Below are 57,671 nucleotides of genomic sequence, written 5' to 3'. Positions count from 1 at the left end.
GGACGGTGGAGTTCTGGCAGGGCGACAAGTCCCGCCGCCACACGCGCCTCGTCTACGAGTCGGCACCACCCGGGTGGACGAAGCACCTCCTGTGGCCGTGAGACTCACTTCTGCCCGGCCGCCCGCACGGCGATCTGGTTGACGATCCACAGCCCGATCCCGATGGCCAGCAGCACGCCCGCCCGGATGTAGACGTCGGCGGGCCGGTCCGACAGCGGGCTGGCCAGGATCCCGGCGGTGACGGCGCCCAGCACGGGTATCCACGTCGGCGCGCGGAAGTGCCGGTGGTCCACCGGGTCGCGGCGCAGCACGAGCACGGCCACGTTGACGACGGCGAAGACGCAAAGCAGCAGGAACGACGTGGTGTCGCCCAGCCCCTCGATCTCGCCCGTCGACACCAGCCCGATGGCCAGCACGGTGACGAAGACGATCCCGACCACGGGCGTCCGCCGCCCCGGCAGCACGCGCGCCATCCCGCGCGGCAGCACCCGCTCGTTGGCGAGGCCGTAGCAGAGGCGGGAGGCCATCATGATGTTGATGAGTGCCGAGTTGGACACGGCGAAGAGCGCGATGAGCGCGAAGAGCTTGGCGGGGAAGTCCACACCGCTCTCGTCCACGACCAGCAGCAGCGGCCCGCTGGAGCCGGCCAGCCGCTCGTGGTCGACCATCAGCGAGGAGACGAGCGCCACGAGGACGTAGATCGTGCCGGTGATCGCCACCCCGAGGAAGATCGCCCGCGGGAAGTTCCGTACCGGATCCTTGGTCTCCTCCGCCATGTTCACGGAGTCCTCGAACCCCACGAAGGCGAAGAACCCCAGCGCGGTCGCCCCGAGCACGCCGGTGAGCACGGCGTACCCGGTACCGCCGGTCTCGAACTCCGTCAGCCGCGACGGCTCGCCCTCGCCGGTGAGCACGGCGGCGACGCCGATGCCGAGGATGACGAGCAGCCCGGTCACCTCGACGACGGTGAGCACGACGTTCGTCTTCACCGACTCGGAGACGCCGCGCAGGTTGAGCGAGGCGAGCAGGAGGACGAAGAGGATGGCGATGAGCGTGGGCGAGATGTCGACGAACTCCTGGAGGTAGTCGCCGCTGAACGCCCGCGCGGCGGCGCTCGCGGACGACAGCCCCGAGCACATCACCATGAAGGCGACGATGAACGTGAGGAACGGCACCCGGAACGCCTTCTGCGTGTACAGCGCCGCCCCCGCGGCCCGCGGGTACTTGCCGACCAGCTCGACGTACGAGGCGGCGGTGAGCATCGCCACCACGAACCCGATCACGAACGGCACCCACAACGCCCCGCCGATCCGCCCGGCGACGGCACCGGTGTTGGCGTAGATGCCGGTGCCGAGGATGTCGCCGACGACGAAGAGCAGCAGCAACTTGGGCCCGATGGCCCGCTTCAGCGGCGTACCGCCGTCGGTGGGTGTCGGGCCGGCGGCTTCGGTGGATGATTTCGACATGCCCCTGCCAATGCCCACCAGCCCCTTACACCAACCCCTTACAAGCACCCCTTACCTCAACCACCCCCGGCCGTGCGGTTACCCGACCGCCCGGCCGCTACACGATGAGGTGGCCGGTGAACCCGTCGCGAACGAGGGACCGGTACGCCGCGTACACGTCCCCCGGGACCCTGGATTCGGGGGCCGGAGCATTGCGCGGCTTCAGCGGAGGGTGATGGTGTTGCCCGTCACGAGGGCGGCGTCGTCAGAGGTGAGGAACACGATGGCCCTGGCGACTTCGTCCGGCGTGGCGACGTGGAAGTGCGTGCCGCTCGACGCGACGAACTCGCGGACCTCGTCGGTGATCCACCCGGTGTCGGTCACCGGCGGGTGGACGACGTTCGCGGTGATGCCGAGATCGGCCAGCTCCGCCGCGGCGGACAAGGTGTAGTCGGTCTGGGCGGCCTTCGCGGCCCCGTAGGAGACCTCCCCGGGGAACCCGAGGTCCCCGCCGGAGGTGAGGCCCACGATGCGGCCCCAGGTGGCCCCGCGGGCGCGGTGGCGGCGGGCCAGCTCGGCGATCAGCAGCGCCGGGGCCATCGCGTCGACGGCGAACTGCCGGGACCACGTTTCGGCGGTGACCGCGCGCAGCGGCCTGCCGAACCGGTCGGCCGGCCGGGGTGCGAAGGTGTCCTGGATCCAGCCTGACGCGTTGTTGATCAGGATGTCGACCGCGCCCAGATGGTGCTCTGCCGCGTCGAAGAGGGCCGCAGGGGCAGCCGGATCGCTCAGATCCGCCTCCAGGGACGCGGCCCGCCCTCCCGCCTCGCGGATCTCCTCGACCACCGCCTCCCCGCCGGCGGACCGGGCGCGCCGGTAGTCGTCCGTCGCCTCCTCGCCGGACTCGCGCAGGTACGTGCAGAGCACGGCAACGCCGCGAGCCGCGAGGGCCTTTGCCACCGCGGCCCCGATTCCGTGGTTGGCACCGGTGACGAGGGCAACGTGGTCCATCCGGGCTGTCTCGGGCATGACGAAATCCTCACAGAGCGAGAGCATGCCGCGACATCGGTTTTCCCGGGGTACCGTCCTTCGCCGGCGGCAGCCTCACGGCAGGGCCGGCCAGAGCGCGGCCGCGGGCAGGTCGGCCTCCGCGGCGTCAGGTCAGGGTGGTGAGGGACGTGCTGTGGGGGCCGCCGGATTCCTTGACGATTTCCTGGAGCGTCTGGGCTGTTCTCACCGTCGCGAAGCGGACCCCGGTGCTGTCCGTCGTGAAGCCGTGGATCGCCGGGCGGGGGAGGCTGTTGTACGAGAAGGGGTTGGAGAAGTAGTACGCGCCCGTGTCGAGGAGTGCCACGTGGTCGCCCGCGGCCAGCGGGGGGAGTTCGCGGGCGCGGGCCACCAGGTCGCCGGCGAAGCAGCACGGGCCCGCCACGTCCTGGGCGACCGGGGGGCCCGTCTTGGGGCGGCCCTCCGCGTCGTACGCCGTCACGCGCAGCGGCCAGGAGTCCGGGGCGAAGACCGTGCGTACGGCCACCTGGACGCCCGCGTGGGTGACCGCGATGGGGCGGCCGCCCGCGGACTTGGCGTACTCGACGCGGGCCAGCACCAGGCCGTTCTTCGCCAGCAGCGAGCGGCCGAACTCCGTGATCAGCGCGTAGCGGCCGTCGAAGAGGCCCGGGATCCCGGCGCGCAGCAGCCGGGCGTAGTCCGCGAACGACGGCGTGATCTCGTCGGAGCCGAAGTTGACCGGCAGGCCGCCGCCGATGTCCAGCGTCGTGACCTGCCGCCGGCCCGCGGCCGCGTTGATCTCCTCCGCCAGCTCGTACGCCGCGCGCACCCCCGCCGCCATCAGCGGCAGCGGCACGCCCTGCGAGCCCGTGTGGGTGTGCAGCGCGGTGAGCCAGGGGCGGTCCACGTACGCGCGGATCAGCCAGTCGCGGGCGCCGTCGTCCTGGAGCGTCACGCCGAACTTCGACGTGGCCGTCGCCGTGCTCATCGCGCCGATGCTGCCGCCGCCGACCTGCGGGTTGATCCGCACCCCGATCGTCGACCGCGTGGGCGCCGAGCGGACCAGGGCGTCGATGCGGGCCAGTTCCTCGGGGTTGTCGGCGTTGACCGCGATGCCCAGGGCCAGGGCGCCGCGCAGTTCGGCGGCGGTCTTGGCGGGGGAGTCGAGCACGGTGCGGTCCGGGGGTACGTCCGCGGCGCGGGCCAGCTCCAGTTCCCCGGGGCTGGCCACCTCCGCGCCCAGGCCCTCGTCGGCGAGCAGCCGCAGCACCGGCACCAGGGAGGCGGCCTTCACCGCGAAGGAGTGCAGCACCGGCGTCCCCGGCGCGGTCACCTCGTCGAACGCGGCCCGCAGCGCGGCCGCGGACTCGCGGATGCCCGCGACGTCCAGCAGCCCCGCCACCGGCTCGGCGCCGGACACCAGACCCTGGGCCAGCGCCGCGCGCACCGCCAGGTCGCGGCGGGCGGCGAGCGGGAGATTCTGCGGCACGGGAACGGGCTCGTCGTCAGGCATGCCGGCAGTCAATCATCCGTCCGCAAATGCTGTCGTACGGCGTCCAACTGTCGGACGCGAGGCGGCCTTGACTAGGGTAATTCAGTCGCGTCAGGATGTGTTTCTGTTCATTCAGAAACGGACGGTGCGCGCCAGGAGGCAGGCATGGCAGGACCCCGACCCGTGCGGGCCCCGCGCGGCAACCAGCCCGGTGCCCGCGGGTGGCAGCAGGAAGCCGCCCTGCGGATGCTGCAGAACAACCTCGATCCCGAGGTGGCCGAGCACCCCGACAAGCTCGTCGTCTACGGCGGCACCGGCAAGGCCGCCCGCGACTGGGACTCGTTCGACGCCATGGTGCGGACGCTGACGACCCTCGGCCCCGACGAGACGATGCTCGTCCAGTCCGGCCGCCCCGTCGGCGTCATGCAGACGCACGAGTGGGCGCCCCGCGTCCTCATCGCCAACAGCAACCTCGTCGGCGACTGGGCCACCTGGGAGGAGTTCCGCCGGCTGGAGGCCCTGGGGCTGACCATGTACGGCCAGATGACCGCCGGTTCGTGGATCTACATCGGCACGCAGGGCATCCTCCAGGGCACGTACGAGACCTTCGCCGCCGTCGCCGCGAAGCTCAGTCGTGAGAACAAGCACAGCGGTGGCACGCTCGCCGGGACCCTCACCCTCACCGCGGGACTCGGCGGCATGGGCGGCGCCCAGCCGCTCGCCGTCACCATGAACGACGGCGTCGCGCTCTGCGTCGAGTGCGACCCCTCCCGCATCGAGCGCCGCCTGGAGCACGGCTACCTCGACGTGAAGGCCGACAGCCTGGAGCACGCCCTGCGGCTGGCCACCGAGGCCCGCGACGCCCGCCGCCCGCTCTCCGTCGGCGTCCTCGGCAACGCCGCCGAACTGGTGCCCCGGCTGCTCGCGGAGGGCGCGCCCATCGACATCGTCACCGACCAGACCTCCGCCCACGACCCGCTCGCGTACCTGCCCCTCGGCGTCGACTTCGCCGACATGGCCGCGTACGCCGCCGAGAAGCCCGCCGACTTCACCGCCCGCGCCCGCGAGTCGATGGCCCGGCACGTCGAGGCCATGGTCGGCTTCCAGGACGCCGGCGCCGAGGTCTTCGACTACGGCAACTCCATCCGCGGCGAGGCCAGGCTCGCCGGTTACGCGCGCGCCTTCGACTTCCCCGGCTTCGTGCCCGCCTACATCCGCCCCCTCTTCAGCGAGGGCAAGGGCCCCTTCCGCTGGGCCGCGCTCTCCGGCGACCCGAAGGACATCGCCGCCACCGACCGCGCCATCCTCGACCTCTTCCCCGGGAACGAGTCGCTGGCCCGCTGGATCCGGCTGGCCGGCGAGCGCGTGCGGTTCCAGGGCCTGCCCGCCCGCATCTGCTGGCTCGGCTACGGCGAGCGCGACCGGGCCGGCGAGCGGTTCAACGACATGGTCGCGAGCGGCGAGCTGGCCGCGCCGCTGGTCATCGGCCGCGACCACCTCGACTGCGGCTCGGTGGCGTCCCCGTACCGCGAGACCGAGGCCATGCGCGACGGCTCCGACGCCATCGCGGACTGGCCGCTGCTCAACGCCATGGTCAACGTCGCCTCCGGCGCCTCCTGGGTCTCCCTCCACCACGGCGGCGGCGTCGGCATGGGCCGCTCGCTCCACGCCGGCCAGGTCACCGTCGCCGACGGCACGGCGCTCGCGGGCGAGAAGATCCGCCGGGTGCTCACCAACGACCCGGGCATGGGCGTCATCCGGCACGTCGACGCGGGCTACGAGCGCGCCGAGGAGATCGCCGCCGAGCGGGGCGTGCGCGTGCCGATGCGGGAGAACGCCGAAAGCGGACCCGCGTGAGCCCGTCCTCGTTCCAGGAGATGTGGCGCGAGCTGCGCCCCCTCGGGCGGTACGCGCCCTCCGGCGGCTACCGCCGGTTCGCGTGGACGGCGGCGGACGCCGACTGCCGGGCCTGGTTCCGGGCACAGGCGAGCGCGCGCGGGCTGGCGTACGAGACCGACCGCAACGGCAACCAGTGGGCCTGGCTCGGCGACCCCGCCGCGGGCGGCGCCATCGTCACCGGCTCGCACCTCGACTCCGTACCCGACGGCGGCGCCTTCGACGGCCCCCTCGGCGTCGTCTCCGCCTTCGCCGCCCTCGACGAGCTGCACGCCCGCGGCGTCCGCCCGGACCGCCCCCTCGGCGTCGTCAACTTCGGCGACGAGGAAGGCGCCCGCTTCGGCCTGGCCTGCGTCGGCTCCCGGCTGGCCGCCGGGCAGCTCACCGCCGGCGCCGCGCACGAGCTGACCGACGGCGACGGCGTCACCCTGCCGCGGGCGATGGAGCGCGCGGGCCACGACCCCGACGGCATCGGCCCCGACCCCGAGCGGCTGGCGCGCATCGGCGCCTTCGTCGAGCTCCACGTCGAGCAGGGCGTGGCGCTCGCCGGTACGGACCACGCGGTGGGCGTGGCGTCGGCGATCTGGCCGCACGGCCGCTGGCGGTTCGACTTCCGCGGCGAGGCCAACCACGCGGGCACGACCCGCATGGAGGACCGCCACGACCCGATGCTGACCTACGCCCACACCGTGCTCTCCGCCCGCAAGAAGGCCGCGCAGGCCGGCGCCCGCGCCACCTTCGGCAAGGTCGCCGTTGAGCCCAACGGCGTCAACGCCATCCCCTCGCTCGTCCGCGGCTGGCTCGACTCCCGCGCCGCCGACGAGGAGACCCTGCACACCCTCGTCGCCGCCGTCGAGCAGGCCGCGCGCGAGCGGGCAGGACGCGACGGCACGGCGGTGGAGGTCACCCGCGAGTCGCTGACGCCCGTCGTCGACTTCGACCACGCCCTGCGCGACCGCCTCGCCGCGCGCCTCGGCGGCGCGCCCCTGCTTCCGACCGGGGCGGGACACGACGCCGGGATCCTCTCCGGGGCGGTGCCGGCGGCCATGCTGTACGTACGGAATCCGACCGGCGTCTCGCACGCGCCGGCCGAGTCGGCGGACGAGGACGACTGCGCGGCGGGCGTACGGGCGCTCGCCGACGTGCTGGCGGACCTGGCCGGCGACGGCAGCTCCGTACCTCGGTCGGAAGGGGCCGCGTGACGACGTACTGGGCGGAACAGGCATGGGTCGGCGGGGTCGTCGAACCCGGTGTCGTCCTGGAGGCGGCGGCGTCCGGCGGGCTGCTCGCCGCGGTGAGGACCGCGGTCCCCGCGCCGCCGCCGGGCGCCACCGTCCTGCGCGGCCTCACCCTCCCCGGCCTGGCGAACGCCCACAGCCACGCCTTCCACCGCGCGCTGCGCGGCACCGTGCAGGTCGGCTCCGGCACGTTCTGGACCTGGCGCGAGGTGATGTACGGCGTCGCCGACCGGCTCACCCCCGGCACGTACTACGACCTCGCCCGCGCCGTCTACGCCGAGATGGCGCTCGCCGGGATCACCTGCGTCGGCGAGTTCCACTACGTCCACCACGCGCCCGGCGGCGCCCGCTACGACGAGCCCAACGCCATGGGCCACGCGCTGATCGCCGCCGCCGCGGCGGCCGGGATCCGGCTCACCCTGCTCGACACCGCCTACCTGGCCGCGGGCTTCGGGCAGCCGCCCGGGCGGCACCAGCTCCGCTTCAGCGACGGCGACGCCGACGCCTGGGCGGAACGCGCCGCGGCCCTCGAACCCGGCGACGCCACCGTGCGCGTCGGCGCCGCCGTCCACTCCGTGCGCGCCGTGCCCGCGGGACAGCTCGCCACCGTGGCGGGCTGGGCCGCGGAACGCCGCGTCCCGCTCCACGTCCACCTCTCCGAGCAGCCCGCCGAGAACGAGGCGTGCGTCGCCGCCCACGGCGTCACCCCCGCCCGCCTCCTCGCCGACTACGGCGTCCTCGGCCTCCGCACCACCGCCGTGCACGCCACCCACCTCACCGCCGACGACCTCGCCCTCCTCGGCCGCAGCAGCACCGGCGTGTGCATGTGCCCCACCACGGAACGGGACCTCGCGGACGGCATCGGCCCCGCCGCGGCCGTGGAGCGGGCCGGCAGCCCGCTCTCGCTGGGCAGCGACAGCCACGCCGTGATCGACCTCTTCGAGGAGGCGCGGGCGCTGGAGCTGAACGAGCGGCTGCGCACCCGCCGCCGCGGCCACTGGACCGCCCACCAACTGCTGCGCACCGCCACCGAGGGCGGCTACGAGGCCCTCGGCTGGGACGCGCCGGCCCGGCTGGAGCCGGGCGGGCTCGCGGACTTCACCACCGTGGCGCTGGACAGCGTGCGCACGGCGGGCGCGGTGCCGCGGCTGGGCGCGGAGACGGCGGTGTTCGCGGCGACGGCGGCGGACGTGCGGCACACGGTGGTGGGGGGCCGGCACGTCGTACGGGACGGGGTGCACGCGCTCGTGGAGGACGTACCGGGGGCGCTGACGGCGGCGATCGCGGCGCTGCGCGTCTGACGCCCGGCCCCCGGTCCCGCGCACCACCGGCCCACGGAACCGTATGCCCGTCCCGCACCCACCCCGACCCACGAGGGCAGGACCATGACCGCCACCGCCATCGTCAACATCGGCAGCCTCGTCACCAATGACCCGGCCCTCGGGGACGGGCCGCTCGGCCTGCTGGAGGACGCGGCCGTCGTCTTCGACGGCGACCGCGTCGCCTGGGTCGGCGCGGCCGACGCGGCGCCGGCCGCGGACACCGCGTACGACGCGGCGGGGCGGGCGCTGCTCCCGGGCTTCGTCGACTCGCACTCGCACCTCGTCTTCGCCGGCGACCGCACCCGCGAGTTCGCCGCCCGGATGTCGGGCCGTCCGTACACCGCGGGCGGCATCCGCACCACGGTCGCCGCCACCCGCGCCGCGACCGACGAGGAACTGGCGGCGAACCTCGCCCGGTTCGTCCGCGAGATGCTCCGGCAGGGCACGACGACGCTGGAGACGAAGTCCGGCTACGGGCTGACCGCGGCGGACGAGGCGCGGGGGCTGCGGGTCGCGGCGGAGCAGGTGGAGGAGGTCACGTACCTCGGTGCGCATGTCGTCGCGCCGGAGTACGCGGACGATCCGGGCGCGTACGTCGACCTGGTCACCGGCGAGATGCTGGACGCCTGCGCGCCGTACGCGCGGTGGATCGACGTCTTCTGCGAGAAGGGGGCGTTCGACGGCGACCAGGCGCGGGCGATCCTCGCGGCCGGCAAGGTACGCGGCCTGACTCCGCGGGTGCACGCGAATCAGTTGTCGTACGGGCCCGGGGTGCAGCTCGCCGTCGAGCTGGAGGCGGCGTCCGCGGACCACCTGACGCACCTGACGGACGCGGACGTGGCGGCGCTGGCGTCGGGGGTGACGGTGGCGACGTTCCTGCCCGGCTGCGAGTTCTCGACCCGGGCGGTCTACCCGGACGTGCGGCGGGTGCTGGACGCGGGCGTGACGGTGGCGTTGTCGACGGACTGCAACCCGGGCTCGTCGTTCACCAGCTCCATGCCGTTCTGCGTGGCCGTCGCGGTACGGGAGATGGGCATGACGCCGGACGAGGCGGTGTGGTCCGCGACGGCGGGCGGCGCGGCGGCGCTGCGGCGCACGGACGTGGGCCGCCTCGCACCGGGCGCACGGGCGGACGCGGCGCTGCTGGACGCGCCGAGCCACGTGCACCTGGCGTACCGGCCGGGGGTGCCGCTGGTGGCGGAGGTGTGGCGCCGGGGGGAGCGGGTACCGGCGGGCGGCAACTGAGGAGCGACGGCGGGCGCGAGGGCGCCGGGCGGCAACTGAGGAGCGGCGGCGGGTCCCGACGGGCCGGTCAGCAACTGAGGTTCGCGTCCGGTGCCGCCGCGGGGCGCGCCGTCAGATGCTCCACCGCCGCGCGCTCCGCGCACTCGTTGCCGAAGCCCACCAGCCCGTGCCGCCCGCCCGGCACGGTGAGCAGCGGCGCCCGGAACCGCATCGCCACCCGCTCCGCGCCCGCCGCCGGTGTGCGGATGTCGTCCTCGCTGTTGATCAGCAGCAGATCCGCCCCGTCGGCCGCGCCGTAGTCCCCGGCACGGGCCCCGTCGCCGGCCCTTTGGCCGGTCCCGGGCCGGACCGCGCCCAGCGGCTCGCCGCGCCCCGGCCAGTGCACGCAGGGCGCGTAGTCGCGCGCCACCGTCCGCGTACGCCACCGCGCCTCGCGGGCGTCGTCCAGCTCCCGCAGCAGCGCCCGCAGGTTCCCCGGCCACCGGAAGTCCGTGCAGTGGACGCCGAGGAAGAGCGCGAGCGGCGGCGGTCCCGGGTCCAGTTCGTCGAACGCCGCCCGCACGTCGGACGGCACCGCCTTCGGCGCGGCCCTGGGCCCCGGCTCCGGCACCTGCTCGTCGTCCAGTTCCTGGCGGGTGTGCAGGGTCCTCAGTACGTAGGACGTGCCCGGCCGGTCCGGGTCGACGACCCCGTCGAAGACCGCCGCGCGCACCCGCTCCGGGTGGCGGGTGACGTAGACCTGGCCGGCCACCGTGGCGTACGAGTGCAGCAGCAGGCTGATGCGCTCCTCGCCCAGCGCCCGCCGGACCCGCTCCAGGTCCGTCGCGCCCGCGCGGGAGCCGAGGCGGGCCAGCAGCGGGCCGTAGGAGAGGCGGCAGCCCTCGACGTAGTCGCGGGCGGCGGCGTCGACGGCGGTGACGTCCCGGACGAGGCGGAGGCTGCGCGTGCTGCCGAGGCGGTCGAGGGCGCCGCGGGGCTCGCCGCAGTCGACGCGGTGGCTGCGGCCGGTGCCGCGGCGGTCGTAGCCGACGATGTCGAACCGGTCGCGCAGCGCGCGCGGGTAGTCGACGCCGGCGGACACGGCCTCCTGGAGGCCCGACAGGCCGGGACCGCCGGGCGCGAGGACGAGCGCGCCGATGCGGCGGCCCTGGTCACGGGCGGGCAGCCGGGAGAGCGCGAGGCGGAGGGTCTCGTGGCTGCCGCCGCCGACGGGCACGGTGACACCGCGGCACTCGCGCCGCTCCATGCCCGTCAGCGGGCAGGGGGTCCACTCGTCACCGCCGGGGTCGGGGTCGTACGAGGAGGTGCCGGCGCCGGACGGCTCCCGGCCGTCCCCGCCCGGCAGCGCGCACGCGCCCGTCCAGGCCAGCGCCAGCGCCGTGAGCAGGGCGAGCACCGGGGCCCGGCGGCCGGGCCGCCGCCGGGGGGAGGCCATGGGCCGATCATGGCACCGCCTCCCCGGAAAGCCGGGGAGGCGGCTCCCGGCCGGGTCCGCGGCCCCGTTCCCGGTCCGCGGCCCGGTCTCCGGCTCACTCCTCGACCATCAGCCCCTTGCGGAGCCGCACCAGCGTCCGCGACAGCAGCCGGGAGACGTGCATCTGCGAGATGCCCAGCTCCTCGCCGATCTCCGACTGGGTCATGTTGGCCACGAAGCGCAGCGAGAGGATCTTCCGGTCGCGCGGCGTCAGCTCCGCTATCAGCGGCTTGAGGGACTCGACGTACTCGATGCCCTCCAGGCCGTGGTCCTCGTAGCCGATGCGGTCGGCGAGGGTGCTCTCGGAGTCGTCCTCCTCGGGCTGCGCGTCCAGCGAGCTGGCGGTGTAGGCGTTCGAGGCGGCCATGCCCTCGACGACCTCGTCCCTGCCGATGTCCAGCCGCTCGGCCAGCTCGTCGACCGTGGGGGCGCGGTCGAGCTGCTGTGCCAGCTCGTCGCCCGCCTTCGCCAGGTCGAGGCGGAGCTCCTGCAGCCGCCGCGGGACGCGTACGGACCAGGAGGTGTCGCGGAAGAAGCGCTTGATCTCGCCGATGATCGTCGGCATCGCGAAGGTGGGGAACTCCACCCCGCGGGCGGGCTCGAAGCGGTCGATCGCCTTGATGAGCCCGATTGTGCCGACCTGGATGATGTCCTCCATCGGCTCGCTGCGCGAGCGGAACCGGGAGGCGGCGAACTTCACCAGCGCCAGGTTGAGTTCGATCAGGGTGTTGCGCACGTACGAGTACTCGTGGGTGCCCTCTTCGAGGGTGCCGAGCCGGTCGAAGAGGGTCTTCGACATGGCCCGCGCGTCCGCGGGGGCGACCTCGTCGAAGGCGATGCCCTCCAGCTCGTCGATGCTCCCCGTGAAGGCCGCCGTGCCGGCGGCGTCCGCGGCGTCCGCGATGCTCGCGGTGTCCTCGGTGGCCTGGTCGGCGGCGTCCTCGCCGCCGGGGCCGCCACGGGAGACGACGGTGTCCGCGCCGTGGTGCTCAGTGTGGTCGTTGCCGCGCTCGGCGTGGGGTCGTGCCGGCGGCGTGCTCGCCGCGGCGTCGAGCCGGGTTGACATTTGTCCTCCATCGTTCTCGGCAATGCGGCTGCCGATGCCAGTTCTTGTCCGCTTGTGGTCTGCGGCGCCTCCCAAGGCCACGTGTGGTGAGTGCTTCTAGCCCTACCCGCTTCTCTCCTCCGGTGCAAGAATCAGGTGTCCATATTTGCCCTATTATGTTGGCTGTTCGGGTGCCGAACGTGTGACCAAAGGCGTAGGGTCGGACCTGCATCGCACGACAGCCCGAGGGTCAGGAGACAAGCGCGCATGGACGCCGGAACCGCCGGAAGCCCGAGCCGCGGCCGACTGCACGTCGACGTGCGGGTCCATGGCGGGAGCGCCGTCCTCACACCTGCGGGTGAACTCGATTACCACACGGCCGAGGTGCTGCGGGAGCCGCTGGAGCGATGTATCGCCGGCGGCCGCAGCCGGCTCGTACTCGACTGCTCGCGCCTGGAGTTCTGCGACTCGACGGGGCTGAACGTGCTCCTCGGCGCCCGCCTGAAAGCGGAGGCCGACGGCGGAGCCGTGCACCTCGCGGGGCTGCAGCCGGTGGTGGCCAGAGTCTTCGAGATCACGGGTGCGGAGGCGGTCTTCCGGCTGCACGACACCCTGGAGTCCGCCCTCGTGGAGTGACCTCCCGGTCACCGGATGCCGGGTGGGGCCGGTGCGTCAGGTGATGCGCGTCACAGTGACCCGGGGAAACTCAGGGGTGTTTCCGCGATCTCGTAGGGCAGAAGCCCAGGCGAAACTTCTGGAACGGGCAGGAAGGGCACGAATGCGCGGACGGGTGCGCGAACGGGCGTGCGGTTGCGCGAAGGGGGTGTCGTGAGGCGATGAGCTTCAGGTCGTTGCCGCCGGGCGCGCTGCCGCCCGAGGGCGAGGCCGGCAGCGGCGCCGCCGCGCCCGCGCGCCCCGACGGCGGCGCCGCCGCGGCCGATCCAGCCGGCGAGCCCGCCCCCGCGGGACAGGTCCGCCGGCTGCGGCTCGTCGGCGCCAGCGGCATGGTGCCCCGCGCCCGCGACTTCGCCCGCCGGGCCCTGGAGGACTGGGGCTGGCTGCCCGCGGTCAACGCGGAGCAGCGCGCGGCCGCGGAGGACGTCCTGCTCGTCGTCTCGGAACTGGTCACCAACGCCTGCCTGCACGGCGGCGGGCCGGACGAACTGCGGCTGCGCACGGCGGGGAAGGTGCTGCGGCTGGAGGTCAGCGACTCCGGCACCGGCACGCCCGAGCCCCGTACCCCGCACCGCGCCAGCAGGCCGGGCGGGCACGGGATGTTCATCGTGCAGCGGCTCTGCCTCGACTGGGGCGTGCAGCGGGAGCCGGGAGTGGTGGGCAAGACGGTGTGGGCGGAGCTCTCCGCGCCGCTCTAGGCCGTCGTACGGGCCCCGCCCGCCGCACGTCGTACGAGCCGATCGTCGTACGCCCCCGCCCGGCGCCTACGCCTACCCGATCCGCCCCCGCAGCCACCCCTCGATCTCCCCGACCACCCCCGGCTCCGTCAGCAGCCGCATCCCGTGCGCGCTGCCCGGCACCACCCGCACCCGTACGTCGTCCGCCGGCATCCCCTGTGCCCGCTCCGCCGCCGCCACCTCCTCCGAGTGGTACGCGGGCACGAAGTCGTGCGCCGAGTGCAGCAGCAGCATCGGGGCGTCGTCCCGACCGGACGCCATGCTCCGCGGGTCCAGCGACCACCACGCCCGCCGGCACGACGGGTCCTCCGACAGGGACGGCGTGCCGTCCGGTGCGCACCCCGCCAGCCGCTCCGCGCTCGCCCGCAGCCGCCGCTCCGCCGCCGTCGCCCCCGGCGCCCCGCCGTCCGACCAGGCCCGGTACGGCGACGCCACCGGCGAGAGCGCCACCACCCCGGCGCTGTGCGCGGCCCCCGCCCCGTACACGGCCGCCGCGACGGCGAGCTGCCCGCCCGCCGACGAGCCCAGCACCGCCACCCGCGCCGGATCCACGGCGTACCCCGCGGCGTGGTGCCGCACCCACCGCAGCGCCGCCGTCACGTCGTCCCGCTGCGCCGGCCACCGCACCTCGGGGGTGAGGCGGTAGCCGGCGTCGAAGACCGCGTAGCCGCGCCGGGCGAAGGCCCGCGCCCACTCCTCCCAGTCGGTGTCGTACGACCAGTACCCCCCGTGCACCACGACGAGCCCGCCGCGGAGCGCCCGCCGCGGCTGCCAGTGGACGGTGACGCGCTGCCGCGGATGCTCCCCGTACGCCTCGACGCTGCGCCTGAGCGCCCCGTCTGCGCCGGGCCGCTGCTCCGCCGTCCGCTCCGCAAGCCGCTCCGGGGGCACGGTCCCGGCCGGCGGCGGCACCAGCGCCGTGAGCGCCGCGGCGGTCCCCAGCACCGCGGTCACGAGCCGCCGCCACCGGACCCGTACCGCAGCCATCGCACCCGCCTCCCCGCGGACCGGCCGGCCCGGTGCCCTCATGGTCGCCGGAAACCCCGCGCGCCGCGATCCGGGGACCGCGATCAGGCGGACGGCGCGAACCGGCGCACGGGCACCGCCGGGGTGTTCGACCGCGTGCCGGGAGGTGAGAGAACCCGACGCCACCGGCCCACTCTCGGTGACCGGAGGTCTACCATCGCACCATGACCCGAGTACTGCTGGCCGAGGACGACGCGGCCATCTCGGAACCGCTTGCCCGCGCGCTGCGCCGGGAGGGCTACGAGGTGGAGGTACGGGAAGACGGTCCCACTGCGCTCGGTGCCGGGCTCCGCGGCGGCGTCGACCTCCTCGTGCTCGACCTGGGCCTGCCGGGCATGGACGGCCTGGAGGTGTGCCGGCGACTGCGCGCCGACGGGCACGGCTTCCCCGTGCTGGTGCTCACCGCCCGCGCGGACGAGGTGGACACCGTCGTCGGCCTCGACGCGGGCGCCGACGACTACGTCACCAAGCCCTTCCGCCTCGCCGAACTGCTCGCCCGGGTCCGGGCCCTGCTGCGCCGCGGCTCCACCGAGGCGCAGCCGCCGGCCACCCACGGCGTACGCATCGACACCGACTCGCACCGGGCCTGGCTCGGCGAGGAGGAGCTGCAGCTCACGGCGAAGGAGTTCGACCTGCTCCGGGTGCTGGTGCGGGACGCGGGCCGGGTGGTCACGCGCGAGCAGTTGATGCGCGAGGTGTGGGACACCACCTGGTGGTCCTCCACCAAGACGCTCGACATGCACATCTCCTGGCTGCGCAAGAAGCTCGGCGACGACGCCGCGAACCCCCGCTACATCGCGACGGTCCGCGGCGTGGGCTTCCGCTTCGAGAAGAGCTAGGCCGGCCGCCCGCGGCCTCCGGCAGCCATGCGCAGACGGCTCATCAACAGCACCCTCGCGGTCGTGCTCGTCGTCATCGCCGTCTTCGGCGTCTCGCTCGTCATCGTCGAGACCCGCACCATCGAGGCCGCCGCGCGCGACCGGGTGCAGTCCGAGGCCGTCCGGCTCTTCAGCGTCGTGGAGGGCAAGATCGCCGACGACGCGCGGGTGACCCGCCAGGCGCTCGCCGGGCAGGTCACGGACGGGCGGTACGCGGAGGTGGAGCTGCCGGGCGGGCCGCCGCTCAAGATGGGGGAGCGGCCCGAGGGCTCGGTCATCGAGGCCACCGAGACCGGCAGCAGGGGCGAGCGGGTCACGGTCATGGAGGCCCGCGACCGGGTCAACGACGAGCTGGGCCAGACCCTGCTGATCATCTTCGCGGTGGCGCTGCTCGCCGTCGGCGCCGCCGTGCTGCTCGCCGTCCGCCAGGCCAACCGGCTCACCGCCCCGCTCACCGACCTCGCCGAGACCGCCGAGCGCCTCGGCTCCGGCGACCAGCGCACCCGCCACCGCCGCTACGGCGTCCCCGAGCTGGACCGCGTCGCCGACGTGCTGGACGCCAGCGCCGAACGGATCGCGCGGATGCTCACCGCCGAGCGGCGGCTGGCCGCGGACGCCTCGCACCAGCTCCGTACGCCGCTCACCGCGCTGTCCATGCGGCTGGAGGAGATCGCGCTCACCGACGATCCGGCGACGGTCAAGGAGGAGGCGGCGGTCGCGCTCACCCAGGTGGAGCGGCTGACGGACGTGGTGCAGCGGCTGCTGACGAAGTCCCGGGACCCCAAGGCCGGCTCGGGCATGGGCTTCGACCTGGACGAGGTCGTCAAGCAGCAGTTGGAGGAGTGGCGGCCCGTGTACCGCGGCGAGGGGCGGGCGATCGTCCGCTCCGGCAAGAAGGACCTGCGCGCGGTGGGCACACCGGGTGCGGTGGCGCAGGTGCTCGCGACGCTGATCGAGAACGCGATGATGCACGGCGCGGGGACGGTCGCACTGCGCACCCGGGTCACGGGCAACCAGGTGGTCGTCGAGGTCACCGACGAGGGTCCCGGCGTCCCCGCGGACCTCGGCTCGCGGGTCTTCGAGCGCACGGTCAGCGGGCGCAATTCGACGGGTCTGGGGCTGGCGGTCGCCCGCGACCTGGCGGAGGCGGACGGGGGGCGGCTGGAGCTGGTGCAGCAGAAGCCGACGACGTTCGCGCTCTTCCTCGCGCGGGAGCACGAGGAACACTGAGGGGGCGTACGGGGCACGCGGACGGCTCGGGTACGGGCGTGCGTGCGGGCTCGCGGGGGTGGAGGGGGCGCGTACGCGAGACGCGGGGGCTCGTACGGGACGCGAACGCTACCGCCGCGCCGCGACCGCCTCTTCCTGCGCCTCGGGTTCCTCCGGCTCTTCGGGCTCCTCGGCCTCCCGCGGTGTGCGCCGGCTCCCCGGGATCCGCACCCCGGGGGTCACGGCTATGTCGCCGGCTTCGCCGCCATCCGCGGGCGCGGCGGCGGGCCGGGCCGCGGGCACCGCACGGAAGACCCAGCTCCGGTAGGACCAGAAGCGGAAGAGCGACGCCACCCCGATGCCCAGGAACTTGAAGATGTTGTTCTGCAGCGGGGTGTCCCAGTCGAACCCGTACGTGGCCACGTACAGCAGGCCGTTCTCGATGACGAGCCCGGCGGCGCTGAAGACCAGGAACAGGGTGAACTCGCGCGGGGGCCGGGTCTTGTCCCGGTCGCGGTAGGTGAAGTACCGGAAGCCTATGTAGTTGAAGATGATCGCGACGGCCGTCGCGATCATGCTGCAGCGGACCACGGGCAGCTCCGTGGAGTTCCGCACGAGGTTGAAGACAGCCAGATTGACCAGGACGCCGATGCCCCCGACCGCGGCGAACTCGGCCACCTCGCGGCTCAGGCGGCGCAGCCGCGTTGCCCCCGGTTGCCGTGCACTCATCAAGATCGTCAGACTCCGATGGTCGGTGGTGTTCCCCTGGTCCCGGTCTTCTCCGGCGGGCCGGAGCCCTCATGCTAACCGTGCCCGCCGACGGAGGGGGCGGCTCCGCCCGCCCGGCCGATACCCTGGGACGCGTGACATTCCCGGTAGTCGGCATGATCGGCGGGGGACAGCTCGCCCGGATGACCCACCAGGCAGGCATCCCCCTCGGCATCAGGTTCAAGCTCCTCAGCGGCACCCGTACGGACTCCGCCGCCCTGGTGGCGGGCGACACGGTCGTCGGGGATTACCGCGATCTCGACACGCTGCGTGACTTCGCCCGCGGCTGCGACGTGATCACGTTCGACCACGAACACGTACCGGCCGAGCATCTGCGGACACTCCAGGCCGAGGGCGTCGCGGTGAGGCCGGGCCCGGACGCGCTGGTGTACGCCCAGGACAAGGGCGCCATGCGGGCCCGGCTGACGGAGCTGGGCATCCCCTGCCCGCGGCACCGGATCGTGGCGGACCCGGCGGACGTGGCGCGCTTCGCGCGCGAGAGCGGCGGCTTCCCGGTCGTGCTGAAGACGGTCCGCGGCGGGTACGACGGCAAGGGCGTGTGGGTCGTCCGTACGGAGGAGGACGCCGCGCCCCCGTTCCGCGCGGGGGTGCCGGTGCTGGCCGAGGAGCTGGTCGGCTTCCGCCGCGAGCTGGCCGCGAACGTCGTCCGCTCGCCGAGCGGCCAGGCGGTTGCGTACCCGGTGGTGGAGTCGATCCAGGTCGACGGGGTCTGCGACACGGTCCTCGCCCCGGCTCCCGGGCTGGCGCCGGAGGACGCGGTGCGTACGCAGCAGCTCGCGCTCCGCATCGCGATGGAGCTGGACGTGGTGGGCCACCTGGCGGTGGAGCTCTTCGAGGCGGAGGGGCCGGACGGCGAGCCCCGGATCCTCGTCAACGAGCTGGCCATGCGCCCGCACAACTCCGGCCACTGGACCCAGGACGGCGCCGTCACCTCGCAGTTCGCCAACCACGTGCGCGCCGTGCTCGACCTGCCGCTGGGCGACCCGCGCCCGCGCGCGCCCTGGACGGTGATGGCGAACGTCCTCGGCGGCGACTACCCCGACATGTACCCGGCGTACCTGCACTGCATGGCCCGGGACCCGGGGCTGAAGATCCACATGTACGGCAAGGACGTGAAGCCCGGCCGCAAGGTCGGCCACGTCAACACCTACGGCGACGACCTGGCCGATGTGCGCGCCCGCGCCCGCCACGCCGCCGACTACCTGCGGGGGACGATCACGGAATGAGCACCGTATGAGCGCGGAGAACGGCCCGCTGGTCGGCATCGTCATGGGCTCCGACTCCGACTGGCCGGTCATGGAGGCGGCGGCGCAGGCCCTCGACGAGTTCGAGGTCCCGTACGAGGTCGACGTCGTCTCCGCGCACCGGATGCCGCGCGAGATGATCGCCTACGGCGAGGAGGCCGCGTCGCGCGGCCTGCGCACCCTCATCGCCGGCGCCGGCGGCGCCGCCCACCTCCCGGGCATGCTCGCCTCCGTGACCCCCCTCCCGGTCATCGGCGTCCCGGTCCCGCTGAAGTACCTCGACGGCATGGACTCCCTGCTCTCCATCGTCCAGATGCCCGCCGGCGTCCCGGTCGCCGCGGTCTCCGTGGCCGGCGCCCGCAACGCGGGCCTCCTGGCCGCCCGCATCCTGGCCGCCCACGACGAGGACCTCCGCGCCCGGATGACGGCGTTCCAGGAGGACCTGAACCACCAGGCCCGCGACAAGGGCGCCCGCCTCCGCCGCAAGACCACCCGCGCGGACTGACACACCGTCCGATCCGGGCCCGGTCGTCCGGCTGTCAGCCTGCGCGGATAGCGTGTGTCCCACGCTATCCGCGCAGGGAGGACGACCTTATGAACGGCGAACTGCTCGCGCGTGCGCGCGAGGTGCTGCGGGCGCACCCCGTCGTCGACGGGCACAACGACCTTCCCTGGGCCCTGCGCGAGCAGGTGACGTACGACATCGACCGGCGTGACATCGCCGTCGACCAGCGCGCGCGGCTGCACACCGACCTCCCGCGGCTGCGGGCCGGCGGGGTGGGGGCGCAGTTCTGGTCCGTGTACGTGAGCGCCGACCTGGCCGGGGACGCCGCCGTGAGCGCGTGTCTGGAGCAGATCGACGTGGTGCGGCGGCTCGCCGACCGCTATCCCGGGGAGCTGCGGCTCGCCGTGACCGCCGACGAGGTGGAGGCGGCGCGGGCCGACGGGCGGATCGCCTCGCTGATGGGGGCCGAGGGCGGGCACTCCATCGCCAACTCGCTCGCCACCCTCCGCGCCTTCCGCCGGCTCGGCGTGCGCTACATGACGCTCACGCACAACGACAACACCGATTGGGCCGACTCCGCCACCGACGAGCCGCGGCACGGCGGGCTCACCGCCTTCGGCGAGGAGGTGGTGCGCGAGATGAACCGGGTCGGCATGCTCGTCGACCTCTCCCACGTGGCGCCCTCGACCATGCGCCACGCGCTGCGCGTCACCGAGGCGCCGGTCGTTTTCTCCCATTCATCCGCTCGGGCCCTGTGTGACCACCCGCGCAACATTCCGGATGATGTGCTGGAAATGCTCCCCGCCAACGGCGGTGTGGCGATGGCCACGTTCGTGCCGAAGTTCGTCCTGCCCGCCGCCGTGGCGTGGACTGCGGAGGTGGACGAGCACATGACCGCCCGGGGCCTCGACCCGTTCGGCGCGGACGACGAAGCGGTCCGCGTACGGCGTGCGTTCGAGGAGGCGCACCCGCGGCCGCAGGCGACGGCCGCGACCGTGGCGGATCATCTGGATCATATGCGCGAAGTGGCGGGAATCGACCATATCGGTATCGGCGGCGACTTCGACGGCACGCCGTTCACGCCGGAGGATCTCGCGGACGTGGCCGGTTATCCGCATCTCGTCGCCGAGCTGCTGCACCGCCGTTGGTCGGAAGAAGACCTGGCCAGGCTCCTGTGGGCCAACGCGCTACGGGTGTTGCGCGACGCCGAGGCGGCGGCGCGCGAAGTGGCCGCCCGGCGCGGCCCGTCGATCGCCACCATCGAACAGCTCGACGGCCCCGCGAAGGTCCAGGGGTGAGCAGAGTGACATAAGTCACTCACAGAATTCTCATCTCGTGCGGCACCGCGCCCGGCTCCTCATTTATCGACAAGTCTCTACCGGAGAGGGGAGATTGGGGAGCGCCACGGGATGGGGCGATTGTCGGGCTGATTCCGATGTGATGTGGGGAACGGCCTTGATGACGTTTCACAGCTTGTTCTGTTTTCGGCTGTGTGATTACGGTGCTCGGCGTGCTCGCGCCACCGATGCGGGTACCTCGTCGCCGTAACGCCGAATCCTGTCGGCGGCGACGGGCAGGCACTTCAGCTTTCACGGCAGGAGCGGGGGACCCAGGTAAGTGCCGCACCGCGCGCGCAAGCGCGGGACGGCTTGGGGTGAAGCCATGCTCCGCATGGCCGGGCATCTCCAGCTCGAACCCGACAGCTCACCTCGCAGGCGTCGGAGAGGAGCATGTCCATGTCCGCACGCGGACGTCACCGTCGCCTGGGCCGGATAGCCCGGGGCAGCAGGGCCCTCATCGTCACCGCCGGCAGCGCCGGCGTCGCCATCCCGCTCATCGCCGGCGGCCACGCCCAGGCCGCCTCCGTCGACACCTGGGACCGCGTGGCCCAGTGCGAGAGCGGCGGCGACTGGAGCATCAGCACCGGCAACGGCTTCTACGGCGGCCTGCAGTTCGTGCAGAGCACCTGGGAGGGCTACGGCGGCACCCAGTACGCGCCGCGCGCCGACCAGGCCACCAAGGAGCAGCAGATCGAGATCGCCGAGAAGGTCCTCGCCTCGCAGGGCCCCGGCGCCTGGCCGGTCTGCTCGGTGCAGGCCGGGCTCACCCAGGGCGGCCCCGCCCCGGACCTCTCCACCGGCGGCGGCGAGGAGAGCGAGCCCGAGGCGCAGCCCGCCAAGGACGAGGCCCCGAAGCAGGAGAAGGCGCCGGAGAAGAAGTTCAAGAAGGCCGGCAACTACACCGTCGTCTCCGGTGACACCCTGTGGGACATCGCGCGCAAGCACGGCATCGAGGGCGGCTGGCAGACGATCTACGAGGGCAACAAGGACGTCATCGGCGACGACCCGGACCTGATCTTCCCCGGTCAGGAGTACGAGTTCGACGGCGGCGAAGAGGTCACCCTCGAGGAGCCGGAGACCACGTCGGCCCAGCCGTCCTCCGCGCAGGAGGAGAAGCCGGCGGCCGAGGAGCAGCAGGAGGAGCAGTCCGCCGAGGCCGCTCCCGCGGGCGGGTTCTCCGCCCCGATCGACGCCGGTCTCTCCACCGCCTACCGGGCCGCGGGCGGTTCCTGGTCCAGCGGTTACCACACCGGTGTCGACTTCTCCGCCGGCACCGGCACCCCGGTCAAGGCCGTCACCTCCGGCACCGTCGTCAAGGCCGGCAACGGCGCAGACGGCGGCGCGTACGGCATCGCCGTCGTGATCAAGCACGACGACGGCCACTACAGCCAGTACGCCCACCTGTCGTCCACCTCGGTGAGCGTGGGCCAGAGCGTGGGCGCCGGCGACCAGATCGGTCTCTCCGGCTCCACCGGCAACTCCACCGGGCCGCACCTGCACTTCGAGGTGCGCACCAGCCCGGACTACGGTTCCGACGTCGACCCGGTCGCGTACCTGCGCGACAACGGCGTCTCCATCTGAGGGTCCCCCGCAGGCGCAACCCCCCGTTTCCGGCGGAACGGGGGGTTCGCCGTGTCCTGCGGCCCGGAGCCGCCCGCGCTACGCCGCCGGGCGGCCCATCGCGCGGAAGGTCCAGCCCGCGGCGCGCCACGGCACCGGGTCGAGCGTGTTCCGGCCGTCGATCAGGTGCGGCCGGGAGACGACCTGCGCGAGCTGCCCGGCGTCGAGGGCGCGGAACTCCGGCCACTCGGTGAGGTGCAGCACGAGGTCGGCGCCGCGCAGCGCGTCCTTTGCCGACTCGGCGTAGCGCAGGGTGGGGAAGACGCGGCGGGCGTTGTCCATGCCCTTCGGGTCGTAGACGGTGACCTGGCCGCCCTGGAGGTGGATCTGCCCGGCGACGTTGAGCGCGGGGGAGTCGCGCACGTCGTCGGAGTCGGGCTTGAACGCGGCGCCCAGGACGGCGATGCGGCGGCCGAGGAAGGTGCCGCCGCAGGCTTCGCGGGCGAGTTCGACCATGTGGGCGCGGCGGCGCATGTTGATCGAGTCGACCTCGCGGAGGAACGTGAGCGCCTGGTCGACGCCGAGTTCACCGGCGCGGGCCATGAACGCGCGGATGTCCTTGGGCAGGCAGCCGCCGCCGAAGCCGATCCCGGCGCGCAGGAACTTCTTGCCGATCCGGTCGTCGTAGCCGATCGCCTCGGCCAGCTTCACCACGTCACCGCCCGCCGCCTCGCAGATCTCCGCCATCGCGTTGATGAACGAGATCTTCGTGGCGAGGAAGGAGTTGGCGGCCGTCTTCACCAGCTCGGCGGTGGGGTAGTCGGCGACCACGAACGGCGTACCGGAGTCCAGCGGCGCGGCGTACACCTCGCGCAGCACCTTCTCGGCGCGCTCGCTCGCCACGCCCACGACGATCCGGTCGGGGCGCAGGGTGTCCTCGACGGCGAAGCCCTCGCGCAGGAACTCCGGGTTCCAGGCCAGCTCGGCTTCCTCGCCCGCCGGGGCCAGCTCGGCCAGCCGGCGCGCCAGCCGGGCCGCGGAACCCACCGGCACCGTCGACTTGCCGACCACCAGACAGGGGCGGTCGAGGAGGGGCGCCAGGGTGTCGATCGCGGCGTCGACATAGCTCATGTCGCAGCCGTACTCGCCGTGCTTCTGCGGCGTGTTCACACAGACGAAGTGCACGTCGCCGAAGGCCGCCGCCTCCTCGTACGACGTGGTGAAGCGCAGCCGGCCGGACGAGCCCCCGACGCCGGAGACGTGCGCGCGCAGCAGGTCCTCCAGACCCGGCTCGTACATCGGCACCCTGCCGGTGGACAGCAGCTCGACCTTTTCCTCGACCACGTCCAGGCCGAGCACGTCGAAGCCCAGCTCGGCCATCGCGGCGGCGTGCGTGGCACCGAGGTAACCGGTGCCGATGACGGTGATCTTCAAGGTCATGGTCCCGAGCATAACGGCGGGCTCCACCACACCCGCCTGGGCAACCATGGGCCCGGGTGCGGAGTCTGACTCATGAGCGTGCACCAAAGGGAGTGGGGATCGTGGCGAGGCAGCATCTGGACGGAACGGGCAGCGGAACCGACGAGCCCGGTACGCCGCGCGCCCGCGAACCGGAGGCGCCGTACGCCGGGGACACGTCGACGGCGGCGCACGCGGCCTACGTGGACGCGGCGTTCGCGCCGGGCGCGCAGGGGACACCGGGAGCGCCGGGCGCACTCGGGGACGGGCCCGGGGGACCCGACGGCCGGGACCCGCTTGCCGGCCCGGCGACCGGCCCGGCTGCCGACCCGGCGACCGGCCCCGGCGGCCCGGACGACCCCGAAGACCCCGCCGGCGCCCCCTCGCACGCCGCGCCCCGCCGCCGGATGCGCCGCGGCCGCAAGGTGCTCCTCGGCGCCGTGATCATGCTCTTCGCCGGCGTGCTCATGGTCGCCGGCGGCCTCTGGTGGGCGTACGAGCACTACACCGGGCGCGTCGACCGCATCCCGAACGCCTTCCCGACGAACGTGCCGGAAAAGCACCGGCCCGCGCCGTCCAAGGGCGGTGAAACGTACCTTCTCGTCGGCGTCGACGCCCGCTCCGACCTCCCGCTCACCGGCGACGGCGCCGGTGAGCACACCTGGAAGCCGGGCGCGCAGCGCAGCGACACGATGATGCTCGTCCACCTCCCCGAGGGCCGCGACGGCGGCTACGTCGTCTCGCTGCCCCGCGACTCCTGGGTGAACATCCCCGGCCGGGGCGACGCCAAGCTCAACGCGGCCTTCTCCTACGGCGGCCCCCCGCTGCTCATCGACACCGTGCAGCGCATGACGAAGGTGAAGATCGACCACCTCGCGGTGATCGACTGGAGCGGCTTCAAGCGGCTCACCGACGCCGTCGGCGGCGTGGACATCACCATCGACGAGACCACCCCGCGCCGCAACGGCGGCGGCGAGTGGACCGCCGGCACCCACCACATGGACGGCAAGACCGCCCTCGACTACGTACGTGAACGCCACGGCCTGCCTCGCGGCGACCTCGACCGCACCCAGCGGCAGCAGAACTTCCTCCGCGCCGTCATCACGGAGACGATGTCCTCGGACAACTTCTCCAACCCGCTCAAGGTCAAGCGCCTGCTGGACGCGGTGACCGCCACCGTCAGCGTCGACGACCGGTTCTCGGACGGGGCGATGCGCGACCTGATGTGGGACATGAAGGGGGTGCGCTCCGGCGACCTGGTGTTCATGAACGCACCGGTTGCCGGCCTCGACATGATCGAGGGCCAGTCGGTGGTGCTGCTGGACGACAAGGCGGGCGACCCCCTGTGGGAGGCCATGCGGAACGACACCATGGCGCAGTACGTCGAGAAGTACCCGACCGACCGCCTGGGCGGCACGGCACCCTGAGCCGGGCCCCCGCGCCCCCTGTCGCCAACATCACGTAGGTCCGCTCGCCGCGCACGGCATACCATCAGAACTACTTAACGGTAGTTAGCATGCGCGGGAATGGAGAGAGCCTTGGCAGGAGCGCCCGAATTCGACCTGTACCGCCCGGCCGAGGAGCACGACATGCTCCGCGACGCCGTACGCTCGCTCGCCGAGGCGAAGATCGAGCCCTTCGCGGCCGAGGTGGACGAGGAGGCGCGCTTCCCGCAGGAGGCACTGGACGCGCTCGTCACCAACGACCTGCACGCCGTCCACGTCCCCGAGGCGTACGGCGGGGCGGGCGCGGACGCGCTGGCGACGGTCATCGTCATCGAGGAGATCGCCCGCGTCTGCGCCTCCTCCTCCCTGATCCCGGCCGTCAACAAGCTGGGCTCGCTGCCCCTGATGCTCTCCGCCTCCCAGGAGCTGAAGGCGAAGTACCTGACGCCGCTGGCGCGGGGCGAGGCGATGTTCTCGTACTGCCTCTCCGAGCCCGAGGCCGGCTCCGACGCGGCCGGCATGAAGACCCGCGCCGTACGGGACGGCGACTCCTACGTCCTCAACGGCGTCAAGCGCTGGATCACCAACGCGGGCATCTCCGAGTACTACACGGTGATGGCCGTCACCGACCCGGAGAAGCGCTCCAAGGGCATCTCCGCCTTCGTCGTCGAGAAGTCCGACGAGGGCGTCTCCTTCGGCGCCCCGGAGAAGAAGCTCGGCATCAAGGGCTCCCCCACCCGCGAGGTCTACCTCGACAACGTCCGCATCCCCGCGGACCGCATGATCGGCGCCGAGGGCACGGGCTTCGCCACCGCGATGAAGACCCTCGACCACACCCGTATCACCATCGCCGCCCAGGCCCTCGGCATCGCCCAGGGCGCCCTGGACTACGCCAAGGGCTACGTCCGCGAACGCAAACAGTTCGGCAAGCCGGTCGCGGACTTCCAGGGCGTCCAGTTCATGCTCGCCGACATGGCCATGAAGATCGAGGCCGCCCGCCAGCTCACCTACGCGGCCGCCGCCACGTCCGAACGCGGCGGCGCGGACCTCACCTTCCAGGGCGCCGCGGCCAAGTGCTTCGCCTCCGACACGGCGATGGAGGTGACCACGGACGCGGTCCAGCTCCTCGGCGGCTACGGCTACACGCGCGACTATCCGGTGGAGCGCATGATGCGCGACGCGAAGATCACCCAGATCTACGAGGGCACCAACCAGGTCCAGCGCATCGTCATGGCCCGCAACCTGCCCTGATACGGGCGACGCCGGACCCCGCCGCCGCGCGGCGGGGTCAGAGGCGGGCTATGTCCGGGATGGCGGCCTTCGGTTTGCGGCGCGGGGGCATGCGGCCCAGGAGGCAGAGGTAGCGCGTGGCGCGGTGGCGCTGGCCCCCGGCCTCGTACGGCGCGAGCAGTTCGAGCATGCGCTCGTCGTCCGCGTTGCGCTCGCCGGCCAGGGTGTAGCCCACGATGCGGGGCAGGTGCAGGTCGCCGACGGTGACCGCGTCGGCGGCGCCGATGACGCGCTGGAGGGTTTCCGCCGCCGTCCACGGGCCGATGCCCGTGATGGCGGTGAGGCGGCGGGTGGCGGCGTCGAGGTCCATGTCCGCCGCCGCCTGGAGGGCGCGGGCGCGGCGGACGGCTCGTACGATCGTCGCCGCGCGCTTGCCGTCGACGCCCGCGCGGTGCCACTCCCAGGACGGGATCATCGCCCAGCCGCGCGCGTCCGGCATCACCCGCATCCGCAGCTCCGGCCCGGCCGGGCCCGGGGCCTCGGTGCCGTAGCGGTGCAGCAGCAGGCGCCAGGAGCGGTACGCCTCGTCCGTGGTGACCTTCTGCTCCAGCACCGACGGGATCAGCGACTCCAGCACCACGCCGGTGCGGATCAGGCGCAGGCCCGGGTGGCGGCGGCGGGCCTCGTGGACGACGCGGTGGCGCGGCGTGAACGGCTCCGGGTCGTCCTCGGCGCCGAGCAGCGCCGGGAGGCCGTCCAGCAGCCACTCCGCGCCCGGGCCCCACGCCTCGGCGGCGACCGCCCCGCCCGCCGGGGCGACGCGCAGCGTGCCGGGGCCCGCGGGGGTGCGGCTCGCCCGCCAGACCGCGCCGTCCGCGACGCGGAACGCCGGATCGCCGGGCCCCCGCCGCAGCACGCCCAGGGTGCGCCACAGGTCGTACGGGCCCGGGGGTGCCCAGGTCCGGGTACGGGCGCGGTGGTCGGGGGCGGCGGACACGTCGCACGACTCTAGCCTCCGCCGCCGACAGCCACGGCGGCGGCCGGCGCCGGGAGTTGCCCGCGCCGCGGCGCACCGCCCGCGGGGACCGGTGCCGCGTCACAGGCGACCGGCGCGCGTCCCCTTCTCAGCCCCTTCTCAGCGGCGGCCCTGGTACGACGCCGAACTCGCCCTCGCCGCACCCAGCCTGTCGTACAGCCGCACCCCCGGGCAGGCCGTCGCGAAGCCGTCCCGGTGCCCCGAGATGACGTTCATTCTGACCCGCGTCCCTCTGGCGTACTTGCCGCCGCCCGACACCTTCGTCTGCTTGCCCTTCGGGTTCTTGCCGAACAGGCCCAGCTTCCACGCCGTCAGCCGCGACACCGCGTTCACCGCGGCCTGCGACGGCGCCGCCGAGTCGTAGCTGCCGAGGACGGCGATGCCCATGCTGTTGTGGTTGAAGCCGTACGTGTGCGCCCCCATCACCGCGCGCGTGACGCCGCCCGCCCGGCCCTCGTAGACGCGGCCGCACTTGTCGACCAGGAAGTTGTAGCCGACGTCCGCCCAGTTCAGGCTCTGGGTGTGGTAGCGGTATATGCCGCGGATGAGGCCGGGTGCCTCGGTGCAGCGGTAGTCGTTGCCCGTCGCCGAGTGGTGGACGAAGGCGATGTTCACGGTCTTCGTGTACCGGTACCCCTTCGCGCGCTTGCTCTCGTCCGCGCCCCACCCCTTGCGCGTGACGATCTCCGGCCGCGGGCCGACGAACGGGCGGGCCGCGGCGGGCAGGGCCGGGTTGAGGCGTACGGCGTCCGCTTCCGACGCGGCCTTGGTCTGCGCGGCGAGTTCGCCCGCGGCCGCGGTGCCGGCCGCTCGCGCCTTGTCCGTTCCCGCCCCGCCCCGCCCGGGTCGATCAACTCGGCGGTCAGCCCCCGCGGCAGCCCCGCCGCCCCCACGGCCTCCGCAGTATCCGCCGCCCCCGCCGCGTCCGCCGACCGTGAGCGCGCGGGTACGACGCGGACCTCGACCCCCGTCGAGTCGCCCACCCACAGCGGCGCCGTGCCCCCGCGCCGGGCCGCCGCGCCGCCGCGGCCCTCGCCACCGGACTCGCCGCCCGACTCCGCGCCGGACCCCGGGTCGGGCGCGTCCGCGGCGTGGGGGTCCAGGTCCCGCCAGCCGGACCACCGGCCCGTCTCCGCCGACCTGGCCCGTACCCGCACGCGCCCGTCCAGCTCCGCCTCCGGGTCCTTCCAGACGACGCCGACCATCGTGAACGGCCCGGCGTCCGGTTTCGACAGGCCCACCGTGCCCGCCCCGGGCCCGCGCGAGGACGAGCCGAGCGGCGTGAGCGGCAGCGACTGCGTACGGCCGGCGGCCCGCTCGGCCTCTGCCGCCCGGGGGAGCGCGCCCGCCGAAGCGGGCGGCGCCGCGAGCGGCGTGAGCGGAGTGAGCAGCGCGGCGGCGGATATCGCGACGACCGAAGAAGAAAATGCGTACATATGACGCATCCTTTCCACACCCCCCACCGCTGTCCATTTACCTCTGCCGGACGGAGTAACGCGACGGCGTAACCTGGCGGCGATGAACCCCACCGCCGCCACCCCCGCCGCCCTGCTCGACGCCGCCCTCGCCGCCGACCCGGCCCGCCCGCTGGTCACGTACTACGACGACACCACCGGCGAGCGCGTCGAACTGTCCGTCGCCACCTTCGCCAACTGGGTGGCCAAGACCGCGAACCTCCTCCAGGGCGACCTCGCCGCCGAGCCCGGCGACCGGCTCGCGCTGCTCCTGCCCGCCCACTGGCAGACCGCCGTCTGGCTGCTGGCCTGCGCCGCGACCGGCGTCACCGCGGTGCCCGCCGACCCCGACCCGGCCGCCGCCGACCTCGTCGTCTCCGGCCCCGGCGCGCTGGAGCAGGCCCGCGCCTGCACCGGCGAGCGGGTCGCCCTCAGCCTGCGCCCGCTCGGCGCCCGCTTCCCGCAGCCGCCGGACGGCTTCCTCGACTACGCCGTGGAGGTGCCGGGGCAGGGCGACCGCTTCCAGCCGTACGCCCCGGCCGACCCGGACGCGCCTGCGCTCGAAGCGCCCGGCGCCCGGTTCACCGCCGCCGAGCTGGTCGCCCGCGCCCGCGCGGACGCGCAGGCGCGCGCGCTCGCGCCGGGCTCCCGCACGCTCTCGACGCTGGGGTACGACACGTGGAAAGGGCTCTCCGCGGGCCTCTACGCCCCCCTGGCCGCCGGCGCGGGGGTCGTCCTCTGCCCGTACCTGGACCGGCTCACCCCCGAACAGCAGGAGAAGCGGAGGGCCGACGAGCGCGTCTCGTGACGCCGGCCCGCGCCACCGCCCCGAGCGACGCGCGCGGGCGAAGTTATCGGGCGTAGCGCCTCATTCGTGATGCGATGTACCGAATGAGGCGGACCGTACGACCCCGGGGGTGCTCGGCCGTCCGCACACGTGCACAACGGCCGAATGAGTGTGACGGATGGGCGCAGATGAGACCGGCCCGCGGGAGGGCGCATCCTCGTACCAGGCAGACCCCCTGCCGCCCCGCCGCCCCCGTCCGCGCAGCCGCCGCCGCGTCCTCGCCCGCCGCGTCGGCCTCGGCCTGGCCGTCTTCCTCCTCGCCCTCTCCGGCGTCGGCTGGTACTTCTACCAGCGCTTCGACAGCAACATCACCGTCGACTCCGCCACCGCCCGCGAGCTGAAGCGCTACGAGGAGGAGCGGCCCGCGCCCGCCGCCGGCGGGGCCACCAACATCCTCGTCCTCGGCTCCGACTCCCGCGCGGGCAGCGAGCGCTACGGCCACGACACCGGCGTCGAACGCTCCGACACCGCCGTGCTCCTGCACCTCGCCGGCGACCGCGACAGCGTCACCGCCGTGAGCATCCCCCGCGACCTGATGGTGAAGATCCCCGACTGCCGCAGCCCCGGCGGCGGGACGAGCGGCAAGCAGGTCAACCAGTTCAACTTCAGCTTCGCCTACGGCGGTGCCGCCTGCACGATCCGCGTGGTGGAGAAGCTCGTCGGCGTGCGCGTCGACCACCACGTCATCGCCGACTTCCAGGGCTTCAAGGAGGTCGTGGACGCCGTGGACGGCGTCGAGGTGTGCCTGCCGGCGGCGATGCATGACAAATCGGCCAAGCTTCGGCTGCCCAAGGGCCGCCAGGTGCTCGACGGAGAGCAGGCGCTCGGCTACGTACGGGCACGCAAGTCCCTCGACGGCGGCAGCGACACCCAACGCATGTCGCGGCAGCAGGAATTCATGGCCTCGCTCGTCAACAAGGTGCAGAGCAACGGCGTGCTCTTCAACCCGCTGCGCCTCGCCCCGCTGCTGGACGCGGTGACCTCCGCGCTCACCGCCAACGAGGAACTGTCGTCGCTCACCGAGCTGTACGACCTCGTACGCGTCGTCCGTGACGTGCCCCAAGAGCGCGTGCACTTCATGACCGTGCCGCGCCGCCCGTACCGCCTGGACTCCAACCGCGACGAACTGGCGCAGCCGGCGGCGCGAGAATTGTTCGGCGCACTGCGAACCGACAGCGTGGTGCGCTTCGTCTCCGAGGGCAGGAAAGCCAAGCAGAAACGGGACTCCGGCGCGCCGTCCGTATACAAGGGGACAACCCCTGTGGATGACATCTGCCGATAGAGCGGATCAACGCGCACAAGGGGGCACGGTGTATGGAGGGGATGCGCGGGATGTCCTGTTACGAGTGCGTGGAATTTGTCACGGGCGTCGCCAGTCGTCGAAAGAGGCGGCTAGTGTGAGCCGACCGGCCGCCTGACAGGCGGTCGTCGAGCGTATGGCAGGAAGTCCGGCGCCGGCAGGGGGAGGCGCTGACCGAGCGATGTGAGGAACCCAAGCGACCGTGGATGGGCGAGGCCGTGGACACGCCGGCGAGGTCGACCCCGCCGATCAGTGGGTGTTCAATCCCGAGACCGGCAGCTACGAGCTGCGTCTCGACCCGCAGATCCCGGGCAGACAGGCCCCCCAGGCCCACGGCCAACACGCACCGGGTCCGCACGGTCACACCCCGCACGGGTACGGCGGCCCGCCCCAGCACCCGCAGCAGTACATCCCGCAGCAGAGCGGGCAGCCCCCGCACGGCCAGGCCCCGGGCCCGCCGCACGCGCAACCGCCGCACGCCCAGCCGCATGCGGGCCCGCCGCAGCCCGGCCAGCCGCATACCGGCGGCCCGCCCCGGGCCGGCGGCAGGCACCAGTCCCACGCGTCGCCCGCGGAAGCCCCGGAGAGCCTTCAGGAGCCCCGCCTGCCGTCCCAGCGCCGCCGCGGCGCGGCGGGCGGCTCCGGCGGCGCGGGCGGCTCGGGGCCGGACGGGGACGGGCCGCGCAGCCGCCGCCGTCCCAAGCCCCGTAAGAGCAAGAAGAAGAAGGCGCTGATCTGGGTCGCCGGCGGCCTCGCGGTCGTGCTCTTCGCCGTCGGCACCGCGGCGTTCCTCATCTACCGCAAGCTCAACGGGAACATAGACAAGGTCGAGGTCGCCGGCGAGGATCACGCGGCGGTCATCGACGGCCCCGTCAACATCCTCGTGATGGGCACGGACAAGCGCACCGGCAAGGGCAACGACGGCTACGGCGACATGAACAGCCCCGGCCACGCCGACACCACGCTGCTGTTCCACGTCTCCGAGGACCGCACCAACGCCACCGCGATGAGCATCCCGCGGGACATGATCACCGACATCCCGGACTGCAAGACCAAGCAGGAGGACGGGAGCTGGAAGACCATCCCGGGGACGTACGAGACCAAGTTCAACGAGAGCCTCGGCCAGTTCGGCCGCGACCCCGGCTGCACCTGGAAGACCGTCGAGCAACTGACCGGGCTGGACGTCAACCACTTCATCCTCGCGGACTTCAACGCCGTCAAGGACCTGTCCAGCGCGGTCGGCGGCGTCGAGGTGTGCCTCGCCGAGGACATCAACGACCCCAAGTCGAAGCTCAACCTCCCCGCCGGCCGGCACACGATCGAGGGCGAGGAGGCGCTCGCCTTCGTCCGCACCCGCTACTCGGTCGGCTTCGGCAGCGACCTGAGCCGGATCGAGCTCCAGCAGCAGTTCCTCAGCTCGCTCATCCGCAAGATGAAGTCCGGCGGCTCGCTGAGCAATCCGAAGAAGATGTACGACCTGGCCGACGCCGCCACCAAGGCGCTCACCGTCGACTCGGGCATCGGCAGCGCGAAGAAGCTCATGGACCTGGCCAACGACCTCAAGAAGGTCCCCCAGGACGACATTACTTTCGCGACTTTGCCCGTCCTGGACAACCCTGAGGACGACGCAACAGTCCTCATGGATGAGGCCAAGGCGAAGCCGCTCTTCAAACTGCTGGCCGCGGACAAGCCGTTCGACGGGGCGAAGAAGGGCAAGAAGGGCAAGCCGGTGAAGAAGTCGGAGCCCGGGGAGGTGAGGGTCGACGTCGTCAACGGCGGTGGGGAGTCCGGCATGGCGTCGGCCACGGCCGGGTGGCTTCTCGACGAGGGCGCGGGCTACGCCGCCGAGGCCGGCAACACGCCGGATCTCCAGCCGGAGACCCGGCTTGAGTACGGTCCTGACCAGGCCGAACAGGCCGCGCGGCTCGCCGACATGATGGGGCTGCCGAAGTCGGCCATGAAGAAGACGGGGGAGAACGCAGGGGCCGAGGGAACCATGACGCTCACGCTCGGCGAGGACTTCGCCGCGCCGGGCACCCCGGTCGAGGCGCCCGACAAGGCGCCGGACGGGGTGCAGAACGTCAAGGCCGGAGACAAGAACGTCTGTGCGAAGTGAGGCGTACGTGCGGACTGGACACCGCACGTCCGCGATCGACCAGGAGGCCCCATGCGCCGCAGCAATGTCCGCGGTAGCGGAGCAGACGGTCGACCCGACAGAGCCGGCGAGCTCGGCTGGGACGACTCTCTGTACGAAGACGCGGGCGCGCCGGGCATGCCGCGGCAGCGCGGCTACGCGCGTCACACCGGCGACCACGACCCGCACGACGACGACGGCCGCGAAGGACCGGGCCCCGGCGACGGCGGGCCGCCACCGCCGCGGCGCCGCCGCGGGATGCGTATCGCCCGCTGGGTCTTCGGCATCGTCGCCTTCCTCATACTCGGCACCGCGGCCGCGGGCTACCTCTACTACCGCGACCTGAACAACAACCTGGAGAAGGACCGCCTCAACCTCGGCAAGAACAAGCTCGACGAGAAGCAGCCCAACGCGGACGGCCAGACCCCGCTGGACATTCTGCTCCTGGGGTCCGACAGCAGGAACTCCGACGAGAACGTCCGCCTCGGCGGCTCCCGCGCCGACCGCGGCCGCAAGCCGCTCGCCGACGTGCAGATGCTGCTCCACGTCTCCGCGGACCGCAGCAACATGTCCGTCGTCTCCGTCCCGCGCGACACCCGGGTGACGATCCCCGAGTGCACCGACCCCGACGACGGCACGGTCTACCCGGAGACCACGTCCCAGACCATCAACACCAGCCTCCAGAACGGCGGCCCCGGCTGCACCGTCGCCGCCTGGGAGGCCCTGACCGGCGTCTCCATCGACCACTTCATGATGATCGACTTCGCCGGTGTGGTGAGCATGGCCGACGCGGTGGGCGGCGTCCCCGTCTGCGTACGGGACAACGTCTACGACGACGACTCCGGGCTGCGCCTCGAAGAGGGCGAGACGACCATCAAGGGCGAGCAGGCGCTGCAGTGGCTGCGCACCCGGCACGGCTTCGAGGACGGCAGCGACATCGGGCGTACGCACGCGCAGCACCAGTACATGAACTCGATGGCCCGCCAGCTCAAGGAGGGCGCCAAGCTCTCCGACCCCGGCAAGCTGCGCCGCCTCGCCGAGGCGGCGACCAACGCGCTCACCGTCGACGACGGCCTGGGCGACCTGAAGAAGCTCTATGACCTCGGGAACGACATCAAGCGCGTGCCGCCCGAGCGCATCACCATGACCACGATGCCGTGGGTGCCGGATCCGCAGAACAACGCGCACGTCGTACCCAACGAGGAGGACGCGCCGCAGATCTGGTCCATGCTCCGCAACGACGTCGCCTTCGACGGCAAGGACAAGCCCAAGAAGAAGAAGCCGGACGACCTCGTCGCCCAGGCCGAGCCGAAGGCGGACATCCCCGTCCTCGTCCAGAACGGCACGGGCACCACCATGTACGCCCCGGTCACCGGGCGGGCCGGCGACATCGCCGAGGTGCTCGCCGAGGACGGCTTCACCCAGGCCGCCACGGACGCCACGCCCAAGTCGCAGGCGGACACCACCATCTCGTACGCGACCGAGGAGCAGCACGCGAACGCCCTGGCGGTGGCCAAGGCGCTCGGGCTGCCCGACCGGGCGGTGAAGGAGTCCAGCGGCGTCGACGGGGTGACGCTGGTGGTCGGCGCCGACTGGCGGGAGGGCGACGCCTATCCGCCGGACGCCGGCGGCGACGCCGACGACGGCGAGGAGGCGGGGCCCGAGAAGGCGCCGGAGAGCTCCAACCCGCTGGCGGGCAGCGACAAGAAGGCGTGCATGGACGTCAATCCGTCCTACACCTGGTAATGCCGCGGCCCCGCGCGCGCGTGCGGGCGGGGCCGTACGGAAGCCCGCGGCGAAGGCGGCCGGAGGTCAGCCCGCCGTGACCGCGGGGCGGCGGCTGGCGATCACCTTCTGCGCCAGCGACCGCGGGCTGGTGAGGAACCCCCAGCCCCACGACATGTGCATCGTGGCCAGCGCCAGCGGGATCTGCATACGCGCGCGTACCGGCAGACCGCGCCCCGCGGGCACCGAGCCGGCCGCGATCCCCACGGCGTACGCGAGCGGAACCGCCAGCCCCAGCGGTGTCAGCGGGGTGACCAGCACGCCCGCGACGATCCCGGCGAGGGCGGCGGGCGGCGCGAGATAGCGCGGGTTGATCGAACCCTTGTGGTACCGCGCGACGACGCGGCGCCAGCGGCCGTAGTCCTTGTACTGCTTGGCCAGCGCCCGCAGGTTCGGCCGCGGCCGGTACGAGACCCGCAGCTCCGGCGAGAACCAGACCGCCCCGCCGGCCGAGCGGATCCGGAAGTTCAGCTCCCAGTCCTGCGCGCGGATGAACTCCTCGTTGTACCCGCCCTGCTGCTCCAGCGCCTCCCGGCGGAAGACGCCGAGGTAGACGGTGTCCGCGGGCCCCGCCTCGCCGCCGGTGTGGAACGCGGCGTTGCCCACCCCGATGCGCGCGGTCATCGCCGCGGCGACGGCCTGCTCCCAGCTCGTCTCGCCCTCGGCGTGCATGATGCCGCCGACGTTCTGCGCGCCGGTCTCGGCCAGCAGCCGGACGGCGGTGGAGATGTAGCCGGGGGAGAGCATGCCGTGGCCGTCGACGCGGACGACGACGGGGTGCGAGGAGGCCGCGATGGCGGCGTTGAGCCCGGCGGGCGTACGGCCCGTGGGGTTCGGCACCGTCTGCACCCGGCAGCGCGCGCCGTCGGCGGTCTCGCGGACCAGCTCGGCGGCGATGGCGTCGGTGCCGTCCGTGGACGGGCCGAGGGCGATGACGACCTCCAGCTCGCCCTCGTAGTCCTGCTCCAGGATGTGCCGCACCGCCTCACGGAGGTGCCGCTCCTCGTTGAGCACCGGCATGATCACGGAGACCGCGGGGGGAGTCGCAAAGTCGTTCATGGCGCCGCTCAGGTTACCGCGAACGGGGGATCGGGGCGTGCCCGCAGGGTGGCGTTAAGCGTACGGACGGCGTGTGCGGGGAAGGACGGCGCCTGCGTCCCTACCGTGGTCGGGTCCGTACCCGTGCCGCCGCCCTGCCACGCAGGCACAGACGCGCCCAGCACGCATGTGCGCGCGGCGGACGACGCCCGTATCCGAGCCCCGTGGAGGTCCCCACACCGTGCCAGCCCCGTCAGTGAAGCGCCCGCGCTGGGGTCTGCGGATCGCCACCGCACTCTCCCTCCTGCTGCTGGCGACCGGTGGGGCCGGGTACTTCCTGCTCAGCTCCATCGGCTCCGGTATCCACCGGGTCGACGCCTTCGGCGGCATCTCCGACCGCCCCCGGGAGGGCCACGGGCTCACCTTCCTCGTCGCCGGCGTCGACCGGCGCGACAGCGTGAGCGAGGAGGACCGGCGCAAGTACCGCCTCGGCGGGGAGCCGTGCAACTGTACGGACGCGCTGATGCTCGTCCACCTGTCGAAGGACCGCGACCGCGCGAGCGTGGTCAGCATCCCGCGCGACAGCTACGTCGAGCTGCCGCCGCACACCAACCGCGCCCTCGGCGAGCGGCGCACCGCGCACGCCGCGAAGGTCAACGCCGCGTACACGCACGGCGGTCCGCCGCTGACCGTACGGGCCGTGGAGAAGCTGTCCGGGGTGCACATCGATCACTACGTGGAGATCGACTTCGCGGCCTTCATGAAGACGGTGGACGTGGTCGGGGGCGTGCAGGTGTGCACGCAGCGCCCGCTGCGCGACAAGTACTCCGGTCTCGACCTGCCCGCGGGCACCAGCAGCCTCGACGGCGGCGAGGCGCTGGCGTACGTACGCGCCCGGCATCTGGACGGCGCGTCCGACATGGGGCGGATGAAGCGCCAGCAGCGCTTCCTGGCCGCCGTGATCGACAAGCTCACCGGCACCAGCGGCCTGATGAACCCGCTGCGCTTCCGCGAGGTCGGCTCGACGCTCCTGGGCTCGGTGCGTACGGACGCGGCGCTGGACACCGGCGCGGTGTTCTCGCTGGGCAAGGCGCTGCACGGGTTCTCGCCGGGGTCGTCGGAGTTCGCGACGGTGCCGGTGGCGGACATGGACTACGAGGTGCCGGGGCTCGGCACGACGGTCAGGTGGGACGAGGAGCGGGCCCGGCGGCTCTTCGACAGGCTGCGCGAGGACAGGCCGCTCAAGGCGCGTGGCGGGGACCCGGACGGGCGGAAGGGAAAAGGGAAGGGGCAGGGCAAGGGACAGGGCAGGGCGACGCCGGTGGAGGTGCCGCCGGAGCAGGTCCGGGTGCAGGTGGCGAACGGCACGGGGGAGGACGGCCTCGGCGGCCGGGTGGACCGCTCGCTGGCCCGCACCGGCTTCGACACCACCGGGGCGCCCACGACGGCGGCGCGCACGGACCGCACGATCCTGACGTACGACCCGGAGTGGGACCGCTCCGCCCGCTCCCTGGCGGCCGCCCTCCCGCACGCGAAGCTGGTGCCGGACCGCGGCCACGGTGCGCTCATGACGGTCACGCTGGGCGACGACCACGAGAAGGTGCACCGGGTACGGCCCGCGGACCCGATCCTGGACGGCGCGGACGTCTGGTCGGCGGTCACGGGAGACGAGGTCCTCTGCACGTGACGCCGCCCGCGGGCACGGCGGGGCGGCGGGCGGTCGCCTGCGCACGCGGGGCCGACAGCAGCACGCGGTACGGGGGCGTGCGCGGTCGCCGGCCCGGGCCGGCGTACGCCCCGGAACGCGCGTGGACCCCCGGGCGTGCTTCGAACAGCCCTGCCCGGCACGGGCCGGCGTCGCGGTGAGCCGCCCACCGGCGGGGGCCGGGCGTACCCCGCCGCCCGGCCGCCCTCAGGCGGGTTCGCTGCGGGCGCGGAGGTTCTTGATCGCGCGGCGGCGGGCCAGCCGGTGGGTGCGCCGGATCTGCGCCTCCTGGCAGCGCCGCTCGTCGCGCTCCGTCTCCGGCGCGACCGCCGGCACCGGGCGCGGGCGGCCCTGGTCGTCGACCGCGGCGAAGACCAGGTACGCGCTCGCGACCTGCTTCGCCGGCGTCGACTCGTTCCACCGCTCCGCCATCACCCGCACCCCGACCTCCATCGAGGTCCGCCCCGTCCAGTTGACCTGCGCCAGGACGTGCACCAGGTCCCCGATCCGCACGGGCTCCAGGAACACCATCTCGTCCATCGACGCCGTCACCGCGGGCCCGCCCGAGTGGCGCCCCGCGACGGCCCCCGCCACGTCGTCGACCAGCTTCATGATCACGCCGCCGTGCACGGTGCCGAGGAGGTTCGCGTCGTTCGCCGTCATGATGGACGACAACGTGGTGCGGGAGGCCGAGGTGGGTTTCGCCTCGCCTGCCGCCGGCCGTGCCTGATCGTTCATGTGTGTCACTGTATGCGGCGCGCCGCTTTGCATCAGAACCGCTACAAGCCCGGTCCGATTCAGAACCCCCCTTCAGGTCGGCATGGCGGGCAGGGCACACTTCCCGCATGAGTGACTGGCCCGAGGGATGGACTGCAGACAGCAGGGACCGGTACGGGCGCGGCAGCCGCGCGTCCGATCCGGAGCCCCACCGCGTCATGCCCGTCGTGGGCGGCGGCGGGGTGCCGCCGCAGCGATCCCGGGGCTACGACGACGGCCACGGTGCGTACGGCGACGGTTACAACGAGGGGCAGGTCTACCGCAGCGGCGGCGGCGACCCCTCGGGACCGTACGGCGACGACGGCGGCGGCCGGCAGGCCGGCGGCTACGGGAAGCCGCCGCCGAACTGGCGCAAGCGGATCAAGATCGGCGCCATCGTGGCGCTCGTCATCCTCATAGTCGTGCCCGTCGTCACGTACTTCTGGGCGGACTCCAAGCTGCGCCGCGAGGTGGACCTCAGCAAGGTCGAGGACCGGCCCGGCGACCAGGACGGCACGAACTACCTCATCGTCGGCTCCGACAGCCGCGAGGGCATGTCCAAGGAGCGGCAGCAGGAGCTGCACACCGGCTCCGTCGAGGGCAAGCGCACCGACTCGATGATGATCCTGCACACCGGTGACAACGGGAACACGATGGTCAGCCTCCCGCGCGACTGGATGGTCACCATCCCGTCGTTCACCGGATCGGAGACGGGCAACCGCATCCCGGAGCAGACGCAGAAGATCAACGCCGCGTACGCCATCGAGGGCCCGGAACTGCTGGTCCGCACGGTCGAGTACAACACCGGCCTGAAGATCGACCACTACGCCGAGATCGGCTTCGGCGGCTTCGCCAACATCGTCGACGAGCTCGGCGGCGTCGAGATGTGCTTCGACGAGGCGGTCAAGGACAAGAACTCCGGCGCCGACTTCGAGAAGGGCTGCCAGGACCTCGACGGCGCCGAGGCGCTGGCCTTCGTCCGCAACCGCTACGCGCTGCCGGGCGGTGACCTGGACCGGACGAAGAACCAGCAGAAGCTGCTGTCGAAGCTGGCCAGCGAGTCGGCGAAGTTCACGACGATCATGAACCCGTTCAAGCTCTACCCGACGATGGGCGCCGGCCTGGACGCGCTCATCGTCGACAAGGACATGAGCCTGTTCAACGTCGCCCAGATGTTCTGGGCCATGAAGGGCGTCTCGGGCGGCGACGGCAAGTCGATGAACCTGCCGGTCGTCTCCGGCGGCACCGACCCGCGGCTCGGCTCCGTGCAGAAGTGGGACGAGCCGAAGGCGAAGCAGCTCTTCGAGCAGCTCAAGAACGACGACAAGGTCACCGTCTCGGCAGACTGAGCGTTGGCCAACCGAGCACATTGATCAGTCGGACGGGACCCCGGCCCGCGGTGGGCCGGGGTCCCGCCGTCGTACGCCGCCGGGGGCGCGCCGCGCTCAGCGCACCACCGTGAACGTGTCCGCCGTCCGCGGCGGGCGCTGCCGCGGCGGGGCCGCCGCGTGGCCCACGGCCACCGAGCCCATCGGATCCCAGTCCGCCGGCAGGTCCAGCACCTCCCGGACCACGTCCCGGCAGAACATCGTGGACGACACCCACGCGGACCCCAGCCCCTCGCCGGCCAGCGCGACGAGGAAGTTCTGCACCCCGGCACCGGTGGCGACGACGAACATCTCCCGCTCGGCGGCGTTGCGCCGGTCGTCGGGGTAGGTGTGCGAGCCGTCCATCACCAGGCAGGGCACCACCAGGTACGGGGCGTTGCGCAGCACGTCCCCGCGGCGGATCCGCTTGGCGATGGACTCCTCCGTGAAGTTGCTCAGCTCCCGCAGGTCCCGGATCCACGCCTCGCGCATCGCGTCCAGCAGCTCCGTGCGCGCCTGCTCCGACTCCAGCAGCACGAACCGCCACGGCGTCGTGTGGTGCGGCGCCGGCGCCGTGACCGCGGCGGCCACGGCCCGCCGCACCGCCGCCGGGTCCACCGGCTCCGCGGTGAACTCGCGCACCGTACGCCGCTGCGTCACCGCCTCGCGGACCGCCTCCGAGGTGCCGAGGCGGAACATGTCCTCGGCCGGCTCCCGCACCAGCGCCCGCGCGTCAGGACCGTCGTCCTCGCCGGCCGGGGCGACGAGCTGCGGCAGCCCGCTGAGCACCGCGACCGGCAGCCCGTCGGCCTTGCCCTTGACCAGCTCGCCGGCGGCGGCCAGTTCGTCGGCGGCGGCGACGATCGTGCCCTCCAGGGCGTTGCCGTACGTGTCCGGGGCGCCCCGCAGGTCGTCGAGCACCCGGACGCCGGCGGCGCCGATGGCGACGTCCGTGACGCCGTTGCGCCAGGGGCGGCCGAAGGTGTCGGTGATCAGGACGCCGACGTTGACGCCGAGGGCCGTGCGCAGCCCGGCGCGGAGCGCGCGGGCGGAGGCGTCGGAGTCCTCGGGGAGCAACAGGACGGTGCCGGCGGGGGTATTGGAGGCGTCCACGCCGGCGGCGGCCATCACGAGGCCGTGCCGGGTCTCGACGATGCGCAGCGGGCCGCGGCGGGCGACGAGGCGCACGGCCTCCTCGTCGATGGCGGCCTCCCGGTCGCCGGGCACGGCGGTCTGCCGGACCCGGCCCTCGGCCTTGCTGACGATCTTGGAGGTGACGACGAGGATGTCGCCGTCGGCGAGCGGGGGTCCCGCGAGGCCGGGCGCGGCGGCGGCGACGAGCTCGGCGAGGTCGTCGCCGGGGCGGACCTCGGGGATGCCGGGCAGGGCCCGTACGTGGAACTCCGGGGCACCCGGCTGCCCCGCGGGGGTCTGCGTGCCGGTCTCCGTGCCCGTACCCGGGTCCGCCGTCATGCCCGTACCTCCTCGGCCAGCTCCAGCGCCGCCGCGGCCATCCGCGCCGTCGCGTCCGTGTCGCGCATCATCAGCGGCACCGCCCGGCAGCGGATCCCGGCGGCCTCCACCGCCGGCACCGCCGCCGCGTCCACCTCGTCGACCAGCCAGCCGTCGATGAGCCCGGAGCCGTAGTGCAGCGCGACCGCCTCGGCGGTGGACTCGACGCCGACCGCGGCGAGCACCTTGTCCGCCATGCCGCGCACCGGGGCGCCGCCGACGATGGGGGAGAGGCCCACGACGGGCACGTCGGCGTCGGCGATGGCCTCGCGGATGCCCGGCACGGCGAGGATCGTGCCGATGCTGACGACGGGGTTGGACGGCGGGAAGAGCACCACGTCGGCCTCGGCGATGGCCTCCAGCACGCCGGGCGCGGGCTTGGCCTGCTCGGCGCCGACGGGCACCACGGCGAGCGCGGGCACCGAGGCGCGCAGCCGCACCCAGTACTCCTGGAAGTGGATCGCCTTGCGCTCGCCGTCCAACTCCACCGCGACGTGCGTCTCGACCCGGTCGTCGGTCATCGGCACCAGCCGCACGCCCGGCCGCCAGCGGTCGCACAGCGCCTCGGTCACCGCGCTGAGCGGGAATCCGGCGCCGAGCATCTGGGTGCGCACGATGTGGGTGGCGAAGTCGCGGTCGCCGAGCCCGAACCAGCCGGGCCCGACGCCGTACGCGGCCAGCTCCTCCTTGACGGCGAACGTCTCGTCCGCGCGGCCCCAGCCCTGCTCCTCGTGGATGCCGCCGCCGAGCGTGTACATCACGGTGTCCAGGTCCGGGCAGACCTTGAGGCCGAACAGGTGGATGTCGTCGCCGGTGTTGCCGACGACGGTGACGTCCGCGTCCGGCTCTGCCTGCTTCAGGCCGCGGAGGAACCGGGCGCCGCCGATCCCGCCGGCCAGTACAACGATGCGCATGGCGCCCAGTCTTGCAGGCCGGGCTCAGTGGCGGGCGGGCTCCTCGGTCGGGCGGGCGGCGCCGCAGGCGACCGTGAGGGGAGGGGGACGGTCCTCGTGCATCGGCATCTCGGTGAGGGCGGGGAAGTAGACGTGCAGGCTCACGGCGGGCGTCAGCGCGTCGTTGACGACTTCGTGGACGTACCCCGGCGCGAAGACGCGTTGCGCGCCGGGCGTGAGGGTGCGCGCGGTGTGGTTCGCGCGCTCGGTCAACTCCCCTTCCAGCACGGTGAGTACGCCCGAGGACGGGCCGTGGCCGTGTGCCCCGCTGCGCTGTCCCGGCAGCCAGCTCAGCAGCCACACCTCGTAGCCGGGGCCGGTGCGCAGCCGGTGGTACCAGCGGGTGACGGGGTCGTAGTCGACGAGGGGCGCCCAGGCGTCCCGGTCGGCGGCGAGCGCGCGGGCGAGGCCGGCGAAGTCGGCGACCGTGGCGGGGTGGGCGGGCGCGGGCGGGAGGAGGTGCGGGAAGGCGAGCGGGTCGCCGCCGATCTGGATGTCGCTGAGCATGGGGCTCGGGAGTCCTTGGCGTGTGTGGTGCGCGAGGAGTGCGGAGAGTGGCGAAGGGGTGGCCTGCGGAGCAGGCAGCAGGGAGCGGAGCTGGAGCCTCAGCGGCTACAACAGCTCGGACACTCCTCGCTCGGCCGGTACGGCCACGGGCCCGACATGCGCATCAGCAGAGCGGATCCGGGGGTGTTTGTCAACTGGATGTCCGGGTTGACCGCAAGGATTCACACCTTCCGGTTGCCGGGCGTGGCGAAAGGTTTATTCACCCCGTTGTACGGAGAGACGGCGACCAACCGCAGGGCGACCATCGGGGCCGGGGTGCCGTTGTGCATCCGTGACGCGACTGTGATCTTCTTCGCTTTGCCGGGCGGGCCGCAACGGCGCCGTAGCCCCGATCGTCTCCCCCGGTAGGGGCGCCTGCCGGGATCGCGGTCTATCGGACTGTCATGGTCTTGGCCGATATGAACACTATTCACGAGGGCTTGGTGCCGCAGGGTGAATAAGAGGTCCAATAGCAGATCCCGGCTTGACTGTGCCAGAGCGGCGTACCTGTAATTTCACACGTGTCCGTTCAGGCGATTCAGTAACGGCAACATCACGGGGAAGCAAAGACGAGGGGCGCACATGACCGAGCTGTTCCAGCAGGTGCTGGTCGAGGAGGCGGACGAGGAGCTCGGGTGGCAGGAGCGCGCGCTGTGCGCCCAGACCGATCCCGAATCCTTCTTCCCGGAGAAGGGCGGATCCACACGCGAGGCCAAGAAGGTCTGCCTCGCCTGCGAAGTCCGGTCCGAGTGCCTGGAGTACGCCCTCGCCAACGACGAGCGCTTCGGCATCTGGGGCGGCCTGTCCGAACGGGAACGGCGCCGGCTGAAGAAGGCGGCCCTCTAGCCGGTGCCGTAGCCGTGCCGTAGCGGGCACTGTCACCGGCGGCGCGGCCGCGCGCCGGGCGGGCCCGGAGGCGGCGAGCGCGGCGCCACGGGATTCGCGCGGGCGTGCGCCCGGCCCCCGTACGGCGTACGTGACCTCGGCGGAACCCCGCGGCGGCCCGGGGATCGTCCGCCAAGTCGCCCTGTGACGGAGGGACCCTCTAGTGTGGGGCACCGTCCACGACAGCCGCCACATTCCCGGGAGGTGACCCGGACTCCACCAGGGGTCCGCACCTCGATGTCCGAGCACAGCAACGCTGACTTCGCGGCCGGCTACCCGGCCGCAGCCGACGCGGCAGGCCGGCCCGGGACGACCGCGGCCGCCCCCGGCGGCGGCACCCCCGCCTTCCCCCGGCACGTCGTCACCGCCGTGCTCGTCTCGCACGACGGCGAGCGGTGGCTGCCCGACGCGCTCGCCGCGCTCACGGCGCAGGAGCGCCCCGTGCAGAGCGTCATCGCCGCCGACACCGGCAGCGCCGACGGCTCCGCCCGCATCCTCACCGAAGCCCTCGGCGCCGAGCGCGTGCTCCACCTCGCCCGCCGCACCGGCTTCGGCACCGCCGCCGCCGAGGCCGCCCGCACCGCGGGCGTGCTCACCCCCGACCAACTGCCGTACCTGCGCCGCCCCAGCGGCTGGGACCCCGTCAGCCGCAGTTGGCGCGACGACGCGTACGACATGCCGGAGTTCCCGCACGGCGAGCCCGTCCAGTGGCTCTGGCTGCTGCACGACGACTGCGCCGCCGAGCCCGACGCGCTCGCCGCCATGCTCCGCCTCGCCGACGACATGCCCTCCGCCGCGATCATCGGCCCCAAGCTGCGGAGCTGGTACGACCGCAGGCAGTTGCTGGAGGCCGGCGTCTCCATCGCCCACAGCGGCCGCCGCTGGACCGGCATCGACCGCCGCGAGCAGGACCAGGGCCAGCACGACGGCGTCCGCGACGTGCTCTCCGTCTCCACCGCGGGCATGCTCATCCGCCGCGACGTCTTCGACCAACTCGGCGGCTTCGACGCCCGGCTGCCCCTCATGCGCGACGACGTCGACCTCTGCTGGCGCGCCCACAAGGCCGGCCACCGGGTCGTCGTCCAGCCCGACGCCGTCATGCGGCACGCCGAGGCCGCCGCCCGCGAGCGGCGCTCCATCGACTGCATGGGCAGATCGGGGCAGACGGCAAAGGGGGCGAGCCCGCACCGCGTCGACAAGGCCGGCGCCGCCTACACCCTCCTCGTCAACTCCAGCACCGCGGCCCTGCCGTACATCGCCTTCCGGCTCGTCCTCGGCACCCTGCTGCGCACGCTGGCGTACCTCGTCGGCAAGGTCCCGCGGCAGGCGCTCGACGAAGTGGCGGGGCTCGGCGCCGTGCTGCTGCGCCCGCACCGCATCGCCGCCGCCCGGCGCAGGCGCGGCAAGCCCGCCGTGCCGCCCGGCGACCTCAAGCCCCTCTTCCCGGGCCGCGGCGCGACCGTACGCGTCACCGTCGAGCAGGTGCTCAGCAACTTCAGCGGCCGCTCCGAGCCCGAGCTGTCCGGCGGCGGCCGGCACGGCGGCGCCGTCGAGACCGGCCCGGGCGACGACGATGCCGACTTTCTCGAAGTCGAACAGTTCGCCCGGCTGAAGCGGGTGGCCCGCAAGCCGGGCCCGGTGCTCTTCGCCGTCCTGCTGCTCGTCGCCCTCATCGCCTGCCGCGAGCTGATCGGCGGCGGCACCCTCATCGGCGGCGCGCTCCTGCCCGCCCCCGCGGACGCCGGCGACCTCTGGTCGTCGTACGCCGACTCCTGGCACCCCGTCGGCACCGGCGGCACCCAGGACGCACCGCCCTACCTGGCGTTCCTCGCCGGTCTCGGCACCATCCTGTTCGGCAGCACCAACGCCGCGCTGACCCTGCTGCTCGTCTGCTCCGTGCCGCTGGCCGGCTTCACCGCGTACTTCGCCTCCCGGCCGCTCGTCAGCTCCCGGCTGCTGCGCGCCTGGGGCAGCGTCGCGTACGCCTTCCTGCCCGCCGCCACCGGCGCGCTCGCCGCGGGCCGCATCGGCACCGCGGTGCTCGCCGTGCTGCTGCCGCTCCTCGCCCGCGCGGCCGTCGCCGCGAGCGGGCTGCGCGGCCGGGCGAGCTGGCGCGGCGCCTGGGCGTACGCGCTGCTGCTCACCGTCACCACCGCCTTCACCCCCGTCGTCTGGCCGCTGGCCGCCCTCCTGGCCGCCGCGCTGGCCGCCTGGGCCGTCGTGCGCGGCCGGAGCCCCGTCGGGCCCGGCCTGCGGCAACTGGCCGTCCTGGTGACCCCCGTGGTGCTGCTGGCGCCCTGGTCGCTCGATCTGCTGACCGAACCGTCCCGCTTCTTCACCGAGGCCGGACTCGACGCCACCGCCGACGACGTCTCCCCGCTCGGCCTGCTGCTCGCCTCGCCCGGCGGCCCCAACGCGGGCGGCAGCGTGCTGCTCGCCGGCATCGTCCTCGCCGCGCTGGCCGCACTGCTCCGCTCCGACCGGCGGCTGCCGGTGGGCGCCGCGTGGGCCGTCGCCGCCGTCGCCGGGCTGCTCGCCGCGGCCGGCGCGGGCGACGGCTGGACCGGGCCGCAGACGCTCGTCTACGGGCTCGCGCTGCTGGCCGCCGCCGTCATCGGCGCCGACGGCGCCCGCCACCGCGTCGCCGAGCAGTCCTTCGGCTGGCGGCAGCCGGCCGCGGTGCTCGTCGCCGTCGCCTGCGCCGTGGGGCCGCTGGTGCTGGCCGTCGGCTGGATGTGGCGCGGGGCCGACGGGCCGCTGGAGCGCGGCGGCGCCGACCAGGTGCCGGCGTTCGTCGCGGAGGAGAGCCGCACGTCGGACCAGCCGCGCACGCTGGTCGTCGGCGGTTCGGCCGCCCAGGTCGAGTACATGCTCGTACGGGGCGCGGGCGCCCGCCTCGGCGACGCCGAGCTGGCCGCGGCCGGCGGCGGCAACTCCCGGCTCTCCGGCACCGTCTCCGGGCTCGTGGCCGGCTCCGGCGCCGACCAGTCGGCCGAGCTGGGCGCGTACGCCGTGCGCTATGTCCTCGTACGCAACGACGCCCCCCGCACCTTCGGCCGCGTACTCGACGCCACCCCCGGGCTGACCCGGCTCAGCCAGCAGGACGGCGGCGCGCTCTGGCGCGTCGACGCGCGGGTCTCGCGCGCGACCGTCGTCGCGGGCGACGGCGAGGGCCAGGGTGCCGCCGAGCCGGTGCCCGTGGCCGCCGGGCCCGTCGAAGTGCACACCGACATCAAGGACGGCCCCGAGGGCCGCGTGCTGCGCCTCGCGGACGCGGCGAGCGCCGGATGGCAGGCCACCCTGGACGGCGAGCCGCTGGAGGCCACGACGGTCGACGGCTGGGCGCAGGGCTTCGAACTGCCCGCGGGCGGCGGGCGGCTGGACGTCACGTACGACACCGCCGTGACGCACACGGCGTGGACCTGGGCGCGCGGCGCGGCGCTCCTCGTCGTGCTGGTGCTGGCGCTGCCCGGGCGGCGGCGCGACGTGGACGACGACCTGCCGGAGGCGGGCACCCCGGCGATCCCGGCGCAGGCGCTGGAGGGCGACGGGCGGCGCGCACGGCGGCTGCGGGCGCAGGCCGCCGCGGCGGAGGCCGGGGGCGCCGGGGCGCCCGGGGGCGCGGGCGCGCCGGGCGGCGTGCCCGGGGCGCCGCCGATGCCGCCGGCTCCGCCCGGTTCCCCTGCCGTGCCCGGTGCGCCCGACGAGCAGCCGGCCTGGGCCGCGGCGCCGGTGCCCGGCGCCGGGCAGGCGGAGCAGGGCTACGGGGACACGGCGGTCGCCGACCCGTACGCGGCCCCGCCGCAGGGCTACGAGTGGGACGGCACCGGCTACGGCGGGCAGTACGGCGGGACGTCGTACGAGGCGCCCTACGAGCCGCAGTACGACGCCGGCGCGTACGAGGGCGAACAGCGGCCCGGCGCCCCCGCGGTGCCCCAGCAGGGCGGCCAGGGCTACGGCGACGGCGAGCAGGACCCGTACGGTGCGGGGCAGTACTCCGGCCCGTACTACGACCAGAGGAACTACGGCGCGGGCGCCGAGCGGGACGGGAGTGACAACGCGTGAAGACCGGCCCCCTCACCCTGATCGCCGCGGCGGCCGCGCTCGCCGTCACCGCGGGAATCGCCACTCTCACCGTCCCCGGCGACGAGGACGACGCCGGCAAGGCCGCACCCGCCGCGGAGCGCATCGCCGTCGAGCGCTCCACCCTGCTGTGCCCGCAGCCGGGCGACACGGAGGTCGGCGAGACGACGTACACCTCCTTCGTGCCCGGCGGCGAGGGCGACGAAGGAAGCGCCGAACTGCTTCCCGCCACAACGGAGTCCGAAGCCGCGGAGCAACAAGAGAAGAAGGACGACGACGGCAAGGGCGACGAGGGCAAGGGCGACGGGCAGAAGAAGGACGACGCCCCCGACCCCGTCGCCCCCCTGAAGCGCGCCGGCACCCCCGCCGAGGCCACCACCGACGAGGCCGAGGCCCCCGCGCTCGTCGGCACCGCCCACGGCGACTTCGCCCCCGGCTGGAGCGTGCAGCAGACGACCCTGGTCACCGCGGGCGACGGCCGCGGCCTGTCCGGCGCGCGCTGCACGGCCCCGGACAGCGAGTTCTGGTTCGCCGGCGCCAGCACGATCGACGAGCGCCGCGACTACGTCCAGCTCACCAACCCCGACGACGAGGCCGCCGTCGTCGACCTCCAGTTGTTCGACAAGGACGGCCCGGTCGAGAGCGAGGCGGGCAACGGCATCCAGGTCCCCGCCCGCTCCAGCGTCTCGGTGCTGCTCTCCACGGTCGCCGAGGAGCCGTCGATCAACGTCGCGGTGCACGTCGCCGTGCGCTCCGGCCGCGTCGGCGCCGCCGTGCACGCCGCCGACGAGCAGGTCGGCGGCGACTGGCTCCAGCCCGTCTCCGCACCCGCGCCCGGCGCGGTCCTCCCCGGCATCCCCGGCGACGCCACCTCCGTGCGCCTCGTCGTCTACGTCCCGGGCGAGGACGACGCCGACCTCGCCGTGAAGCTCGCCGGACCCAACGGCTCGATCACCCCCGCCGGGTACGAGTCGGTGCACGCCAAGAGCGGCATGACGACGGCGATCGACATGCAGAACCTCACCAAGGGCGAGGTGGGTTCGCTGATCCTGGAGCCGGAGGACGGCAGCAGGACACCCATCGTCGCCGCCCTGCGGGTGACCCGCGGCAAGAACACCGAGCAGGAGATGGCGTTCATCCCCTCCGCGACGCCGGTCGAGGAGCGCACCACCGCCTCGGGGAACTGGCCGAAGGCCGCGAGCCTGTCGCTCGCCGCGCCGGGCAAGGCCGTCGAGGTCAAGGTCACCGCGTCGCCGGGGAGCGAGGGCGGTGAACCGGCGGAGGAGACGTACACGGTCAAGCCCCGCACCACGCTGACCGTCGAGCCGCCCAAGACGTCCGGCACGAAGGGCACCTTCGCGCTCACCGTCGAGCGTGTCTCGGGCGGCGAGCTCTACGCCTCGCGGACGCTGGAGACGAAGGAGAGCGGCATCCCGATGTTCACGATCCAGACCCTCCCCGACGACAAGGGGATGGTCGAAGTCCCGGACGCCGAGCAGGACCTGGGCGTCCTCACGGACTGACGTACGGTGCCGTCGTCAGTCCTGGCCGTAGTGCGGATCGACCGACTCCGGGGCGACGCCGAGGAGTTCCGCGACCTGCTCGACGATCACCTCGTGGACCAGCAGCGCGCGCTCGTCGCGGTTCTTCGTACGGATCTCGACGGGGCGGCGGTAGACGACGATGCGGTCCGGGCCGCCGCCGCCGGTGACGAGCCGGCCGAGCGGCACCCCGCCGTCGTCCTCCCAGCCGGCCGGGCCGCTGCCGTCGCCGGGGACGTCGAGGACGGCGAACTCGACGCCGGCGAGCTGCGGCCAGCGGCGTTCCAGCCGGGTGGCGGACTCGTGCACCAGGTCGACGAAGGCGTCCGAGCGGCTCACCGCCAGCGGCACCTGCGGCGGCGCCACGGGGCCCCGCATGCCGCGGCCGTGGCGGTCGCGGGTGCGGCCGCGCGGGCGCGGCGGGGGCCCTGGGGGCGGCGCCGGTCGTTCTGTGTGCTCCATCACCGATGAGCGTAGCCCGCGCCGGGCCCGCCGCAGACCATCCCGGGGCAACCCCGGGAATGTCGCGAAGTGAACGGTCGGCACAGGAATCGGCCCGCAGATGAACGGGCCGAAGTCCGCCGAAACCGGTTGGATTGACATGATTTGCAGCCAGGGCTGATCACTTGCAACGTCGTAGCCACCCGCGATGTGACCGACGTCGCAGGTCAACTCGGCCACACGCGCCCGGCTTCGCACCGGACGGCGGGCGACACGGGTGGGTGACGCGATGGTGAGTCGTCGCGGCCCGCTCAGGAGTGCGGTACCGTCCAACGTCGTGAGCCCTGTACGTCGCTGTTCGCGCACCGCATGCGGCCGAGCCGCCGTCGCGACGCTCACCTACGTCTACGCCGACTCCACCGCCGTCCTCGGCCCCCTCGCCACGTACGCCGAGCCCCACTGCTACGACCTGTGCACGGAGCACTCCGAGCGGCTCACGGCCCCGCGCGGCTGGGAGGTCGTCCGGCTCGCGGTCCCCTCGGGACCCGCGCGGCCCAGCAGCGACGACCTGGAGGCCCTGGCCAACGCCGTACGCGAAGCGGCCCGCCCGCCCCGCGCGGCGGCGGACGGGGACGGGATGGCCGCCCAGCGCGCCGTGGCCCCCGGCGGCCGGGACGCCGACCCCATGGAGGTCGCGCGCCGCGCCCACCTGCGGGTGCTCCGCTCGCCCGAGGGCTGACCGCCGCCCGCCCCGCAGGCAGTCCGCCGGGCCGCTCCCGTACGGTCCCCCGCCTGCCCGGCCCCGGACGGCGCGTGTCCGCCCCATCGCGTACTGTGCAAGCCTCAGCAGCGTGCGAAGGGCGGTAAACCGTGACCGATCTCTCGACGATCGTGAAGGCGTACGACGTGCGCGGCGTCTTCCCCGAGCAGCTCGACGAGCCGCTCGTCGAGCTCTTCGGCGCCGCCTTCACCGAGACCACCGGCGCAGGCAAGATCGTCGTCGGTCATGACATGCGCCCCTCGTCGCCCGCGCTGGCCGCCGCCTTCGCGCGCGGCGCCGTCGGCCGCGGCGCGGACGCCGTCCTCATCGGCCTGTGCTCAACCGACCAGCTCTACTTCGCCAGCGGCCATCTCGGCCTGCCCGGCGCCATGTTCACCGCGAGCCACAACCCCGCGCGGTACAACGGCATCAAGATGTGCCGCGCCGGTGCCGCCCCCGTCGGCCAGGACACCGGGCTCGCCGAGATCCGCGCCAAGGTCGAGCGGTGGCAGGCGGAAGGGGCGCCCGCCCCGGTCGCGAAGCCCGGCAGCGTCACGCAGACCGACCTCCTCGCGGACTACGCCGCCCACCTGCGCTCCCTGGTCGACCTCGGCGCCATCCGGCCGCTGAAGGTCGTCGTCGACGCCGGCAACGGCATGGCGGGCCACACCGTGCCCAGCGTCTTCGACCCGCTGCCCGTCGACGTCGTCCCCATGTACTTCGAGCTCGACGGCACCTTCCCCAACCACGAGGCCAACCCGCTCGATCCGAAGAACATCGTCGACCTCCAGGCCGAGGTCCGCAGGACCGGCGCCGACGCCGGCCTCGCCTTCGACGGCGACGCCGACCGCTGCTTCGTCGTCGACGAGAAGGGCGACCCGGTCGCGCCGTCCGCGATCACCGCGCTGGTCGCCGCGCGCGAGCTGGAGCGCAACGGCGGCGGCACGATCATCCACAACCTGATCACCTCCTGGTCCGTGCCCGAGGTCGTCAAGGAGCACGGCGGCACTCCCGTGCGCACCCGCGTCGGCCACTCCTTCATCAAGGAGGAGATGGCCAAGACCGGCGCCATCTTCGGCGGCGAGCACTCCGCGCACTACTACTTCCGCGACTTCTGGAACGCCGACACCGGCATGCTCGCCGCGCTCCACGTCCTCGCCGCCCTCGGCGGCCAGGACGGCCCGCTGTCGCGGCTCGTCGCCGCCTACGACCGGTACGCGGCCTCCGGCGAGATCAACAGCACCGTCGACGACCAGGACGCCCGGCTCGCGGCGGTCAGGGCCGCGTACGCGGGCCGCGAGGGCGTCACGATCGACGAGCTGGACGGGCTGACGGTCACCGGCGACGGCTGGTGGTTCAACCTGCGGGCCTCCAACACCGAGCCGCTGCTGCGGCTCAACGTGGAGGCGGGCGACGCGGAGACGATGGCGCGGGTACGGGACGAGGCGCTGGCGCTGGTACGGGGCTGAGGCGGCGGGCCCGCGGCAGGCGGGCCGGTAAGGGGCAGCGCCCGAGGGCGTACGGCCCTTACCCCGCCCGTACGGCCGTCACCGCCGCCCGCGCGGACGGCCGCCCCCGCGCCCGTGCACGGGGCCCGCCCGCGCGCAGGCGGGCCCGTACGCCCGGCGGTAGGCTGGCCGCCTGCCGCTCGTACGCACCGCCGAGCCCAGCACCGCAGCAGCCAGCCGAAGGGGACGCACATGCCGGTCGACGCCAGCCTCCTGGAGATCCTCGCCTGCCCGGCGTGCCACGCCCCGCTGCGCGAGAGCAAGGACGGCGCGGCCGGCGGCGCCTCCGACGCCTCCGGCGAGCCCGAGCTGCAGTGCACCTCCGACACCTGCGGCCTCGTCTATCCCGTACGCGACGACATCCCCGTCCTGCTCGTGGACGAAGCCCGCCGCCCCGCCTAGGCCCCGCCATGCTCGACGAGTCGCTGCTCGACGACCCCGGGGAACTCGCCCGCGCCGACGCCCGCGGCCTGCTGCGCAGCGTCGCCCAGGCCGGCGCCCAGATGCGCATCGCCGCCCGCCAGGCGGCCGAGTCCGACCTCGCCCGGGTGCGGCCCGACGGCCGTCCCCGCGCCGTGCTCGTCGCCGCCCCGGGGCCCGTCGCGAACACCACCGCCGACCTGCTGCGCGCGCTGACCGCGGGCGCCAGCCCCGTCGCCGCCCTCCGCCCCACCGGCGCCCGCCCCGAGCCCAGCGCCCTGAACTGGACGCTGCCCGGCTGGGCCGGCCCGTACGACCTGCTGCTCATCGCCACCGACTACGGCCGCGAGCCGGGCCTCACCGCGCTCGTCGAGCAGGCGTACCGGCGCGGCTGCACCGTCGCCGCCGTCGCGCCGCGCACCTCCGCGGTCACCGAGATAGCGACCTCCCGCGGCCTCGCGATGCCGTTGCTGCGCGACCCCGGCGAGCAGATCGAGACCGGCGGCCTGTGGCCGCTGCTCACCCCGCTGCTCGCGCTCGCCGACCGCATCGACCTGATCGACGCCCCCGACGACGCCCTCTCCCGGGTCGCCGACCGCCTCGACATCGTCGCCGAGCGCTGCGGTCCCGCCATCGAGACGTACGCGAACCCCGCCAAGACGCTCGCCGCCGAGCTGGCCGAGTCGCTGCCGCTGCTGTGGAGCGAGGGCCACGTCGCGGGCGTCGCCGCCCGCTACTTCGCCCGCAAGCTGGCCTCCGTCGCCGGCCGCCCCGCCCTGCCCGCGACGCTGCCCGACGCGCTCGCCGCCCACGGCATGCTGCTGTCCGGGGCCTTCACCTCCGGCGCCGACCCCGACGACATCTTCCGCGACCGCGTCGAGGAGCCCGCCGCGCTCCGCGCCCGCATCGTCCTGCTGCACGACGAGTCCGCCGACACCGCCCGCACCCCCCGGGAGGCCGCCCCCGCGGTCCGCGAGCTGGCCTCCGCCCAGGGCACCCCCGTCAGCGAGCTGGAACCCTCCGACGGCGATCCCCTGGAGGCCGCGGGCGAGCTGATCGCCACCGCCGATTTCACCGCCGTTTACCTCGCCCTGGCTGCAGGTTCCGCCTGACCCGTACCAAGATGGCCGTATGGATCGCCTGAACAACACCGTCCGCCCGTACGCCTGGGGCTCCACCACCGCCATCCCCGAGCTGCTCGGCACCGACCCGACCGACGAGCCGCAGGCCGAGCTGTGGATGGGCGCCCACCCCGGTGCCCCCTCCCGCCTCGACCGCGGCGCCGGGCCCGTCCCCCTGGACCAGGTGATCGACGGCGACCCCGAGGGCGAGCTGGGCGCGGCGACGGTGGCGCGCTTCGGGCCCCGGCTGCCGTTCCTCCTCAAGGTGCTCGCCGCCGCCGCCCCGCTCTCCCTCCAGGTCCACCCCGACCTCGCCCAGGCCCGCGTCGGCTACCTCGACGAGGAGGAGCGCGGCGTCCCCGCCGACGCCCCCGAGCGCAACTACAAGGACGCCAACCACAAGCCCGAGCTGATCTGCGCCCTCACCCTCTTCGAGGGCCTGTGCGGCTTCCGCCCGCCCGCGGACGCCGCCGACCTGCTCGACGGCCTCGGTGTCGACGGCCTCAAGCCGTACGCCGACGCCCTGCGCGCACAGCCTGAGGAGGACGCGCTGCGCGAGGTGTTCGCCGGGATTCTGCGCGCGGACCGCGACGAGCTGGCGGCCACCGTCGAGGCCGCGGGCCGGGCGGCGGAGAAGCTGGGCACCACCCGCAGCCCGTACGCCGCCGACTACGCCGCGTACGGCGCCCTGGCCCGCTCCTGGCCCGGCGACCCCGGCGTCATCGCCGCCTACCTGCTCAACGTCATCAGGCTGCAGCCCGGCGAAGCGCTCTTCCTCGGCGCCGGCGTCCCGCACGCCTACCTCGACGGTGTCGGCGTCGAGATCATGGCCAACTCCGACAACGTGCTCCGCTGCGGCCTCACGCCCAAGCACGTGGACGTGCCCGAGCTGCTGAAGATCGTCTCATTCACCCCCGGCGCCCCCGAGGTGCTGCGGGCGGGCCCCGACGGCCGCTACGCCGTCCCCGTCGACGACTTCCGCCTCCACCGCCACGACCTCGACGACGGCCCCGTCACCATCGGCGGGACGGAGGGCGCGGGCCCGCAGATCCTGCTCTGCACCGACGGCAGCGCCGAGCTGACCAACGCCGCAGGCGAGCACCTGGCCCTGCACCGCGGCGAGTCGGCCTTCGTCCCGGCCGCCGACGGCACGCTGCACGCCACCGGCTCCGGCATGCTCTTCCGCGCCACCACGGCCAACTGACGCCACCCACCGGATCTCCCCGCCCCGCCGCGGGCCGTCCACGGCCGCGGCCGGCAGGGCTTGCGCCCACCGGCCGCGATGCTGACAGAATGTGCCGCCGTGAAGGGCGCGGCCTCCCGCCGCGCCCCGCGGAGGCAGACGGAAGGGAACCGGCGGCACATGGCTGCAGGCGGCGGTACGAAGGCGATCCTCGCGGCGCTCGGCGCCAACTTGTCGATCGCGGTCGCGAAGTTCGTGGCATGGGCCTTCAGCGGCTCGTCCTCCATGCTCGCCGAGGCCGTGCACTCCCTGGCCGACTCCGGCAACCAGGCGCTGCTCCTCCTCGGCGGCAAGCGCGCCAAGCGCGCCGCCACCAAGGAACACCCCTTCGGCTACGGCCGCGAGAGGTACGTCTACGCGTTCCTCGTCTCCATCGTCCTCTTCACGGTCGGCGGCCTCTTCGCGATCTACGAGGGCTATCACAAGATCGAGGACCCGCACGAGATCGACCACTGGTACTGGCCGGTGGGCGTCCTCGTCTTCGCGATCATCGCGGAGACCATCTCCTTCCGCACCGCCATCAAGGAGTCCAACGAGATACGGGGCAGCCAGGGCTGGTGGCAGTTCATCCGCCGCGCCAAGGCCCCCGAACTGCCCGTGGTGCTCCTGGAGGACCTCGGCGCGCTCGTCGGCCTGATCCTGGCGCTCCTCGGCGTCGGCGTCGCCCTCGCCACCGGCGACGGCGTCTGGGACGGGATCGGCACGGTGTCCATCGGCGTCCTGCTCCTGATCATCGCCGTCATACTCGCCGTCGAGACCAAGAGCCTCCTCCTCGGCGAGGGCGCCAGCGAGGCGGACGTCGAGGCCATCAGCACCGCGCTCGTCGACGGCGACGCCGTCACCCAGGTCATCCACCTCAAGACCCTCTACCTCGGCCCGGACGAGCTGCTGGTCGCCGCGAAGATCGCGGTGCAGCACGACGACACCGCGGGCGAGGTGGCGCGCGCCATCGACGCCGCGGAGTCGCGGGTACGGGAGGCGGTGCCGGTGGCGAGGATGATCTACCTGGAGCCGGACATCGCCCGCGCACAGGCGGACACGTAGCGGAGACCGGGGCCGGCGCGCACGGACCGCCGGCCGACCGCCCGCGCCCCCGCCCGGGACGGCCGTCTCACCGGCTGTCCGGTCCGCGGGATGGCCAGTTCCCGTTCCCCACATGCCCACGCGGTGAGGGCGGCCTGCGGTAGATTCGGGGGGCAGAGCCAGACGTCGCTGCTGATGGCGATCGGGTGGCCCGCCAGCGGGCCGGCCGAGGGGGAGAGAGGGCCTCCGGCGGACTGAGCCGCAGAGGGACCGGTGTGTCCGTACGCGTGCGTGCGCCTGCGCGCCGCGCGCACGTCCCGTCTGCGCTCAGGGAATCCGACCACTCTCAAGGAGTTGCGACGTGACTTCCACGACCACCGCCACGAGCCCGGACTTCAAGGTCGCCGACCTGTCCCTGGCCGCCTTCGGCCGCAAGGAGATCCAGCTCGCCGAGCACGAGATGCCCGGCCTCATGGCCATCCGCAAGGAGTACGCCGAGGCCCGGCCGCTCGCCGGCGCGCGGGTCACCGGCTCGCTCCACATGACCGTGCAGACCGCGGTCCTCATCGAGACGCTGACCGCCCTCGGCGCCGAGGTCCGCTGGGCCTCGTGCAACATCTTCTCCACCCAGGACCACGCCGCCGCGGCCGTCGCCGTCGGCCCCGACGGCACCCCGGACGACCCCCGCGGCGTCCCCGTCTTCGCCTGGAAGGGCGAGACGCTGGAGGAGTACTGGTGGTGCACGGAGCAGGCGCTGACCTGGCCCGGCACCGACACCGGCGGCCCGAACATGATCCTCGACGACGGCGGCGACGCCACGCTCCTCGTCCACAAGGGCGTCGAGTTCGAGAAGGACGGCAAGGTCCCCTCGCCCGACACCGCGGAGAGCGACGAGGAGCGCGTCATCCTCCAGCTCCTCACCCGCACCGTCGCCGAGACCCCGCAGAAGTGGACGCAGCTCGCCTCCGAGATCCGCGGCGTCACCGAGGAGACCACCACCGGCGTCCACCGGCTCTACGAGATGCACCAGGCGGGGACGCTGCTCTTCCCGGCCATCAACGTCAACGACTCGGTGACCAAGTCGAAGTTCGACAACAAGTACGGCTGCCGCCACTCCCTCGTCGACGGCATCAACCGCGCCACCGACGTCCTCATCGGCGGCAAGACCGCGGTCATCTGCGGCTACGGCGACGTCGGCAAGGGCTGCGCCGAGTCCCTGCGCGGCCAGGGCGCCCGGGTGATCATCACCGAGATCGACCCGATCTGCGCCCTCCAGGCGGCCATGGACGGCTACCAGGTGGCGCGGCTGGAGGACGTCGTCGAGACCGCCGACATCTTCGTCACGGCCACCGGCAACAAGGACATCATCCTCGCCGAGCACATGCAGCGGATGAAGCACCAGGCGATCGTCGGCAACATCGGCCACTTCGACAACGAGATCGACATGGCCGGCCTCGCCAAGCTGCCCGGCGTCGTCAAGGACGAGGTCAAGCCGCAGGTGCACACCTGGACCTTCCCCGACGGCAGGGTGCTCATCGTCCTGTCCGAGGGCCGCCTGCTGAACCTCGGCAACGCGACCGGCCACCCGTCGTTCGTCATGTCCAACTCCTTCGCGAACCAGACGATCGCCCAGATCGAGCTCTTCACGAAGACCTCCGAGTACCCGACCGGCGTCTACGTGCTGCCCAAGCACCTCGACGAGAAGGTCGCCCGCCTCCACCTCGACGCCCTCGGCGTCCGGCTCACCGAACTCCGGCCGGAGCAGGCGTCGTACATCGGCGTGCAGGTCGAGGGCCCGTACAAGCCGGACCACTACCGGTACTGAGCACGGCACCACCGCCGCCCGCCCGGGGACACCCGGGCGGGCGGCCGCGCGTCGGGGGAGAGCCGGCCGCGTAGGGTGCCGGACATGCCGCGCGGACGCTATTCCCTCCACGACCCGTACGACGGCA

The 57,671-nt window shown here is 73.6% G+C and carries 47 protein-coding genes, 1 pseudogene and 1 riboswitch (2 of these 49 only partly in view); of the genes and pseudogenes, 32 read left to right on the top strand and 16 right to left on the bottom strand.

What is annotated here, in order from left to right; genetic code table 11:
• Window positions 1-101 carry the 3' end of a pyridoxal 5'-phosphate synthase gene (locus DMB38_RS11690; protein ID WP_206337681.1) on the top strand. 553 nt of this gene lie to the left of the window's left edge, so 101 of the gene's 654 nt are visible here — the last part of the coding sequence; the start codon falls outside the window, past its left edge; its stop codon occupies window positions 99-101.
• 3 nt (window positions 102-104) lie between these two features.
• Here DMB38_RS11690 and DMB38_RS11685 read toward each other — a convergent pair whose 3' ends face one another.
• The 3 genes from DMB38_RS11685 to DMB38_RS11675 form a co-directional block, all read right to left on the bottom strand.
• Window positions 105-1,466: an APC family permease gene (locus DMB38_RS11685; protein WP_125935117.1), complete on the bottom strand. Its 1,362-nt coding sequence runs from the start codon at window positions 1,464-1,466 to the stop codon at window positions 105-107.
• 201 nt (window positions 1,467-1,667) lie between these two features.
• The gene (locus tag DMB38_RS11680) at window positions 1,668-2,474 is read right to left on the bottom strand and encodes an SDR family oxidoreductase (protein ID WP_125935116.1); all 807 of its coding nucleotides are present in this window, start codon (window positions 2,472-2,474) and stop codon (window positions 1,668-1,670) included.
• Window positions 2,475-2,601: 127 nt separating this feature from the next.
• Window positions 2,602-3,966: a diaminopimelate decarboxylase gene (locus tag DMB38_RS11675; protein ID WP_125935115.1), complete on the bottom strand. Its 1,365-nt coding sequence runs from the start codon at window positions 3,964-3,966 to the stop codon at window positions 2,602-2,604.
• A gap of 144 nt (window positions 3,967-4,110) precedes the next feature.
• On the opposite strand from DMB38_RS11675, the gene hutU reads away from it, so the two are divergent.
• From hutU to hutI, 4 genes are all read left to right on the top strand, one after another.
• Entirely contained in the window at window positions 4,111-5,802 is a 1,692-nt protein-coding gene (hutU, locus tag DMB38_RS11670; protein WP_125935114.1) for a urocanate hydratase, read from the top strand.
• 20 nt (window positions 5,803-5,822) lie between these two features.
• Complete coding sequence (locus tag DMB38_RS11665) at window positions 5,823-7,043, top strand: allantoate amidohydrolase (RefSeq protein ID WP_125938965.1); 1,221 nt, start codon at window positions 5,823-5,825, stop codon at window positions 7,041-7,043.
• Complete coding sequence (locus DMB38_RS11660) at window positions 7,040-8,380, top strand: formimidoylglutamate deiminase (RefSeq protein WP_125935113.1); 1,341 nt, start codon at window positions 7,040-7,042, stop codon at window positions 8,378-8,380. Before DMB38_RS11665 ends, DMB38_RS11660 begins: the two co-directional genes overlap by 4 nt.
• Before the next feature lie 84 nt (window positions 8,381-8,464).
• Complete coding sequence (gene hutI / locus DMB38_RS11655; protein ID WP_125935112.1) at window positions 8,465-9,646, top strand: imidazolonepropionase; 1,182 nt, start codon at window positions 8,465-8,467, stop codon at window positions 9,644-9,646.
• A 67-nt stretch (window positions 9,647-9,713) separates the two neighbouring features.
• On the opposite strand, the gene DMB38_RS11650 is transcribed toward hutI, so the two are convergent.
• Both DMB38_RS11650 and DMB38_RS11645 read right to left on the bottom strand, forming a co-directional pair.
• Entirely contained in the window at window positions 9,714-11,081 is a 1,368-nt protein-coding gene (locus DMB38_RS11650; protein ID WP_125935111.1) for an alpha/beta hydrolase, read from the bottom strand.
• A gap of 94 nt (window positions 11,082-11,175) precedes the next feature.
• Window positions 11,176-12,186 (bottom strand): RNA polymerase sigma factor SigF, encoded by a 1,011-nt coding sequence (locus tag DMB38_RS11645; RefSeq protein ID WP_125935110.1) that lies wholly within the window; start codon window positions 12,184-12,186, stop codon window positions 11,176-11,178.
• A 246-nt stretch (window positions 12,187-12,432) separates the two neighbouring features.
• Here DMB38_RS11645 and DMB38_RS11640 point away from each other — a divergent pair, with 246 nt between their 5' ends.
• Complete coding sequence (locus tag DMB38_RS11640) at window positions 12,433-12,801, top strand: STAS domain-containing protein (RefSeq protein ID WP_125935109.1); 369 nt, start codon at window positions 12,433-12,435, stop codon at window positions 12,799-12,801.
• Between the two features lie 200 nt (window positions 12,802-13,001).
• Window positions 13,002-13,538 (top strand): ATP-binding protein, encoded by a 537-nt coding sequence (locus DMB38_RS11635; protein WP_047016093.1) that lies wholly within the window; start codon window positions 13,002-13,004, stop codon window positions 13,536-13,538.
• A gap of 72 nt (window positions 13,539-13,610) precedes the next feature.
• Here the strand turns inward: DMB38_RS11635 and DMB38_RS11630 are convergent, their stop codons facing one another.
• Complete coding sequence (locus tag DMB38_RS11630; protein ID WP_125935108.1) at window positions 13,611-14,564, bottom strand: alpha/beta hydrolase; 954 nt, start codon at window positions 14,562-14,564, stop codon at window positions 13,611-13,613.
• A gap of 203 nt (window positions 14,565-14,767) precedes the next feature.
• Here DMB38_RS11630 and DMB38_RS11625 point away from each other — a divergent pair, with 203 nt between their 5' ends.
• Entirely contained in the window at window positions 14,768-15,442 is a 675-nt protein-coding gene (locus DMB38_RS11625; RefSeq protein WP_047016091.1) for a response regulator transcription factor, read from the top strand.
• A gap of 27 nt (window positions 15,443-15,469) precedes the next feature.
• Window positions 15,470-16,711 carry an ATP-binding protein gene (locus DMB38_RS11620; protein WP_125935107.1) on the top strand — a complete coding sequence of 414 codons (1,242 nt, stop codon included), beginning with the start codon at window positions 15,470-15,472 and terminating at the stop codon, window positions 16,709-16,711.
• A gap of 108 nt (window positions 16,712-16,819) precedes the next feature.
• Here DMB38_RS11620 and DMB38_RS11615 read toward each other — a convergent pair whose 3' ends face one another.
• Window positions 16,820-17,419, bottom strand: a complete 600-nt coding sequence (locus DMB38_RS11615; RefSeq protein ID WP_206337680.1) for a GtrA family protein — start codon at window positions 17,417-17,419, stop codon at window positions 16,820-16,822.
• Between the two features lie 134 nt (window positions 17,420-17,553).
• On the opposite strand from DMB38_RS11615, the gene DMB38_RS11610 reads away from it, so the two are divergent.
• From DMB38_RS11610 to DMB38_RS11595, 4 genes are all read left to right on the top strand, one after another.
• Window positions 17,554-18,705 carry a 5-(carboxyamino)imidazole ribonucleotide synthase gene (locus DMB38_RS11610; RefSeq protein ID WP_125935106.1) on the top strand — a complete coding sequence of 384 codons (1,152 nt, stop codon included), beginning with the start codon at window positions 17,554-17,556 and terminating at the stop codon, window positions 18,703-18,705.
• A 7-nt stretch (window positions 18,706-18,712) separates the two neighbouring features.
• On the top strand, window positions 18,713-19,228 hold the full coding sequence (purE, locus tag DMB38_RS11605; RefSeq protein WP_125935105.1) for a 5-(carboxyamino)imidazole ribonucleotide mutase: 516 nt from the start codon (window positions 18,713-18,715) through the stop codon (window positions 19,226-19,228).
• A gap of 89 nt (window positions 19,229-19,317) precedes the next feature.
• A complete protein-coding gene (locus tag DMB38_RS11600; RefSeq protein ID WP_125935104.1) occupies window positions 19,318-20,526 on the top strand; it encodes a dipeptidase in 1,209 nt (402 codons plus the stop codon).
• A 240-nt stretch (window positions 20,527-20,766) separates the two neighbouring features.
• Window positions 20,767-20,961, top strand: a riboswitch (cyclic di-AMP (ydaO/yuaA leader).
• Window positions 20,962-20,964: 3 nt separating this feature from the next.
• Entirely contained in the window at window positions 20,965-22,149 is a 1,185-nt protein-coding gene (locus DMB38_RS11595; RefSeq protein ID WP_125935103.1) for a transglycosylase family protein, read from the top strand.
• A 78-nt stretch (window positions 22,150-22,227) separates the two neighbouring features.
• Here the strand turns inward: DMB38_RS11595 and DMB38_RS11590 are convergent, their stop codons facing one another.
• Window positions 22,228-23,568, bottom strand: coding sequence for a UDP-glucose/GDP-mannose dehydrogenase family protein (locus DMB38_RS11590; RefSeq protein WP_125935102.1), 1,341 nt, complete (start codon window positions 23,566-23,568; stop codon window positions 22,228-22,230).
• Between the two features lie 101 nt (window positions 23,569-23,669).
• Here DMB38_RS11590 and DMB38_RS11585 point away from each other — a divergent pair, with 101 nt between their 5' ends.
• Window positions 23,670-25,013, top strand: a complete 1,344-nt coding sequence (locus tag DMB38_RS11585; protein WP_240662128.1) for an LCP family protein — start codon at window positions 23,670-23,672, stop codon at window positions 25,011-25,013.
• 111 nt (window positions 25,014-25,124) lie between these two features.
• Complete coding sequence (locus DMB38_RS11580) at window positions 25,125-26,282, top strand: acyl-CoA dehydrogenase family protein (protein WP_125935100.1); 1,158 nt, start codon at window positions 25,125-25,127, stop codon at window positions 26,280-26,282.
• A gap of 37 nt (window positions 26,283-26,319) precedes the next feature.
• Here DMB38_RS11580 and DMB38_RS11575 read toward each other — a convergent pair whose 3' ends face one another.
• Both DMB38_RS11575 and DMB38_RS11570 read right to left on the bottom strand, forming a co-directional pair.
• Window positions 26,320-27,258, bottom strand: a complete 939-nt coding sequence (locus DMB38_RS11575) for a DNA-3-methyladenine glycosylase 2 family protein (protein WP_125935099.1) — start codon at window positions 27,256-27,258, stop codon at window positions 26,320-26,322.
• Between the two features lie 138 nt (window positions 27,259-27,396).
• Window positions 27,397-28,733 (bottom strand): annotated as a pseudogene (locus DMB38_RS11570) (peptidoglycan recognition protein).
• 82 nt (window positions 28,734-28,815) lie between these two features.
• Between DMB38_RS11570 and DMB38_RS11565 the strand changes: the two are divergent.
• The 4 genes from DMB38_RS11565 to DMB38_RS11550 all read left to right on the top strand — a co-directional run bounded on the left by DMB38_RS11565 (window position 28,816) and on the right by DMB38_RS11550 (window position 34,778).
• Window positions 28,816-29,559 (top strand): TIGR03089 family protein, encoded by a 744-nt coding sequence (locus tag DMB38_RS11565; protein ID WP_125935098.1) that lies wholly within the window; start codon window positions 28,816-28,818, stop codon window positions 29,557-29,559.
• A gap of 157 nt (window positions 29,560-29,716) precedes the next feature.
• Window positions 29,717-30,880, top strand: coding sequence for an LCP family protein (locus tag DMB38_RS11560; protein WP_125935097.1), 1,164 nt, complete (start codon window positions 29,717-29,719; stop codon window positions 30,878-30,880).
• 274 nt (window positions 30,881-31,154) lie between these two features.
• Window positions 31,155-33,014: an LCP family protein gene (locus DMB38_RS11555; RefSeq protein WP_125938963.1), complete on the top strand. Its 1,860-nt coding sequence runs from the start codon at window positions 31,155-31,157 to the stop codon at window positions 33,012-33,014.
• Window positions 33,015-33,065: 51 nt separating this feature from the next.
• Window positions 33,066-34,778 (top strand): LCP family protein, encoded by a 1,713-nt coding sequence (locus DMB38_RS11550; protein WP_125935096.1) that lies wholly within the window; start codon window positions 33,066-33,068, stop codon window positions 34,776-34,778.
• Between the two features lie 66 nt (window positions 34,779-34,844).
• On the opposite strand, the gene DMB38_RS11545 is transcribed toward DMB38_RS11550, so the two are convergent.
• On the bottom strand, window positions 34,845-35,876 hold the full coding sequence (locus DMB38_RS11545; protein ID WP_125935095.1) for a glycosyltransferase family 2 protein: 1,032 nt from the start codon (window positions 35,874-35,876) through the stop codon (window positions 34,845-34,847).
• Window positions 35,877-36,111: 235 nt separating this feature from the next.
• On the opposite strand from DMB38_RS11545, the gene DMB38_RS11540 reads away from it, so the two are divergent.
• On the top strand, window positions 36,112-37,542 hold the full coding sequence (locus tag DMB38_RS11540) for an LCP family protein (RefSeq protein ID WP_125938962.1): 1,431 nt from the start codon (window positions 36,112-36,114) through the stop codon (window positions 37,540-37,542).
• Window positions 37,543-37,767: 225 nt separating this feature from the next.
• Here DMB38_RS11540 and DMB38_RS11535 read toward each other — a convergent pair whose 3' ends face one another.
• A complete protein-coding gene (locus DMB38_RS11535) occupies window positions 37,768-38,298 on the bottom strand; it encodes an acyl-CoA thioesterase (protein WP_047016074.1) in 531 nt (176 codons plus the stop codon).
• A 197-nt stretch (window positions 38,299-38,495) separates the two neighbouring features.
• Between DMB38_RS11535 and DMB38_RS11530 the strand changes: the two genes are divergently transcribed.
• The gene (locus DMB38_RS11530) at window positions 38,496-39,665 is read left to right on the top strand and encodes an LCP family protein (protein WP_125938961.1); all 1,170 of its coding nucleotides are present in this window, start codon (window positions 38,496-38,498) and stop codon (window positions 39,663-39,665) included.
• Between the two features lie 96 nt (window positions 39,666-39,761).
• On the opposite strand, the gene DMB38_RS11525 is transcribed toward DMB38_RS11530, so the two are convergent.
• From DMB38_RS11525 to DMB38_RS11515, 3 genes are read right to left on the bottom strand one after another with little or no spacing between them, the layout of a single operon-like run.
• Window positions 39,762-41,156, bottom strand: coding sequence for a coenzyme F420-0:L-glutamate ligase (locus DMB38_RS11525; RefSeq protein ID WP_125935094.1), 1,395 nt, complete (start codon window positions 41,154-41,156; stop codon window positions 39,762-39,764).
• Window positions 41,153-42,109, bottom strand: a complete 957-nt coding sequence (gene cofD, locus DMB38_RS11520; protein ID WP_125935093.1) for a 2-phospho-L-lactate transferase — start codon at window positions 42,107-42,109, stop codon at window positions 41,153-41,155. The genes DMB38_RS11525 and cofD overlap by 4 nt, the downstream gene beginning before the upstream one ends.
• 24 nt (window positions 42,110-42,133) lie before the next feature.
• On the bottom strand, window positions 42,134-42,655 hold the full coding sequence (locus DMB38_RS11515) for a cysteine dioxygenase family protein (protein WP_125935092.1): 522 nt from the start codon (window positions 42,653-42,655) through the stop codon (window positions 42,134-42,136).
• Window positions 42,656-43,276: 621 nt separating this feature from the next.
• On the opposite strand from DMB38_RS11515, the gene DMB38_RS11510 reads away from it, so the two are divergent.
• From DMB38_RS11510 to DMB38_RS11500, 3 genes are all read left to right on the top strand, one after another.
• Window positions 43,277-43,540: a WhiB family transcriptional regulator gene (locus DMB38_RS11510; protein WP_018840771.1), complete on the top strand. Its 264-nt coding sequence runs from the start codon at window positions 43,277-43,279 to the stop codon at window positions 43,538-43,540.
• A 276-nt stretch (window positions 43,541-43,816) separates the two neighbouring features.
• The gene (locus DMB38_RS11505) at window positions 43,817-47,644 is read left to right on the top strand and encodes a glycosyltransferase family 2 protein (RefSeq protein ID WP_125935091.1); all 3,828 of its coding nucleotides are present in this window, start codon (window positions 43,817-43,819) and stop codon (window positions 47,642-47,644) included.
• Complete coding sequence (locus DMB38_RS11500; RefSeq protein WP_125935090.1) at window positions 47,641-49,185, top strand: DUF5719 family protein; 1,545 nt, start codon at window positions 47,641-47,643, stop codon at window positions 49,183-49,185. The genes DMB38_RS11505 and DMB38_RS11500 overlap by 4 nt, the downstream gene beginning before the upstream one ends.
• Before the next feature lie 15 nt (window positions 49,186-49,200).
• Here DMB38_RS11500 and DMB38_RS11495 read toward each other — a convergent pair whose 3' ends face one another.
• A complete protein-coding gene (locus DMB38_RS11495; RefSeq protein WP_047016066.1) occupies window positions 49,201-49,581 on the bottom strand; it encodes a metallopeptidase family protein in 381 nt (126 codons plus the stop codon).
• Window positions 49,582-49,933: 352 nt separating this feature from the next.
• Here DMB38_RS11495 and DMB38_RS11490 point away from each other — a divergent pair, with 352 nt between their 5' ends.
• The 8 genes from DMB38_RS11490 to DMB38_RS11455 all read left to right on the top strand — a co-directional run.
• Window positions 49,934-50,383 carry a DUF3499 domain-containing protein gene (locus tag DMB38_RS11490; protein ID WP_078898245.1) on the top strand — a complete coding sequence of 150 codons (450 nt, stop codon included), beginning with the start codon at window positions 49,934-49,936 and terminating at the stop codon, window positions 50,381-50,383.
• A 131-nt stretch (window positions 50,384-50,514) separates the two neighbouring features.
• A complete protein-coding gene (locus DMB38_RS11485; RefSeq protein WP_125935089.1) occupies window positions 50,515-51,873 on the top strand; it encodes a phosphomannomutase/phosphoglucomutase in 1,359 nt (452 codons plus the stop codon).
• Window positions 51,874-52,104: 231 nt separating this feature from the next.
• A complete protein-coding gene (locus DMB38_RS11480) occupies window positions 52,105-52,314 on the top strand; it encodes a Trm112 family protein (protein ID WP_125935088.1) in 210 nt (69 codons plus the stop codon).
• An 8-nt stretch (window positions 52,315-52,322) separates the two neighbouring features.
• The gene (locus tag DMB38_RS11475; RefSeq protein WP_125935087.1) at window positions 52,323-53,444 is read left to right on the top strand and encodes an SIS domain-containing protein; all 1,122 of its coding nucleotides are present in this window, start codon (window positions 52,323-52,325) and stop codon (window positions 53,442-53,444) included.
• Between the two features lie 19 nt (window positions 53,445-53,463).
• A complete protein-coding gene (manA, locus tag DMB38_RS11470) occupies window positions 53,464-54,657 on the top strand; it encodes a mannose-6-phosphate isomerase, class I (protein ID WP_125935086.1) in 1,194 nt (397 codons plus the stop codon).
• A gap of 159 nt (window positions 54,658-54,816) precedes the next feature.
• Window positions 54,817-55,740, top strand: a complete 924-nt coding sequence (locus tag DMB38_RS11465; protein ID WP_125935085.1) for a cation diffusion facilitator family transporter — start codon at window positions 54,817-54,819, stop codon at window positions 55,738-55,740.
• A gap of 340 nt (window positions 55,741-56,080) precedes the next feature.
• Complete coding sequence (gene ahcY, locus DMB38_RS11460; RefSeq protein WP_125935084.1) at window positions 56,081-57,544, top strand: adenosylhomocysteinase; 1,464 nt, start codon at window positions 56,081-56,083, stop codon at window positions 57,542-57,544.
• Window positions 57,545-57,628: 84 nt separating this feature from the next.
• A protein-coding gene (locus tag DMB38_RS11455; RefSeq protein ID WP_125935083.1) for a hypothetical protein crosses the window boundary here: on the top strand, window positions 57,629-57,671 show its beginning. 575 nt of this gene lie beyond the right edge of the window; the window shows 43 of its 618 coding nt (coding positions 1-43); it begins with the start codon at window positions 57,629-57,631; the stop codon falls past the right edge of the window.

The organism is Streptomyces sp. WAC 06738 (genome assembly GCF_003945505.1).
Lineage (GTDB): Bacteria > Actinomycetota > Actinomycetes > Streptomycetales > Streptomycetaceae > Streptomyces.
The sequence above is the reverse complement of the archived record's forward strand: the minus strand, read 5'-3'. Positions and strand labels throughout refer to the sequence as shown.

Coding starts and splice junctions, on each gene's coding strand:
- DMB38_RS11685 (WP_125935117.1), bottom strand. CDS start 1,466: ATGTCGAAATCATCCACCGAAGCCGCCGGCCCGACACCCACCGACGGC.
- DMB38_RS11680 (WP_125935116.1), bottom strand. CDS start 2,474: ATGCCCGAGACAGCCCGGATGGACCACGTTGCCCTCGTCACCGGTGCC.
- DMB38_RS11675 (WP_125935115.1), bottom strand. CDS start 3,966: ATGCCTGACGACGAGCCCGTTCCCGTGCCGCAGAATCTCCCGCTCGCC.
- hutU (WP_125935114.1), top strand. CDS start 4,111: ATGGCAGGACCCCGACCCGTGCGGGCCCCGCGCGGCAACCAGCCCGGT.
- DMB38_RS11665 (WP_125938965.1), top strand. CDS start 5,823: ATGTGGCGCGAGCTGCGCCCCCTCGGGCGGTACGCGCCCTCCGGCGGC.
- hutI (WP_125935112.1), top strand. CDS start 8,465: ATGACCGCCACCGCCATCGTCAACATCGGCAGCCTCGTCACCAATGAC.
- DMB38_RS11650 (WP_125935111.1), bottom strand. CDS start 11,081: ATGGCCTCCCCCCGGCGGCGGCCCGGCCGCCGGGCCCCGGTGCTCGCC.
- DMB38_RS11645 (WP_125935110.1), bottom strand. CDS start 12,186: ATGTCAACCCGGCTCGACGCCGCGGCGAGCACGCCGCCGGCACGACCC.
- DMB38_RS11640 (WP_125935109.1), top strand. CDS start 12,433: ATGGACGCCGGAACCGCCGGAAGCCCGAGCCGCGGCCGACTGCACGTC.
- DMB38_RS11635 (WP_047016093.1), top strand. CDS start 13,002: ATGAGCTTCAGGTCGTTGCCGCCGGGCGCGCTGCCGCCCGAGGGCGAG.
- DMB38_RS11630 (WP_125935108.1), bottom strand. CDS start 14,564: ATGGCTGCGGTACGGGTCCGGTGGCGGCGGCTCGTGACCGCGGTGCTG.
- DMB38_RS11625 (WP_047016091.1), top strand. CDS start 14,768: ATGACCCGAGTACTGCTGGCCGAGGACGACGCGGCCATCTCGGAACCG.
- DMB38_RS11620 (WP_125935107.1), top strand. CDS start 15,470: ATGCGCAGACGGCTCATCAACAGCACCCTCGCGGTCGTGCTCGTCGTC.
- DMB38_RS11615 (WP_206337680.1), bottom strand. CDS start 17,419: ATGAGTGCACGGCAACCGGGGGCAACGCGGCTGCGCCGCCTGAGCCGC.
- purE (WP_125935105.1), top strand. CDS start 18,713: ATGAGCGCGGAGAACGGCCCGCTGGTCGGCATCGTCATGGGCTCCGAC.
- DMB38_RS11600 (WP_125935104.1), top strand. CDS start 19,318: ATGAACGGCGAACTGCTCGCGCGTGCGCGCGAGGTGCTGCGGGCGCAC.
- DMB38_RS11595 (WP_125935103.1), top strand. CDS start 20,965: ATGTCCGCACGCGGACGTCACCGTCGCCTGGGCCGGATAGCCCGGGGC.
- DMB38_RS11590 (WP_125935102.1), bottom strand. CDS start 23,568: ATGACCTTGAAGATCACCGTCATCGGCACCGGTTACCTCGGTGCCACG.
- DMB38_RS11565 (WP_125935098.1), top strand. CDS start 28,816: ATGAACCCCACCGCCGCCACCCCCGCCGCCCTGCTCGACGCCGCCCTC.
- DMB38_RS11560 (WP_125935097.1), top strand. CDS start 29,717: ATGGGCGCAGATGAGACCGGCCCGCGGGAGGGCGCATCCTCGTACCAG.
- DMB38_RS11550 (WP_125935096.1), top strand. CDS start 33,066: ATGCGCCGCAGCAATGTCCGCGGTAGCGGAGCAGACGGTCGACCCGAC.
- DMB38_RS11545 (WP_125935095.1), bottom strand. CDS start 35,876: ATGAACGACTTTGCGACTCCCCCCGCGGTCTCCGTGATCATGCCGGTG.
- DMB38_RS11535 (WP_047016074.1), bottom strand. CDS start 38,298: ATGAACGATCAGGCACGGCCGGCGGCAGGCGAGGCGAAACCCACCTCG.
- DMB38_RS11530 (WP_125938961.1), top strand. CDS start 38,496: ATGCCCGTCGTGGGCGGCGGCGGGGTGCCGCCGCAGCGATCCCGGGGC.
- DMB38_RS11525 (WP_125935094.1), bottom strand. CDS start 41,156: ATGACGGCGGACCCGGGTACGGGCACGGAGACCGGCACGCAGACCCCC.
- cofD (WP_125935093.1), bottom strand. CDS start 42,109: ATGCGCATCGTTGTACTGGCCGGCGGGATCGGCGGCGCCCGGTTCCTC.
- DMB38_RS11515 (WP_125935092.1), bottom strand. CDS start 42,655: ATGCTCAGCGACATCCAGATCGGCGGCGACCCGCTCGCCTTCCCGCAC.
- DMB38_RS11510 (WP_018840771.1), top strand. CDS start 43,277: ATGACCGAGCTGTTCCAGCAGGTGCTGGTCGAGGAGGCGGACGAGGAG.
- DMB38_RS11505 (WP_125935091.1), top strand. CDS start 43,817: ATGTCCGAGCACAGCAACGCTGACTTCGCGGCCGGCTACCCGGCCGCA.
- DMB38_RS11495 (WP_047016066.1), bottom strand. CDS start 49,581: ATGCGGGGCCCCGTGGCGCCGCCGCAGGTGCCGCTGGCGGTGAGCCGC.
- DMB38_RS11490 (WP_078898245.1), top strand. CDS start 49,934: ATGGTGAGTCGTCGCGGCCCGCTCAGGAGTGCGGTACCGTCCAACGTC.
- DMB38_RS11480 (WP_125935088.1), top strand. CDS start 52,105: ATGCCGGTCGACGCCAGCCTCCTGGAGATCCTCGCCTGCCCGGCGTGC.
- DMB38_RS11475 (WP_125935087.1), top strand. CDS start 52,323: ATGCTCGACGAGTCGCTGCTCGACGACCCCGGGGAACTCGCCCGCGCC.
- manA (WP_125935086.1), top strand. CDS start 53,464: ATGGATCGCCTGAACAACACCGTCCGCCCGTACGCCTGGGGCTCCACC.
- DMB38_RS11465 (WP_125935085.1), top strand. CDS start 54,817: ATGGCTGCAGGCGGCGGTACGAAGGCGATCCTCGCGGCGCTCGGCGCC.